The organism is Amycolatopsis samaneae, assembly GCF_039541975.1.
GTDB lineage: Bacteria > Actinomycetota > Actinomycetes > Mycobacteriales > Pseudonocardiaceae > Amycolatopsis > Amycolatopsis samaneae.
On the sequence record NZ_BAABHG010000010.1, the window covers coordinates 169884 to 224849 of the forward strand.

The window sequence follows — 54966 nt, forward strand, 5'->3', positions numbered from 1 at the left end:
GCTCGACTTCCCGCTGCCGTTCGCGCCGGTGACCAGCGTCAGCCGGGACAGGGGCAGCACGAGATCGCGCAGGGACCGGTAGTTCTCGACGGCCAGGGTGGTGAGCACGCCGCCAAGCTAGCCGCCACCACCGACAGTCTCGGCGGATCCGCCGGCCACAAGGTCGAAGGGGACTTCCCCCGCCCGCCGCGGCGAGGAAAGTCCCCTTCGGTCAGGGGACGAGCGCTAGTGGCTCAGTACCGGCATCTGCTCGTAGATCCGCGTCGGGACGCCCGCGCTGCGGAAACCGTTGGCCCACAGGGACTGCACACGCGACGCCTCCTGCGAGTTCGGGTTCGCGTTGTGGCAGGACGGGCCGGGGCCGCCACCGGACATCAGCTCCGTGCACGGTCCCTGGTAGTGGTCGGGCAGGCCGAGGGCGTGCCCGGTCTCGTGCGCGGCGATGCGGACCTGGTCGTACTGCTTCGCCTGGGTGTAGTCGATGAAGATCCGGCCGCTGCCGTGGCCGTCGGTCTCGGCGTACGAGCCCTGCGGGTCGTTGCCCTCCTGGTAGCGCAGCGTCGCGCCCGACGCCCGCTCCTGCAACTGCACGTTGGAGACCGCGCGGTTCCAGTTCGCCGCGCCGGCACGGATGACATCGCGGAAGGTGGGCGCGCCCGAGGTGTCGTAGTACACCGTGGTGACGGCCGGTGCCGCCGCGGGCGCGGCGAGCGCGGTACCCGCGGTCAGCGGGGCGGCCACCACGGCCAGCGCGGCGGCACCGGACAGCAGAAACTTCCTCGACATCAGACAACTCCTCGCCGTACAGGGAAATTTGCCGGGTTTCGCGCGCGCTGGAGTGAATGTAGAGAGCGTTTCGCGTGCTGTGACCCGACTTTCGTACTGCGTGGATGATTGGTGATTTACCAATTACCCAGGAGTATTGACATCAACGGGTGCGCATACGACAATCCCGCGCCTGTCGCCGGGTGCTACCCCGGCTTGCTCGGTCCGTGGGGGCCTCCTTGAGGGACTCCAGATCCCTCAAGGAGGCCCCCACGGACCTACCCCAGATAGGTGCGGAGATGCTGGGCGGTCAGGGTGTCGGCGTTCTTCACCAGCTCGGCCGGGGTGCCGGTGAACACGACGCGGCCGCCGTCGTGCCCGGCGCCGGGGCCGAGGTCGACGATCCAGTCGGCGTGCGCCATCACGGCCTGGTGGTGCTCGATGACGACCACCGTGTTCCCGTTGTCCACCAGCCGGTCGAGCAGTCCGAGCAACTGGTCGACGTCGGCGAGGTGCAGCCCGGTCGTCGGCTCGTCGAGGATGTAGGTCGATCCCTTCTCCGCCATCCGGATCGCGAGCTTCAGCCGTTGCCGTTCGCCACCGGACAACGTCGTCAGCGGCTGGCCGAGACTCAGGTAGCCCAGCCCCACGTCGCCCAGCCGGTCGAGCACCGTCCTGGCGCCGCCGGTCCCGAAGAACTCGCGGGCCTCGGCCACCGACATGGCGAGCACCTCGCTGATGTCCTTGCCACGCAGCTTGTGCTCCAGCACCGCGGGCGTGAAGCGCTTGCCTTCGCATTCTTCGCAGGTGCTGGTGACGCCAGCCATCATCGCGAGGTCGGTGTAGACCAGGCCGAGGCCCTTGCACTTCGGGCACGCGCCCTCGGAGTTCGCGCTGAACAGCGCCGCCTTGACGCCGTTGGCCTTGGCGAACGCGGCGCGGACGTGATCGAGCAGCCCGGTGTAGGTCGCCGGGTTGCTGCGCCGCGACCCGCGGATCGCCGACTGGTCGACCACCACGACGCCCTCGCGCTTCGCCAGCGAGCCGTGGATCAGCGAGCTCTTGCCCGAACCGGCGACCCCGGTGACCACGGTCAGCACACCGAGCGGGATGTCCACGCTGACGTCCCGGAGGTTGTGCAGTGACGCGCCGGTGATGGAGATCCGCCCGGTGGGCTCGCGGAAGACGTCCCGCAGCTTCGCCCGGTGGTCGAGGTGGCGGCCGGTGAGCGTGCCCGAGGCCCGCAGCCCCGCGACGTCCCCGGCGTAGCACAGCTCGCCGCCCGCCGAGCCCGCGCCGGGCCCGAGGTCGACGACGTGGTCGGCGATGGCGATCGTCTCCGGCTTGTGCTCCACCACCAGGACGGTGTTTCCCTTGTCCCGCAGGCGGATCAGCAGGTTGTTCATCCGCTCGATGTCGTGCGGGTGCAGTCCGACGGTCGGTTCGTCGAAGACGTAGGTGATGTCGGTGAGGCTGGATCCCAGGTGCCGCACCATCTTCACGCGCTGCGCCTCGCCGCCGGACAGCGTGCCGGACTCGCGGTCGAGGCTGAGGTAGCCGAGCCCGATCCCGGTCAGCGAGTCCAGGGTCTCCAGCAGGCCCTCCAGCAGCGGCGCCGCCGACGGTTCGTCGAGACCGCGCAGGAACTCGGCCAGGTCACTGATCTGCATGGCCGAGCACTCGGCGATGTTCTTCCCGCCCACCTTCGACGCCAGCGCGGCGGGGTTGAGCCGCGCGCCGCCGCAGGACCGGCAGGTCGACACCGTCGCGGCCTGATCCATGAACGCGCGCAGGTGCGACTGGAGCGAGTCCCTGTCCTTGCTCAGGTAGAGGCGCTTGACCTTCACCGCGAGGCCCTCGTAGGTGAGGTTGCTGGTCCCGACCTTGACCTTGCAGTTCTCCTTGTACAGCAGGTCGTCCCACTGGTCCTGGCTGAAGTCCTTGAGCTTCGTGTCCGGGTCGAAGAACCCGCACTGGAGGTAGATCTGCACGTACCAGCTGTCCGGCGTGAAACCGGGCACCTTGATCGCGCCCTCGCGCAGCGAGAGTTCGACGTCGACCAGTTCGTCGACGTCCAGATCGGACACCCGGCCGATGCCCTCGCAGTCCGGGCACATGCCCTCGGCGAGGTTGAAGCTGAACGCGCCCGAGGTGCCGGCGTACGGGGTGCCGAGCCTGCTGAAGGCGATCCGGAGCATCGTGTGCGCGTCGGTCGCGGTACCGACCGTCGAGCGCGCGTTCGCGCCCATGCGTTCCTGGTCGACCACGATCGCCGCGCTCAGGTTGCGCAGCGCGTCGACCTCGGGACGGCCGATGCGCGGCATGAACGACTGGAGGAACGCGGTGTAGGTCTCGTTGATCATGCGCTGCGATTCGGCGGCGATGGTGCCGAACACCAGCGAGGACTTCCCGGAGCCGGACACCCCGGTGAACACGGTCAGCCTGCGCTTCGGGATGTCGAGCGAGATCCCGGTCAGGTTGTTCTCCCTGGCCCCGCGGACCTCGATGACGTCGTGACTGTCGGCAGCGTCGAGCCCCGGCATGAATCCCCCTGATAATTTATGCTGTAAGGAGTTGGCCGGGCCACGTTACTTTATGCTGTAAGGAGTTGCAAGGTGGTTGTCTTCGCCGGGCAGGGCGACGCCCGCCGGTCCATGTCCCTGCTGTGGCGCGAAGGCGTGTCTCCGCAGGTCAAGAGCGGGCCGAAGCCGGCGCTCAGCGTGGACGAGATCGTGGACGCGGCCATCGTGATCGCGGACGCCGACGGGATGGCGGCGCTGTCGATGCGCGCGGTCGGCGAACGGCTCGGGCGGACGGCGATGGCGCTCTACACCTACGTGCCGAGCAAGGCCGAACTGCTCGACCTCATGGTCGACCGCGCGCTGGCCGAGGTGGCTCGCGAATACGACCTCGGTGCGGGCTGGCGTGCCGCCGCGACCGCGTTCGCCGAGGATCTGTGGGCGTTCTACCTGCGGCACCCGTGGCAGTTGCAGATCTCCTCCGCCCGGCCGGTGCTCGGACCGGGCGAGTTCGCGGTGCAGGAGACGGTGCTGCGGATCCTGTTCGCGACCGGCCTCCCGCCGCACCGGATCCGCTGGGTGCTCGGCTCGCTGTTCAGCCTCGTGCGCGGGTCGGCGCAGATCGCGGTGGAAGCCCGGCTCGCGGCGCGGGAGAGCGACGTCTCCGAGGAGGAGTGGTGGTACACGCGGTCCGGGATGCTCACCGACCTCGCCCCGGATCTGGCCGAGCGGTTCCCGATGGTGACGAAGCTGGGCGGTATGGAGCCCGACCCGGACGACCACACGCCGTATCTGGAGCGTGAGGCGCGGCTGACCTTCGAGGCGGGGATCCAGGTCCTGTTCGACGGCGTCGAGGCCGCGATCACCGGGTGACGAAAGACGGGGACGGCACCCGACGATCGGGCACTGCGCGCGGCCGGGAGGACCGGCGACGCTGGACGGCATGCTCGAACGACTCAGCACCCTGCCGCGCGAGGCGCCCGGCACCTGGTTCCCCGGCCGGTACGTGGGCGGCGGCGCGCTGATCCTCGCCCCGCCGATCTGGTTCGCCGGATTCCTGCTGCGCTACCTGGGTTTGCACGGCGGACAGTTCACCGATGCCGAACTCGACGCCTTCGCGGAGCTGCCGTTCGCGGCACCCGCGCGGCTGACGTCGTATGTCCGCGACCCGGCGCTGGTGACCGCGGGCGACGCCCTGTTCGTGCTCGGCGCGATCCTGCTTTTCCCGGCGGCCGTCACACTCGCCCACCTCGCCGCGAGCCGGTGCCCGAAGCTCGCCGCGTGGGGCGGCACGCTGTTCGTCTTCGGGTTGTTCGCCCGCGCCTACTTCGCCGGAGCCGACCAGACCGGCTTCCGGCTCATCGCGGAAAACGGTCTGGACGACACCGTCCGGTCGATCATGGCGGGCTACGCCGACATCGCCTACGGTCCTTGGCGCGTCCCGGTCACCGCGTCGTTCGGCCAGTACGTGGGTGGGCTGCTGCTCGGCCTCGCGCTCTGGCGGTCCGGGGTGTTCGGCACCGGGCGGACGCTGGTCTTCCTGGCGAGCGTCACGATCTGGGTGGGCGTGCTCAAGGAGGCCGTGGTGCCCGACCTCGTCTTCACCGGGCTCCTGGCGCTCGTCCTCGTCCCGCTGGGAATCCGGGTACTGCGGGACCGGCTCGCCGGACCCGTGGCGCCGAAGCCGCTCAGCTGGTGAGGAGTCCACAAAGGACTCAGTGGCGGCGTTCCGGCGGTGGCGGCCACGATCACCGCTCGGCGATGAGGACGGTTCGCGGCCGATGCGGCCATACTGGTCCGATGGGGGAACGCGTCGCACCGGCCAAGCGGATCGACTGGATTTCGGTGGCGATCGGGACCGTCCTGTGCGTTTGGCTGATCGGTGTCCCGTTCCTGCTGGTCAGGGCCGCGCTCCTCAGCTTCATGACCTTCTGGGGCCCGATACCTCCGGAGCGGGCCGCGACCCAGCACGCGCTGCTGGTCTGGGCGGCGGTGGCGGGGCCGGCCCTGCCGCTGGCGGGGGCGATTCTGGCGGCATGGAAACGGTCGCGGGGGTTCGGCTGGTTCTTCGGGATCGGGTTCGCGATCAGCGCCGTGATCGTCCTGTACTGCTGGGCACAGTCGCAGCGCGGCAGGGTCGAGCACTTTCCGCCGCCGACGCCGTACTGCGTGGAGCGCAGCGGCGGCGGCAACGAATGTCCCGGCGACTAGCCGACGGCCGGCTCAGTGGCGGCGTTCCGGCGGTGGTGGCACCGGTTTCGCCGCGACGACGGCGTCGAGCGGGACCACCACCGGGCCGCGTTTCGTGTCCACCGTGCACGTCGTGGCGTCGCGGGCCAGCAGGGTGCCGAGCGCGTCGGTGAACCCGCCCTCGATCCGGTAACGCACCACGACGCGGGTGCCCACCGGCACGTCCGGCAGTCCGCTCACCGGTTCAGGTGCGCGGTCAGCTCGTCGTCCGAGGGCTCGACCAGGTGCGTGCCGTCCGGCCAGACGATCGTCGGGATGCGCCGCGCACCGCCCTGCAGCTCGCGGACCAGTGCCTCGGCGGCGGCGTCCGCCTCGACGTCGACGTAGTCGTAGGCGACGCCGGTGCCGTCGAGCAGCGCGCAGCTGCGCTTGACGTCGGGGCACCAGCTCGCGCCGTAGACGGTGGGTTTCGTACTCAAGAACGGACCTCCGATGGTTCTGCGTGGATTTTCTCGTGCTCCGCGCCCGAACCCGGTTCGGGGTGGCCGAGGAAGGTCAGCCAGTCACGGAACACGCGGTGCACCGCCTCGGCGCCGACCGGTTCGCCCGGCGCCGGGAACTCCTTCGGGTAGGCGATGAATCCGTGCTGCTGCGTTCCGCCGAGACCGCCGTGCGAGCCGACGTGCGTCTCGAACGGGGAGGCCTGGTCGGAATCCGCGTCGTACCGGCTGTTGATCATGAGATCCGCACAGTGCGGGAACGTGTCGACGCGGCGGACGAGATCGGCCGCGTGCGGGCCGTAGGGCAGCAGCGGGTCCTCGCCGATCACGACGCCGGTCGCGAGCCGGTGCAGCCCGTCGCGGCCCAGCACCACCGGGCCGAACTCCTTGCTGCGTACCAGGATGAAGCCGACGCCGGGGTGATCGACGAGCGTGGGCACCAGTTCGGGGAACTCGCGCTCGATGGTTTCGAAGTCGACGCGGCCCTCGTGCTCGGTGAACGACACCATCGCCAGATGCCCGGACACCACCGCGACCACCCCGGGCGCGACGCGGGTGACCTCGCCGGGCGCGCCGCTCGCGGTACGCGGCCGGTCGTCCGCGCATTCGGCGCCCTCGACCCTGGCCCGCAGCCGTCGCGCGATCAGGCCGCCGCCCGAGGCCGCCTCCGCGAGCCCGGCGTTCACCTGCCAGCTCTCCGCCTGACGTCGCCTGCCCGGCGCCGCCGGCGTCGTCCCGCCGCAGAGCCTGCCGATGTACTCCTGGATGCTCTCGCCGAACCGTTGGGAGAAGGCGTTTCCCTGGGTCTGCCCGTGGTCGGAAAGCACGACGAGGTGATAGCGCCGGGGCGCGATCCGGCTCGCGCGGTGCAGCCGGGCGATCTGCTGGTCGATCGAGCGCAGCACGGCGAGGGTGTCGAAACGCTCGATGCCGGAGTGGTGCGCGACCTCGTCGTAGCCGAGGAAGTCGGCGTAGACGACCGACCGGCCGTCGAGCATGTCGCCGAGGATCGCGGACACCACGACGTCACGGGAGATCACCGTCGTTCCCGGGCGTGCCAACGGGTACAGCCCGCCGCGCGGGACCCGCGGCAGCACCCCGGCCCGCCGCTGCCGCGTCGAGGCGATCAGCTCCCGGCCGACGTCGATCAGCGCGATGATGAACGTGCGCACCGCGTTGACCGGGTTGGCGAAATAGGCGTAGTACCCGTCGCCGACGCGGTGCCGCCCGCGGTGCCGCAGTTTCTTCGGCACGAGCACCGGCACGGAGCTCATCGTCAGGCTGACGTGCTCGGCGTCGCCGCTGAACAGGTTCCCGTGACTCGCGCCGTCCGTCGCGAGCAGCCCGCGCCCGTCGGAGTGCCGCCGTTCGATCTCGGCGGCGTCACCGGGGTGCGCGCACGCCATCACGTGATCGCGATCCTTTTCGTACCACCGGAAACCGAGGATGTCGTGGTTGGAGCCGTGCAGGATCCCGCAGACGCTCGCGCCGGTCTGCGAACTCCAGTCGGTGTGCCAGCGGGTCAGCGCGTGACTGCCCTCGTCGAGCCACGCGGCGAGCGTCGGCATGTCGCCGTCCCGGATCGCGCGGCGCGCGATGTCGTGGCCGAGCCCGTCGATCTGCAGGAACACCACGCCCGGCGGCAGTTCCGCGTCGTGGCCGGTACCGCGCCGCCGGTGGCGGCGGGCCGCGCGGCGGAAGAAGACCTCGTCCTGGTCGATGGCGAGCAGACTGGACAGCGCCACGCTGACCACCGCCATCGCGACGGTCACCAGCACCGCGGTGCCGAAACCGTCGACGCGGACACCGGGCACGGCCTCGAACACCGCGAGCGCGCCCGCGCCGAGCACCAGGAAGCTGCCGATGCCGAGGGTGAAGAACGCGATGGGCATCGCGACCCGCAGGATCAGCGGCCACACCACCGAGGCCAGCACGCCGAGCAGGAACGCGCAGACGAGCCGCTGCCACCAGTGCGGCATCGAGAACCCGTCGAGCCAGACGTCGAGCAGGTGCAGGGCGCCGCTGACGAAGATCCAGATCACCAGGACGCGGGCGACCGTCCGGCCGCCACGCAGCAGCCGTCCCTTTTCCGGGGCCGTGTGCACCGCGGACCTCCTTTCCCGCCGCTTCCTGAGCATCCTGGCGATCAGGTTCGTCGCCACGGTGACCAGCAGGACCAGCACCGTCGCCAGCACGGTGGCGATCAGCGGGGAGTCGAAGACGCCGCCGCTGAGGATGCCCAGCAGGGTGTAGGCGACGGCCCACAGCACACACGCGCCGAGCGAGGCGGGCAGCAGCCGCCGCCACGGGTAGTTCAGCGCGCCTGCGGCGAGCAGGACCGGGATCCGCCCGGCGGGCACCAGCCGTCCGATGACCACCAGCTGCCAGCCCCGCCGGGCGAACTGCTCGCGGGCCTTGGCCAGCCGGTCGGCCTGCTGGCGCCGCGCGATCCAGCGGACCGCGGCCTCGCTGCCGAACTTCGGCACCGCGAACGTCACGACGTCCCCGGCGTAGGCGCCCAGCGTGGCGAGGACGATCACGACCGGCAGCGACAGGTGATCGGTGGTGGTCGCGACGGCGGCCGCCGCGCCGACCACGGCACCGGTCGGGATCACCGGGATGATCGAGCCGAGCAGGACGCCGCCGAAGAGCGCGGGATACCCGATCGCGGACGGGTCGGACCAGTTCACGCCGGATCCGTCGTGGCCGGCAGGGCGACGTTTTCGCCGGGTTCGGTGAGCAGGACCTCGCAGGCGAGCCCGGCGGCCGCGACCGCGGCGGCGAACCGGCGCGGCGGATCGACCAGCAGGCGGCGCATCCGCGCCGTGCGGCGCAGGCCGGGCACGGCCAGGGTGCCCCAGTGCACCGGGACCGCGGCGCGGGCGCGGAGCAGCCCGGCCGCCGTGGCCGCGCGTTCCGGGTCGAGGTGGCCGGGCCCGAGGTTCGGGCCCCAGCCCCAGACCGGCAGCAGCGCGACGTCGACCGGGCCGAACCCGGCCATGCCGTCGAAGAGGTCGGTGTCCCCGGCGGAGTACACCGTGGTGCCGTCCGCGGTGAGCAGGTGCCCGAGCGCGGGACTCTGCGGGCCGTGCGTCAGCCGGGGGCCCCACCGGTGCCCGGAGTGGTCCGCGCGGGTGGCGGTGACCTTGAGCGCGCCCTCGGTGATCGTCTCGCCCTCGGCGATCTCCTCGACGTCGCGGAAACCGCGCCTGGTGAGCCAGGAACCCGCGCCGCGCGGGACGACGATCCGGGTGCCCGCGCCGAGCATCCGCAGCGACGGCGGGTGCAGGTGATCGCCGTGCAGGTGCGAGATCAGCACCAGATCGGCGTCCGCCCAGTACCGGGGGTCCGGTGCCGGGACGACCCTGGTCAGCCCGCCGACGCGCGAGGTCAGCACGGGGTCGGTGAGCACCACCCGGCCGCCGAGTTCGAGCCGCGTCGTCGCATGCCCGAGGAAGCGGAGGTTACTGTGCCGTTCGTTACTGATCCGACCACAGTCACGGCCGAATGGCTTCGTAGCAACGGTGACGTGCTGCGCGGGGGTCGGCCTGCTTTTGGCCGGATCGGTAAAGCCAGTCACATCGTCGAGTATCACCGCTGGTCCCGCGCGACGCCCGGCGGAGTGCGGACTCGCACACTCCGTCCGCCGGTCAGCGCACGGCGAACCGCAGCGACTCCGTGCCCAGTCCGGTCGGGCCGCCGAGCAGGGCGGACGCGCCGATCGGGCGGCGCGCCTCGGCCTCGTCGTAGCGGGCCACAGTGAGGTGCCAGTGGTGGCATCCGGCCAGGTAGTGCTTCAGGCTCCCGACGTGCTCGTCGAGGAGGCGGCGGGTGTCCTCGTCCAGGTCGTAGGCCTCGACCAGCGCGGGCAGCTCGACCGACGCCGCGTGCTCGAACTCGCGCAGCCGGGCGTCGGCCAGGTCGGTCACGACGTCGAACGCGCGTTCCTTCGGGGTGTCGAGGAAGGTCTCGACCACCAGCACGGCGTTGTTGACCTCGCCCTCGAACTGGATCTCCTTCTGGTAGGAGATGACGTCGTTGAGCAGGCCGGGGTAGTCCGCGGCGGAGTGTTCGAGCGCCTGGAGCGGCCGGGTGCGGCGCAGCTCCGGCGGGATCGCGGGCGCGCCGAGCCGCGACAGCGCCATCGTCAGGTCCGCCCCGAACGTCCGGCGCCGCATCTCCAGGTGATCGATCGGATCCGGGACCCGGCGCTGGATCCGGTTTCCCAGCTCCCACAGCCAGCTTTCGAGCATGTCCTCGACGGCGTGACGGAACGCGCGTCGCGCGCGGACCGAGAGCGGTTTCGCCGCGCGCTCCCACAGGTCGGCCAGTCCGCGCTCCAGCGGGGTCAGCGCTTCGGGCATGGGTTCGCACTCGGTCGGCATGAACGACGACAGCCGCTCGGTGGCCGCCTTCGCCGCGGCGAAGTCCCCGGCCCGGCCGAACAGCTCGGTGTAGTAGTCGTCGGCGTAGGTGCCCCAGGCCATCCAGCCGCTGGTGACGTCGAGCCTCCCGGGGCTCGCGTCCGGGTGCGTTCCGGCGGCGCACAGGGCGGCGTCGACCGCGTCGAGCTTGCGCCGGTCCCAGACGACGTCGTCGAGGAGACCCATGCGTTCCGCCCACGCGGCCGTCCGCTCGCGGGCGCCGTCGAGATGTGGGTTGAGCCGGAGCGGGAACGGCATCCGCAGCGACGGCCGCGACCGGGCTCCGACGGTCTGGTACGGCAGGTGCCGGTAACCGCGCAGGCGTTGCGGTGCGGTCGCGGCCACGGAGGTGAAGACCCGGGCGGCCGAGGTGCCGAGCCCGGCGGGCCCGCCCAGCAGCTCGGGGCCACCACGGCTGGTCAGCGCCCCTTCGTTCATGTAGCGGCTCGACCGCAGATGCCATTCGTGCCCGCCGGCCTGCCAGTCCTGCAGGCCCTTGACGTAGGCGGCGGTGGCGGCGCGGCCTTCGGGATCGACGTCGTGTTCTTCGAACAGCGCGGGTACCTCGGTGAGCGCGGTGTGCTCGTACTGGTGCAGCCGTGAGGTGATGAGGTCGTTGACCGCATCGGCGGCTTCCTGGGTGCCAAGGCCGAGGAACTTCTCCAGCACCAGGACGCCGTTCGACAGTTCGCCCTCGTCGGTGACCTCGCGCTGGTAGGAGAACAGGTCGTTGCGCAGGTGGACGCTGTCGGCGAAGCAGTCGCGCAGCACGCGCATCGGCCTGCTCGCGGCGATCTCGGCCGGTACCTCGGCGTGCACCGAGTGCTCGACGAGGTTCGCCGACCACGGCGCCCCGCCGACCTTACGGCGCATCTCGATGTACTCGATCGGGTTAGCGATCCGGCCCTCGGCGATGTTGGCCAGTTCCCACAGCGACTCTTCGAGCAGGTTCCTGGTGCTTTCCACGAACCGGCGGCGCCAGTCCGCCGACCGCGCGGGCACGGTGCGGTTCCAGAGATCGGTGAGCCCGCGCTCCACCGGGTTCTCCGGCTGCGCGGTGACCTCTCCGGTGACCGGCATGAACTCCGCGAGCCGGTCGAGATAGGCGCGGGCGCCGACGATGTCGCCGGTCCGCTTGTACAGCTCGAGGAAGTGGTCGTCGAAGTAGAAGACCCAGACGTACCAGTCGGTGATCAGGTCGAGTTCCTCCGCGCCCGCGTCCGGATGTGTGTACGAGCAGAGCAGCGCGTAGTCGTGCGAGTCGAGGTCGTGCTCGCTCCAGATCACCGTGCCGTGCTGCGGCACGTCGATCATGTCCATGTCGTACGCCCAGGCCTTGCTGTGCTCCCGCGCGGTTTCGAGGTGCGGGTTCAGCCTGGCCGGGTGGGGCAGATAGAACTCGGGGAGTACGAACGGCTGCACGGCGGTGTACCTGGCCTTCCGGCGTTCTGCGACACACGGTCCCGACCCGCTGAGGCAACCAAACGCCGCGCCGTCCCGCCAAGGTCCCCGCCGGGGTTGCACACGATCGGGAAGGCCGGGTCCCCCGCCCGGACCAGCGTCGCTGACCGGTGGGTCAGCCCCGGGTGACCCACAAGCCGCACACCGCGCCCACTCCGCCGGGCGGCGGCCACGGGCGGTGTCCGGAGCGGTTTCTGACGCCGTTCGGGGCAGAACCGGTGCGCCGAACGCCGTGTTTTGACCGTATTTGTCCGTTTAGCTTGGTTATTAACCAACGATCGTCGGTAGTGCGTTGGTTGCCGAGAAACAAGGGTGGGCCGTGTCCCCACGACGCGCGACCCCCGGGGTCGCGCCCGGAACAGACCGGCACAACTGGAGGAAGTTCATGGCTCTCCGGAAAAACCTCGCCGTGTTCACCGTCCTGTCCGCCGCGGCGCTCACCACCGGTGTGTGCTCGTCCGCGGCCACGGCGAGCCCGCTCGCCTTCGCCCAGATCCAGGAGGCCGCGATCACCCAGGCTTCGCAGGTCGCCGACGGCCTCGGCGCCGCGTCGGGCGGGGTCTACCTCGACAACGGCAAGGCCGTCGTCAACGTCCTCGACGACGCCGCCGCGCAGAAGGTCCAGGCGGCGGGCCTGACGGCGAAGAAGGTCGCGCACAGCTTCGCCGCGCTGACCGGTGTCAAGGAGTCGATGGACACCGTCCGCAACGTCCCGCAGACCACGTGGGGCATCGACACCAGGACCAACCAGGTCGTCGTCACCGTCTACTCCGCGGCCACGAAGTCCACTTCGGACACCGTGACCGCCGCGGCGGCGAAGCACGGCGACGCCGTCCGTGTCGAGCACAAGACCGGCAAGCTCGAACTGCACATCAAGGACGGCGACGCGATCAAGAACGAGCAGGGCCGCTGCTCGCTCGGCTTCAACGTCAAGAAGGGCAGCACCCCGTACCTGCTCACCGCCGGGCACTGCACCAACCTCGGCGGCACCTGGGCGGGCGGCGACGTCAGCGGTGCCAAGGTCGTCAAGAGCGACTGCCCCGGCGCCGACTCCGGCTACCTGACCCGCCCGAACGGCAGCGGACCCGGCGAGGTCAACACCGGCCAGAAGATCACCAGCGCCGGCACGCCGACCGTCGGCGAGAAGATCTCGAAGCAGGGCTCGACCACCGGCGGCGGCACCGGGGAGGTCACCTCGGTCGACCAGTCGGTGAACTTCGACGTCGGCGTGCTCAACCACGAGTTCGGGACCACCGCGCACACCGACCACGGTGACTCGGGCGGCCCGGCCTACGACGGCTCGAAGGGCCTCGGGACGCTGTCGGGTGGCGACACCCAGACCAGCTACTTCTACCCGCTCACCCTGGAGTTGCAGGCCTACGGCCTGACCCTGGCCTGATCCCCGCGTTCTCCCGAAGGTCCGTGGGGGCCTCCTTGAGGGACTCTAGGTCCCTTGGGGAGGCCCCCACGGACCTTCACCGTCCGGGCGCTCCGGTGTCCTGTGTGGACGTCCGAAATGGTCGTCCGGCAGGCGCCGGATGATCAGCGCCGCGCCGATGTGCTGCAGCTGGACCGGATCGGCCGGGTCGAGACCGGTCAGCGTGACCGCGCGGCGGACCCGGTAGTCGACGGTGTTCGGGTGGACGTGCAGCTGGGCCGCGGTCCGCCGCCGGTTGAGCCCGTGCCGGACATAGGTTTCCAGCGTCGCCAACAGGTCCCGGTGCGTTTCCAGCGGCGCGAGCAGCCCGCCGAGCTCCGCCCGCGCCGGGCTCGGCCGGGTCAGCTGGTACTCCAGCATGAGGTCGGAAAGCCGGTAGAACCCGTGTCCCCGGCCGAACGCCTCGGCCAGCTCGGCGATGTCGGCCGCCTGGTCGGCCGCGCCCGGCACCTCGGCGGGCCCGGCGAGGACCCCGCCCGCCGTGACCTCGACACCGGCCGCGTGGCCGAGCCGCGTCACCAGCGTTTCGTCGGCCGCCCAGTTGTGTTCGGCGGTGTTGTCCGGGATCAGCACGGTGCCACCGGACGTGTCGAGCAGTGCCAGTACCGCTTCCCCCGCCGTGCGCGCGAGTTCGCCGGTGGCCCGGTGGATCTTGTGCCTGCCCGCCATCACGCCGCCCGCGCCGGGCCGGTCTTCGGAAGGGTGCCTGCCGAAACGCAGGTGGAGCACCAGAAAACGGCGCGGAAGCGGGAGTCCGGCCCGCCGCGCCTGGTCGTCCGGCGGGTCGCCGCGCAGCAGTGCCGAAAGCAGCGCGTGCCGGTGGTGGTGCTCGTCCAGGTCCCGCAGGTGCCGCTCCGCCAGGTACGCGGCGGCGACGGCGGCGTCCACCCCGGCCAGGCAGCCGAGCGTGAGTTCGGCGCAGGTCACGACATCGGGCAGGTCTTCGGCGGACGCCTCGGCGACCAGCTCGCGCCAGGCCGCCATCGTGCTCGCGTGGCAGACGGACAGTACGGCGTCCAGCGGGATTCCCTCGCCCGCCCGGCGGGCGGCGGAGGCGGTCAGCGGGCCGGCGAGGTCGGCGGGCCCCGGGACATCGCGGTCGTGGAGGGACCGCGCGAGGACGCGGAGGTTTTCCTCGGTCGATTCGGTGATGCTCCCCAGTTCCCGCACCGGCGAGCCGCCAGGAGAACCGATTTCGCGGGCGAACTCCTCGGCCAGCCGGTGCGCCAGTCTTCGTTGTTCGGCGGACAGCCACTGGTGGAGCACTTTGCCGCCGACGGTGAGCGGCTCGGGGTGGTCGGTCACCAGACCCGTCTACCACCGTCGGCACCGCGGTGCTTGCTCCGTACGGGTGCGATTCGCGCGTTAAGGGTTTTCCCGTTTCCCGCGAAGGATGACGATCTGTCGTCAGTCCACTGAGGACTCTCGGGTGGGTGTCGCCGAGGACTTCCCGGGATGTTCGCCGTCCGTCCGCCGGGTATGGTCGTGATCATGCTGGCCGCATTCGTCGAACGCCTCGGCGGACCGGAGGAGATCCGGTTCGGCGCGCTCCCCGAACCGCGGCCGGGCGCCTCCGAGGTGCTCGTCGAGGTGCTGGCGACCACGGTCAACCACGTGGACACGTTCATCCGCTCCGGGCTCGTCCCCGCTCCGGTCACGTTCCCGTTCGTGCTGGGCCGCGACCTCGTCGGCCGGGTGGCCGAGGCGGGCGCGGGCGCGCCGGGGATCGCGCCCGGCGACCTGGTGTGGTGCAACAGCCTCGGCCACGGCGGGCGGCAGGGCGCCGCCGCCGAGCGGGTGGTGGTCCCCGCGGACCGGCTGTACCCGCTGCCCCCGGACACCGACCCGGTCGACGCCGTCGCGGTCGTCCACCCCGCCGCCACCGCGTACCTGGCGCTGGTCACCCACGGCCGGGTGCGCGCGGGGGAGACCGTGGTGGTCGCGGGCGCCGCGGGCAACGTCGGCAGCGCGCTGGTCGAACTCGCCGTCGAAGCGGGCGCGAAGGTGATCGCCACCGCGTCGGGCGCGGACCTCGACTACTGCCTCGGCCTGGGCGCGGCGGAGGCCTACGACTACCACGATCCGCGGTTGCCCGGCTGCCTGCGCGGGGCCGCGGACCTGTACGTCGACACCTCCGGCACCAACGATCTCGGCGCGGCGGTGGGCACGCTGGCCTTCCGCGGCCGGATCGTGCTGCTCGCCGGGGCGACCAGCAGGCCGGTCCTGCCCGCGGGTGAGCTGTACACCCAGGACCGGTCGATCCTCGGCTTCGCCATCTCCAACGCCACCGCCGCGGAACTCGCGGACGCCGCCGTCGCGCTCAACCGGCGCTTCGCGAGCGGCGGGCTGCGGCCACGGATCGTCGAGCTCGGCAGGCTCGCCGAGCTGGCCGAGGCGCACCGCAGGCTCGAACGCGGGGAACTGCGCGGACGCCGGTTCGTGCTGCTCACCGACGCCGCCGGAAAAACCTGAGCGGTCTGTCGATCGCCGGGCCGCCCGTTCGACGCGTCTGGTGAACGGCCGTGCGGAACGGCCCATACCTGGAGGTGGACAGATGTTGCTCGACGGCAGGAACGCGGTGGTCTACGGCGCGGGCGGGGCGATCGGGGGCGCGGTGGCCCGCGGGTTCGCGAAGGAGGGCGCGACGGTGTTCCTCACCGGACGCACCGCGGCGAAGCTCGACAAGGTCGCCGAGGACATCCGCGCCGAGGGTGGCCGGGCCGAGACGGCCGTGGTCGACGCGCTGGACGAACGGGCCGTCGACGCCCACGCCGACGCCGTCGTGGCGAAGGCCGGGAGTCTCGACATCTCCTTCAACCTCATCACGCACGGCGACGTTCAGGGGACGCCGATGGTCGAGATGTCCGTGGCCGACTACCTCCAGCCGGTCGCGACCGGGGTGCGCACGACGTTCCTCACCGCGCGGGCGGCGGCGCGGCACATGAAGCGGCAGCGGTCCGGGGTGATCCTGGTGTTCGGCGGCGACGGCGACCCGGTGCGCGAGTTCCACGTCGGCGGCCTCCAGGCCGGGTTCGCCGCGCTGGAGGCGATGCGGCGGCAGATCTCCGCCGAGCTGGGTCCCTTCGGCGTGCGCGCGGTGACGATGCGGACCGGCGGCATCCCGGAGGTCGTCCCGCCGGACCTGCCGGGCGGCGAGGAAATCGTGGCCGGCCTGGAAAAGGCGACCATGCTCGGCCGCTGCGCGACCCTGTCCGACGTCGGCGAGGTCGCCGCGTTCGTCGCCTCCGACCGCGCCCGCAGCATGACCGCGGCCACCGTCAACATCAGCTGTGGGGCTCTGGTGGACTGACCCGCCGCGCCGCGACCACCCGCCGCCAGTGCTCGGCCGCCTCGGTCATCTCGTGCCCGAGGTGCTCGAAGACCTCGCCCATCTCGTCGAGCCGGGCACCGGCGGGGGTGGCGGTGCCGAGCAGGCCGGCGCCGTGCCGGGCGGCGTTCGCCCACCGTTCGACCGAGCGGAAGCTCGCCGCCCACGCGCGGTACCAGGCGTCCCCGTCCACCAGGTAGCGCTCGCGCCGCCGTTCGTCGCGGACCCGCCGCAGCAGTTCCAGCTTTTCCAGGTAGGCCACGGCTTTCGAGACCGACGCCGGGCTGACCCCGAGCCGGTGCGCGAGCTCGGCGGCGGTCCGGCTGCCGGTGTCGCTCAGGTACAGCGACACGAACACGCGTGACATCATCCGCGGGAACCCCGACCGCGTCATCAACGCGGCGAACTCCGCTTCGAACTCGTCGATCGCCGCGGTGGCCCGGCCGTAGCCGGTTTCGGCCGGCTCCGGCGCCGGGACCGGTGGCCCGCCCCGGCGAGCGCGCCGTCCCGTCGCCAGCTGGGCGTGCTCGGCCCGGTAGCCCCGCGCGCCGCCGTTGCGGGCCACCTCGCGGCTGACGGTCGACGTCGGCCGCCCGAGCCGCCGGCCGATCTCGGCGTACCCCAGCCCTTCGGCGAGTCCGTCGGCGATCCGCCGCCGGTCCTCGGAGGTCAGCCGTCCTCCCGGCATTCCCGCCTCCTGGTGCGTTCATCGTCAGTCATTGCAATTCGTGTCGAATGTTGTTGCGTTCGACGTCAGGATCATTGCAATTATTCTCGGGAAAAGCCATAAATAGTCCCGAAAAACACCGTCTTGAAATTGCCGCTACAGAAAACGCAACGTAGCGTTCGTGGTACCGGAAACCTGACGAACGCCGAGGAAGAACCACCATGACCCAGTCACCGTCCACCGCGGAACCGCTGCCGATGACCCACGTTCCCGGCCGCCCCTTCGACCCGCCCGCCGAGCTGGCGGAGCTGCGCCGCGCCCGGCCGCTGAGCCGGATGGCCTACCCCGACGGGCATGTCGGCTGGCTGGCAACGAGCCACGAGCTCGTCCGCGCGGTGCTCGCCGACGCCCGGTTCAGTGCCAGGGCCGAACTGAGCCACCCGCCGATCCCCGGCGCGGGCGGTGGCACCGGGCAGCCCGCGCCTCCCGGCATCTTCAACCAGACCGACCCGCCGGTGCACACCCGCTACCGGCATCTGCTCACCGGGCAGTTCACCGTGCGGCGCATGCGCCTGCTGACCGAGCGCGTGGCGGAGATCACCGCGGACTGCCTCGACGAGCTGGCCCGCGCCGGGGACTCGGCCGATCTCGTGCGGGCGTTCGCGCTGCCGGTGCCGGGGCAGGTGATCTGCGAGCTGCTCGGCGTCCCCGAGGCGGGCCGGGAGCGGTTCCAGGACCGCGCCCAGATCCTCATGCAGGCCGACGCGGCGCCGGAGGAGCGGTTCGCCGTCTACACCGAAATGCAGTCCTACCTCGGGGAACTGGTGCGGGGAAAGCGGGCCGAGCCCACGGACGACCTGCTCGGCGGTCTCGCCGGGAGCGACCTCACCGACGAGGAGCTGACCAACGTCGCCTTCACCCTGCTGGGCGCCGGTTTCGACACCACGGCCAACATGATCGCGCTCGGTGCCTTCGCGCTGCTGGAAAACCCGGCGGTGATCCCGGTGCTCGCCGAAGGCCCCGACGCGGTGGGCCGCGTGGTCGAGGAGCTGTTGCGCTATCTCAGCATCATCCCGTGCACGGTCCGCGTCGCGCTGGAGGACGTCGAGCTCGCCGGGCAGCTCGTCAAGGCGGGCGAGGCCGTCACGGTCTCGGTCCCGGCGGCCAACCACGACCCGGCGCGGTTCGCCGATCCGGAGGTATTCGACCCGCACCGCAACGCGGCCGGGCACGTCGCCTTCGGGCACGGCGTCCACCAGTGTCTCGGCCAGCAGCTCGCGCGCGTCGAGATGCAGGTCGCGTTGCCCGCGCTGTTCGCGCGGTTCCCCGGGCTGCGGCTCGCCGTCCCGGCCGGGGACGTGCGGCTCTCGGTGGGCTCGATGATTCTCGGGCTGCGTGCGCTCCCGGTCACCTGGGCCGCGGGGTAGCCGGGCGTTCCCGCCGGCTCGGCCTTCGCGTTAGGGTGACCGGGCAGGGGCGAGCAGGGGAGACGGGGGAGCACGTGGGCATTCTGGACAAGATCCGCGGCGAGTTCATCGACATCATCGAATGGCTCGACGACAGCCGCGACACGATCGTCTGGCGTTTTCCCCGGTACGAGAACGAAATCAAGATGGGCGCCAAGCTCACCGTGCGCGAGTCGCAGGCGGCCGTGTTCGTCAACGAGGGCCAGGTCGCCGACGCCTACCCGCCCGGCATGTACACGTTGCAAACGCAGAACATGCCGATCCTGTCCACGCTCAAGGGCTGGAAGTACGGGTTCGACTCGCCGTTCAAGGCCGAGGTGTACTTCGTCAGCATGCGCCAGTTCGCCGATCAGAAGTGGGGCACGCTGAACCCGGTCATCGTGCGTGACCCGGAGTTCGGCATGGTCCGGCTGCGTGCCTTCGGCGGCTATTCGCTGCGCGTGATCGACCCGCCCGCGCTGTTGCGGGAGCTGGCCGGGACCGATCCGCAGTTCCGCACCGAAGAGGTCGAGGAGCAGATCCGCGGGATCATCGTGGGCAGGCTCGGCACCGCGCTCGCCTCCTCCGGGGTGCCGATGCTCGACCTGGCCACCCAGCAGGACCGGATCGGTGACCAGCTCGCCGTGGCACTCAGCAAGGAGCTCGCGCCGCTCGGCCTCCAGATCCCGAAGTTCGTCATCGAGAACATCTCGCTGCCGCCCGAGGTCGAGGCCGCGATCGACAAGCGCAGCCAGCTGGGCATCGTCGGGAATCTCGACCAGTACACGCAGTTCCAGTCGGCGCAGGCGATCGAGGCCGCCGCCCACAACGAGGGCGGCGCGGGCGAGGGCCTCGGCATCGGGCTGGGCATGGCGCTCGGCCAGCGCGCCGCCGGTGCCGGGACGGCGCCGCAACCCCAGCAGCCCCACTACGCGCCGCCGCAACAACAACCGCAGGCGCCCGCGGTCCCGCCGCCGCTGCCGCAGGCCGAGCAGTGGTTCCTCGGCGCGAACGGCCAGCAGCTCGGCCCGTTCGACCGCGCCCAGCTCGGCCGGCAGGTCGCGGGCGGCACGTTGCGCGCGGACACGCTGGTGTGGCGGGCCGGGATGGCGGGCTGGCTGCCCGCGCAGCAGGTGCCCGAGGTCGCGCCGTTGCTGGCGAGCACCCCGCCGCCGTTGCCGCCGCAGTAGCCACGGCAGCAGCGATCGTCTGGAGGGGGCCCGATGACCGATCCCTACGCGCAGCACCAGTTCCAGCAGCAGGCCGGTCCGGTCGCCGCGCACACCTATCCGTGCGGCGGCTGCGGCGCGCGGGTCCAGTTCGCGCCCGGCACCTCCGTGCTGAAGTGCCCGTACTGCGGGTTCCGCCAGCAGATCGCGGCGAGCGACCGGCGGATCAGGGAGATCCCGTTCGCCGAACTGGCCGTGCTGCCGAGGAAACCGGTGGGCAGCATCGGCGCGTACGTGCTCGCCTGCCAGCGCTGCGCGGCGCGGTCCGAGACGAACGAGACGGCGAGCCTGTGCCAGTTCTGTGGCGCGCCGCTGGTCGTGGACGCCACGGCGACCGGCCAGATCGTGCCCGAGGGGGTGCTGCCGTTCCAGCTCGACCGCGCGCACCTGCGGCAGTCGCTGGGCAAGTGGACCTCCTCGCGCTGGTTCGCGCCGAGCGCGCTGAAGAAGGTGACCGAGGCCGAGTCGACCAAGAGCACCTACGTTCCACATTGGACATACGACTCGCAGACCGTTTCGGCCTACTCGGGCTCACGGGGCGAGTACTACTACGTCACCGAGTACTACACCGACAGCGAGGGCAACCGGAAGTCCCGCCGGGTCCGCCGCACCCGCTGGTATCCGGCGTCGGGCACCGTGGCGCGCGCGTTCGACGACGTCCTGGTGGCGGGCAGCCTCGTGCTCCCCGGCAAGCGGCTGGACGACCTCGCGCCGTGGCCGTTGCCGGAGGCGGCGCCCTACCAGCCGCAGTACCTCGCCGGACATTTCGCGCTGCGCTACGACGTCGAGCCCGAGAACGGGTTCGAGGAGGCCAAGCGGCGGATGGCGCCGATCATCGCCGAGGACTGCCGCCGCGACATCGGCGGCGACGTGCAGCGCGTCGACGCGGTGGACACGCGGCACAACGCCGTGACGTTCAAGCTGATGCTGCTACCGGTGTGGATCGCCACCTATGTCTACGCTGGCAAGAACTGGCAGGTGCTGGTGAACGGCCGGACCGGCGAGGTGCACGGCGAACGCCCCTACAGCAAGGTGAAGATCGCGATCGCGGTCGTCATCGGTCTCCTCGTGCTGGGCCTGGTGGCGTACTTCGTGTTCCGCTCCACGGGATCGCACCCCCACTGAGGATCACGGCGCCCGCAGGCTGTCCAGCTCCGCCTCGAAGAGCGCGGCGGGATCGAGGCCCATCCCGGCGAAGTGCCCGGCCAGTTCCAGCGAGAGCGCGCCGTGCACGCGGGTCCAGAAGGTGAGCGCCCGCCCCTGTGCCGCCGCGGTGTCCGGGAGCGTGGGCCGGGCGGCGACGAGGATCGCGTAGATCTCGTTGGCGATCTCGGTGATGTCGGCGGGCGAGTGGTAGCCGGGGACGGGGGTGCCGTAGATGAGGAAGTACCGCTGGGGATCGGCGAGCGCCCAGCGCCGCGTGGTCCGGCCCAGTTCGGCGAGATCGGCCTCGCCGCTCGCGGCGGCCTCGGCCATGGTGTCGGCCAGGCTGCGGTAGGCGTCCCCGATGAGCTCGGTGATCAGGTCGTCGCGGCCGGCGTAGTAGCGGTAGAGCGCGGGCCCGCTCATCCCCAGCCGCTTGGCGATCGCGTTGAGCGACAGCGCGGACGCCCCCGCCGTCGCGATCTGTTCCCAGGCCTGCTCCTTGATGTCCGTGCGCATCCGCGCCCGGTAGCGCTCGCGGGGTGACGAGGTCGCGGCGTCCGCCATGAGCGCCTCCGTCCGCATAGTTACAGGCTTTAACCAATGGTAGCTACTGTAAGAGACGTGAGGTATCGTCTTGACGGGTGGGCCGGATGGTGACACGTTCGTTATGGAGCGTCACCGACGCTACGCGCCGTAGTGGTCAGCGCAGCCGGTAGGCCGAGTCCGCGCCCGCGCGTTCGTAGTCCCGCTGGACCTTGGCGAAGAAGGCGGCCTTGGTGCGGGTGTAGTCGTCGTAGTCCGGATCGTCCGCGTGCGCGGCGGCGGCCCGCTCCTTCGCGGCCTCGTAAGCGCGCCGCCCGGCGGTGTCGGTGCGCAGCCAGTCGCGGAACAGCACCGAGTACGACCACCACGGCGAGCCGAGCTTGCGGACGTGCAGGATCGCCGGGAGGCCGGGATCCGCGCGCACGTACAGCCGCTTGCGGTAGTCGTCCTCCGGTGCCAGCGCCGGATCCTTGATCTGGTCGCGGTACACCCCCGGAGAGTCGGGCCGGGCGCCGCGCGCGGGGACGAAACCGAGTGCGTGCAACGCTTCGTCGACCGCGGAGCCTTCGCCGGGCAGCGGCCGGACGCCGAGCTGGAGGTCGACGAAGGGCTTGGCGCGCAGGTCCGGCACCGACGTCGACCCGATGTGGTCGTAGGTCCAGGAACCGTCGTCGAACTCACGCAGCGCGGTCCGCAGCCGGTGCAGCAGCCGCTCCGCCGAGACCGGGTGGGCGGGATCGTGGTCGCGCAGCACGGCTTTCGGGGACGGCGGGCGGGACTGCCCGGCGACCACCTTCGCGAACGGGAGAACGCGCTCGCGGATCAGCCGCCCGGCCGCCACGGCGTCGTCGGCGAGGACGACGTCCGCCGCGACGTCCGGGGTGGCCGAGACGATCAGGGCCGCGAGGCCGGGCCGGTCGACGACCTCGGCGGCGAACAGGTCCGGTTCGCCGGACGGCGTCAGCAGTTCGGCGGTCCGCTCGGCGAAGCGGCTTCGCAGGATTTCGATGCGCAGCACGGGTTCTCCTCGGGAAGTGCGGCTCGGTTCCCGCCGGGGATGCTAGTGGCGATGCCGGTGAGGACGCGGTCAAGTCCGACGGCGAACGCGCGTTCCAGCCGGTCGGCGGCGTGCGGTTGTTCAGCTTCGACGATGACGCGGGTGAAGCGGGGATAGCGGCCGCTCGCGATGATCGCCGGACCGTATTCGCCCTGCTGTGCCATCCACTCGTCGTGGCTCAGCCCGGTGCGGTGCGCGGCGTCCGCCTCGGCCAGTTCGGCGAGGACCTGGCCGCGGACGAACGCGAAAACCGTGCCGAGACACACCAGCATCTCGTCGGCGGACAGGCCGAGCCCGTCGAACACCGACAGGGACAGCTCCAGTGCGGCGAGGCTGTGCGGGCCGTGCGTCTGTCTGCCCGCGGCCAGCGCGGCGAACCACCGGTGCCGCAACGCGGTCTCCCGGTACAGACACGCCAGTGCGGTCAGATCGGCACGCCAGTCGCCGCCGGGGGTGAAGTCGTTCGTCTCGGCCGCGACGGCGTCGATCATCAGCTCGAAGATCTCGTCCTTCCCCCGGACGTAGCGGTAGAGCGAGGCCGTTCCGGCGCCGAGCCCGGCCGCGATCCGGCGCATCGACAGCGCGTCGATGCCTTCGGCGTCGGCGATCCGCACGGCGGTGTGCGCGAGGTCGTCGCGGCTGAACGCCGGTTTGGGCCCGCGGGTGCCCTGCTCGGGGCGCATCCAGATCACGTCGTCCACGGGCGCGATTATTGCGAATGGCGTTCGGGGTTTGCTACCGTGGGGCTAACTGCGAACATCGTTTCTAGTTTCCGCTGGGGGGAGTCATGACCTACGACGTCGTCGTCGCGGGGGCGGGCCCGGTCGGCCTGCTACTGGCCGCCGAACTGCGGCTCGGCGGTGCCAGGGTGCTGGTGCTCGAACGGGACGCCGATCCGGCGCGGCCGCGCAAGGCGGGGTCGATGGGCGCGCGGGCGCTCAACGGTCCGTCCGTCGCCGCGCTGCATCTGCGTGGCCTGGTGCCCGCGCTCCGCGAGAACGCTTTCTTCTGGTACGACCCGGAAAACGAGGAGGAACCGGCGGAGGAAGGTGCCGGGTCGTTCGAGCCCGGGTTCATCGGGCACTTCGCCGGGATCGGGATTCGCGCGGACCGGCTGGACTTCACCGATCCCGAGCTGACCGGGGAACCGCTCGGTGCCGGGGTGGTCGCGCAGCAGGACCTCGAAACCGTGCTCGCCCGGCACGCCGCCGGGCTCGGCGCCGAGATCCGCCGGGGTGTGGCGGTGACCGGGTTCGCCGCCGGGGAGGGTGGGGTCCGGGTGCGGGCCGGGGCCACGGAGATCGAGGCGGGCTGGCTGGTCGGCTGCGACGGCGGGCGCGGCACGGTCCGCAAGCTCGTCGGGTTCGATTTCCCCGGTGTGGACCCGATCTTCACCGGACGTCAGGCCATTGTGGACATGACGGGCGGCGAAGGGCTGACCGCGTCGGACTGGCGGCCAGGGGTGAACGGGTCCTATGTGGTCGGTGGCTGGGGCGAGGACGGGAAGTCCCGCGTGCACACGGTCGAGTTCACGCCGCCGCCCGACCGCGACACCGAGGTCACCGCGGCGGAGATCCAGGACAGCCTGCGTCGGCTGAGTGGTGTCGAGGTCACGGTCACCGCGGTGCACGCGGCGACCCGGTACGCCGACACCACCCGGCAGGCGAGCACCTACCGCCGCGGCCGGGTGCTGCTGGCCGGCGACGCCGCCCATGTGCATTCCCCGGCCGGAGGTCAGGGGCTCAACCTCGGTCTCGGCGACGCGATGAACCTCGGCTGGAAGCTCGCCGCCGTCGCGCGGGGCTTCGCGCCGGAGTCCCTTGTGGACACCTACACCGCGGAACGGCATCCGATCGGTGCCTGGGTTCAGCGATGGAGCATGGCCCAGACGGCGGTCAGCGTGCCCGGCGACCCGCGTGTCGCGGCGCTGCGCGAGGTACTGGGCGAACTTCTCGACACCCCGCACGGCGCGACGTACGTGCTCAAGAAGATCGGCGGCGGGTGGCAGCACTACGACCTGCCCGGTGACCATCCGCTGCTCGGCCGCCGGGCGCCCGATTTCGTACTGGGCGACGGGACAACGTTCGCCGGGCACGCCGCGACCGGCGCCGGGATCCTGCTCGACCCGCGCGGCGAGGTCGGCGGGATCGCCGCGCCGTGGGGCGACCGGGTCCGGGTCGTCACGGCCGCTCCCGTCGGCTTTCCCGACGCCCCCGCCGCGTTCGTCCGGCCGGACGGCTACGTCGCGTGGGTGAGCGGCGGGCAGGAGACGCTGGCGGATTCCCTGCGCGCCTGGCTCGGCGAGCCGTCCGCGTCCCGGTGATCGGGACCGCGATTTCCCTTCCAGACGGTTAAGTCCTGTGTTTACGGGACTTCTGCGCGCGGCTCCGGATGGCTACGGTGAGGTGTGCGCCGAATGCGCGTGTCACCGCTGATGGGGAGATGATCCATGTCGCGTGTCCGTACGCTGTTCGCCCTCGTCGCCGCGGCGTTGCTCGCGGTGGCGGTGCCCGCGACGGCGGCCCCGAACCCGGCTCCGAGTCTGGAAAGGCCTTACGGCGTCGAAGGGTTGTACCTGCTCAACAGCCGGTACAACGGCGACGTCGGCGCCACGCGCGGCTGGCAGGTGACCTGGCAGGTGCCCGCGGTCAGCAACGGCAAGGACGCCTGGGGCGCGGTCGGGGAGTGGTACTACAACCTCGAATCCGGGATCTACTACAACAACGACGTCGGCTGGGCGGTGTACTTCTTCGGCGACGACAACGGCCTGGAGAACAACCCCGACTGCACGCAGACCTGGACCACCGGCAGCATCTGCCGCGGCCTCTCGCACCTGAAGGTCGGCAAGCAGGTGACCTTCACCTACGAGTACTGCAAGTCCGACAGCCAGATCTGCCTGTACACCGACCTGCACGACGGCAAGGGCCGCCGGTTCCTGGCCTCGGACAAGCGCAGCACCGTCGAGATGTACGCCCACGACATCGAGACCTTCGCCGACGGCAACCGCGTCGAGCCGAAGATCCCGTGCGACAAGCCGACCAAGATGGTCAAGCAGTCGGTCAAGGGCACCGACGGCCAGTGGACGACGATGACCGGGAACAGGTGGAAGTTCGAGGACACCAGCCCCCGCTACCAGTTCCGCAACGTCAAGACCTCGGCGAACCCGGCGAACTGGGAAAGCTGCTCGGGCTGAGCTGCCCGCCGGTCCGTGAATGCCACATTGAGGGACTCAGAGTCTCTCGATGTGGCATTCACGGACCATCACCGCGCGGCCAGGGAGTCGTCCCCTCCAGCGCTTCGATGTCCTCGTTGAACCGGCGCAGCAGCTCGAAGAACGTGTGCCGGTCCTCGGTGGCCCAGTGCGTCATGATCCGGTCGAGGCCCTCGCGGTGCTGGGCCTGGTCCCGGCCCAGCTTCCGCCTGCCCGCCCCGGTGGCGCGCAGTTTCCGCGCGAGCCCGCCGCCGGGGTCCGGGATGCGCTCGGCGAGCCCCTGCCGCAGCAGCGCGGCGACCTGCCGGTTGACCGTGGAGACGTCGAGACCGAACGCCTCTGCCAGCTCGCGCAACGACATCGGCCCGCCCGCTTCCAGCCTGCTGAGCAGTAGGAACGCCGAGCGTTCCAGCGCGAGCGGGGCCGCGACGCTGTGGGGCAGCACCTGGTGGCGGCTCAGCAGTTTCAGCTCGCGGCTGAGCCCGTTCAGCACGTCGACGTGATCACGTACGGTCCGTTCGCCGGTCATGGATGTGTATGATCCACAACGTGTGTATCGTGCACAAACTGACTCGCTGGGGTAGTCGTGTCTCGTTCGGGTGACTCGCGGAGCCCGTCCCTGATCGTCGTGGTCCTCGCCTCGTGCGGACTGGTCGTCTCGTTCATGCAGACGCTGGTCGTGCCGCTGATCCCGGCGTTCCCGCGCCTGCTGGACACCACCGCGACCAACGCGTCCTGGGTGGTCACGGTGACGCTGCTGGCGGCCGCCGTGGTGACACCGGTGAGCGGCAGGCTCGGCGACCTCTACGGCAAGCGCAGGGTCGTCGTGGCGAGCCTCGTGGTCCTCGTCGGAGGCTCCGCGCTGTGCGCCTTGACCAGCTCGCTCGCGCTGATGATCGTCGGCCGCGCGCTGCAAGGGCTTTCGATGGGGATCATCGCGCTCGGCATCAGCATCATGCGGGACGAACTCCCGCCCGAGCGCATCGGCGGCGCGGTCTCGCTGATGAGCGCGACTCTCGGCGTCGGTGGCGCGCTCGCGCTCCCGATCGCCGCGCTGGTCGCGGAAAACCTCGACTGGCACGTACTTTTCTGGGGTTCCACCGTGCTCGGCGCGATCTGCCTCGCGCTCGTCCTGCTCGTGGTGCCGGAGTCCCCGGTGCGCGCACCCGCCCCGTTCGACTACCTCGGCACGCTGGGCCTCGCCGCCGGGCTGATCTGCCTGCTGCTCCCGATCGTCAAGGGCGGCGAATGGGGCTGGGGCGACGGGACCACGCTGGGTCTCGCCGCCGCGTCGGTGGTGATTCTGGCGGTGTGGGGCTGGTACCAGCTGCGCCGCCGTGCCCCGCTCGTCGATCTCCGGGTGTCCGCGCGACGGCCCGTGCTGTTCACGAACCTGGCCTCGATTCTCGTCGGTTTCGCCCTGTACGCCCTGTTCCTGTCGTTCCCGCAACTGTTACAGGCGCCCACGACGACCGGGTACGGGCTGGGCCTGAGCATGCTGCTCGCCGGGCTGTGCCTGATGCCGAACGGACTGGTGATGATGCTGTTGTCACCGGTGTCGGCGCGGCTGATCGGCCGGTACGGCGCGCGGATCACGCTGATGATCGGCTCGGCGGTGATCGCGCTCGGCTACGTCTTCGTGCTTTTCCTGCCGGACAACGCCTTCGAGCTCGTCGTCGCGTCGGTGATCATCGGCGCCGGGGTCGGCATCGCCTACGCCGCGATGCCCTCGCTGATCATGGGCGCGGTGCCGGTCAGCGAGACCGGCGCGGCCAACGGGCTCAACTCGTTGATGCGCGCGATGGGCACGTCCATCTCCAGCGCGGTGATGTCGATGACGCTCGCGAACATGACGGTCACCGTCGGCGCGGTGACCGTGCCCTCGCTGGCCGGTTTCCGCGTGACGTTCGCCGTCGCCGGGGTGGCGGCACTGGCGGGCATCGCGTTCACCGCGCTGGTGCCGAAGACGAGGCAGGACACCGGCGAACTCGTCGCGGCCTAGCGCGCTCCCCGAGTCACGGGTATCGCGCCGAGCGCGGTCGCCGCGGAGCAGCGCGGACCTCGTCGCGGCGCGTGCTCACCTGCCGAGTCCTGGGGTACCGGTCGCCCAGGCGCGCGCGGCCGACGCGGCGATCGTGTCGATGCGTGGCGGGTCGACGACATGGCGGAGGTTCCCGCCGACGGTGAGGGCGGCGACGCCGTGCGCGATCGACCACAGTTCGGCGGCGCGATCCACGAGCTCCGCCGGTGGGACGTGAGGCGAGAGCGCTTTCGCCAGCTGTGTCTGGACGCGGCGGGTCTGGTCGAGTAGCTCGGGATGGGCGGTCTTGTCGATTCCGGCGGCGAACATGACCTCGAACCGTGCTGGGTCCTCACGGGCGAACGCGACGTAGGCGACGGCGATCTGCGCGGCGCGGCCGGTGAGCGTCGGCTCCAGTGCGAGGGCGGTGAACCGCGCCTCCAGTTCGGTGAAAGCGTGTTGGGCGGTGGCGGCGAGCATCGCGTCGCGGTCGGCGAAGTGACGGTATGGCGCCGAGGGGGACACGCCGGCGCGGCGGGCGGCCTCGGAAACGCTGAATCCCTTCGCGCCACGTTCCCGGACCAGCTCGATGGTCGCGTCCAGGAGCGCGTTCCGCAGATCGCCGTGATGATACCTGTCTCGCCCAGCCATGGATCCTCCCAATGTTGAAGCCTCTCACATACTTGGCTACGCTCAATGTGAGAGCTTATTACATCGAGTGTGAGCGGCCGGCTGGCCGTGGACGGGAGACCGATGCGGTACACAGGGACCACCGCGCTCGTGACCGGGGCGAGTTCCGGGATCGGCGCCGAGTTCGCGCGCCGGCTGGCTCATCGTGGCGCGGACGTGGTGCTCGTCGGGCGACGGGAGGACGCGTTGCGGGAACTGGCGGCGGACATCACCGCGCGGACGGGACGCCTGGCGCGTCCGGTGGCGTTCGATCTGCACACCGAGCGCGGCGGGCCGCTGCTCAAGAAGCGGCTGGACGCGCTGGGGATCCGGGTGGACACAGTGGTCAACTGTGCCGGTATGGGGCTGACCAAGTCGTTCGCGGACTCCACCGAGGACGAGGTGCGCGCGCAGCTGCACCTCGACATCGTCGCCCTGGTGGAGATCTGCCATGCCTTCCTGCCGGATCTGGTCGCCTCCGGGCGTGGTGCGTTGCTGAACGTCGGGAGCCTGACCGGATACCTGCCGGTGCCCTTCATGGCCGTCTACTCGGCGGCGAAGGCGTTCGTGATCCGCTTCACCGAGGCGCTCGCGCACGAGCTGCGCGCCGCGGGGCCGACGGTGATGGTTGTCTCGCCGGGACCGACGCGCACCGAGTTCTACGCGCGTGGCGGCACCGACACCAGCGGCACCCGGTTCCAGACACCGGAGCAGGTGGTGACCACGGCGCTGAAGGCACTCGACCGGCGTACCCCGCCGGTCAGCGTCATCTCCGGTGGCGCGAACCGCCTCGTCCGCCGCCTCGTCGCACTGCTGCCGGCCCGCACCGCGCTCAAGCTCGCGGAGTCGCGACCTGCCACGTAACCGGCAAGCGCGGCCGTCGAAAGCCCGGCGGGACCCCGGCGAACCGTGTGACGTGTCAGGACGGACTGTCCCTTGGTCCGTGATCCCTGAGTGCTAGTCGAGGTCGACGCGCACGGTGAGCAGGTTCGTGCCCACCGTGCGCACGACGAGACTGTTGAACCACGGCAGTTTCCGCAGCCGTGCCCTCGGATCGTCTTCGTCCACAATGGACGCGGTGCCGGTGTGCCAGCGGCCCTTGACCTGGAGCCGGACTCGCGGCTGCGCCTCCAGGTTGCGGACGTACTGCGCGTGGCGGCCGAACTCGGTGACGATCCAGTACGTCGAGTTCTCCAGCCGTCCGCCGACCGGGGTCCGCCGGGGCAGTCCCGAGCGCCGCCCGACGGTTTCGAGCACGGCCTCCCCCGGCAGGAACCGGGCGACGCGGCGGGCGATCGGGTTGGCCACGTGCCGCTGGAACCACAGGACGGCCGGGGGCGGCGCCGGGCGCCGGGCCGCGTCGGCCAGCAGGAACCGCAACGTGCCGTGGTGGAGCGGCGTGATGAGCGTCCACACCACGCGGCTCAGCGTGGAGCGCAGCTCGACGAAGGTCGACAGCGTCACCGCGGATTCGCTCGTGCGCAGGACGAGGTTCGCGCGCAGCCCGATACGCCAGACGACCGAGATCCGGATGTGGTCCTCGCCGCGTTCGTCGATCGTCCAGCCCAGCAGGTGCTCCGCCGACCGGAGCGGACCGAGCCGCGCGCCGAGCAGTGACCAGCCCACGACGAGGAAACGCCGCAACGGCCCGGATTCCAGCACGCCCCGCAGCCACTGTTCGGGGGTACGCGTCCGCGCCTTCGCCGTGTCGAGGCGGAACGTGTCCGCGTAGTCGACACGGTCGAGCTCGGCCAGCGCGCGGATCTCCCCGGGCGGGTCGATCTTCGTCACGGTCGGCATGTCTGTCCCTTTCGGACGGTCAGAGCAGCGGCGGCACGACGGCGTCGATGAGGTGCGGGCCGGGCTCGGCCAGCGCTCGCGCGAGCTGCTCGGACAGTTCCTCCGCGGTGGTGGCCCTCGTGGCCGGAACGCCCATCCCCTCGGCGATCTTGACGAAGTCCATGTCCGGCCGCGACAGGTCGAGCAGTGCGTTCGCCCTGTCGCCACCGCTTTCCGCGCCGACCCGCTGCAACTCCAGCCGCAGGATCGCGTACGCGTGGTTGTTGAGCACCACGGTTGTCACGTTCAGGTTCTCGCGTGCCTGCGTCCACAGCGCCGAAATCGTGTAGAGCGCGCTACCGTCGGACTGCAGGTTGAGCACCGGCCGGTCCGGCGCCGCGATCGCGGCGCCGGTGGCCACCGGCATGCCGTAGCCGATGGCACCACCGGTCAGCGTCAGCACGTCGTGACGGGGCGCGCCCGCGGTCGCCGCCGGCAGCAGCAGCCCGGAGGTGTTGGCCTCGTCGGCGATGATCGCGCGCTCCGGCAGCAGCGCGCCGATCACCTCGACCCAGTTCTGCGTGGTCAGCGGCCCGGAGGGCACCGCGGGCCGGGAAGGCTCCTGCAGCACCGGTTCGGTGTCCGCGGCGACCAGCTCGGCGACGTCGTTGAGCGCGGTGACGACGTCTTCGCCGACCTCGGCGAGCGTGTGCACCCGCGCGCCCTCCGGCACCAGGTCGCTCGGTTTCCCGGGGTAGGCGAAGAAGGAAACCGGTGCCTTCGTCCCGGCGACGATCACGTGCTTGACGCCGTCGAGCTGGTAGGCCACCTGTTCGGCGAGGTAGCCGAGTCGCTCGATCGAGGGCAGCCCGGCGCCGCGTTCCAGCCGTGCCGGGAAGGTCTCGGCGAACACCTTCGCCCCGGTCGCCGCCGCGATCCGGCTCGCCGCCCGCAGCCCCGCCTCGAAGCAGGCGCCGCCGCCGATGAGCAGCGCGACCGGCTCGTCGCCGGTCAGCGCCTCGGCGACGTTCTTCACCGCGGTTTCCTCCACCGGCCTGGGTGCTCGCGGCGCGACGGGCGCGGCGACCCGGCCGCCCTCGCCCCACGAAACGTCCGCGGGCAGGATCAGCGTGGCTACCCGGCCGGGGGCGTCCTGCGCGGCCGCGACCGCCGCGGCGGCGTCGGCACCGATGTCCCCGGGGCTTTCCGAACGGCGGACCCAGCCTTCGAGCGAGCCGGCGACGGCCTCGATGTCCGACTCCAGCGGTGCGTCGTACCGCTTGTGGTAGGTCGCGTGATCGCCGATGACGTTGACGACCGGGGTGTGCGCGCGGCGGGCGTTGTGCAGGTTCGCCAGGCCGTTGCCGAGGCCGGGGCCCAGGTGCAGCAGCGTCGCGGCCGGCTTGCCCGCGATGCGCGCGTACCCGTCCGCGGCGCCGGTGACCACACCCTCGAACAGTCCGAGCACGCCCCGCATCTCGGGCACGGAGTCGAGCGCGGCGACGAAGTGCATCTCCGACGTGCCGGGGTTGGCGAAGCACACGTCGACACCGGCGTCCACCAGCGTGCGGATCAGGGACTGGGCGCCGTTCGGTTCAGTCATGCTCTGCGCTTTCTGTCTGTCTGGGGTGTCTGTCCACTGTGGCTATCCGAACAGGATGGAGGGGTTGAGGATCCCGGCCGGGTCGAAGGCCTGCTTGAGACGTCGCATCAGTGCCAGCTTCGCGGGGTCCTCCAGCTCGCGGAAGTACCCGTTCTTGCTCTGCCCGAGTCCGTGCTCGCCGGAGATCGCGCCGCCCAGTCCCATCGCGAGCGCGAAGATGTCGGTCAGCAGCTTCTTCCTGGTCACCGGGTCCTTGCAGAAGATCGCGAGGTGCACGTTCCCGTCCCCGGCGTGTCCGCAGCCGAGCGCGCCGCCACCGGTGGATAGGGCCATTTCCCGGGACTTGGTGAGGAATTCGGGCATCGCCGAGCGGGGCACGACGACGTCGATGACGTCGTCGGCGCCGACGGACTTGGCCGCCCAGAAAGCCTTTTCCCGCGCCTCGACCAGCTTGCGCGCGGCCGGGCCTTCGAGCACGTAGACGTCGATCGCGCCCAGCTCGCCGGCCAGCTCCGCGAGGGTTTCGATGTCCTCGTGCAACCGGTCCTCGTGCCGGTTTTCCAGTGACACCACCAAATAGGCCTGGGTCCGTTCCCGGATCTCTTCGGGGACACCGAGTTCGAGCTTCTCGGAGTACGCGATCGCGGCCATCGTCATGTTGTCGAGGTATTCGAGGATGTTCGGGTCGAGCCCGGCGGCGACGATCTTCGGCACCGCGGTCATCACCTGGTCGAGATCCCCGAACGGCGCGAGCACGCTGGCTCCGTGCGGGAGTTTCGGGTGCAGCTTGACGGTGACCTCGGTCGCCAGCGCGAGGCTGCCCTCCGAGCCGATGACGAGCTGGGTCAGGTCGTAACCGGAGGAGATCTTCGGCACCTTGCCGCCGGTGCGGATGATTTCCCCGGTCGGGAGCACCGCCTGGAGACCGAGGACGTTGTGCCGGGTGACGCCGTACTTGATCGCGCGCATGCCCCCGGCGTTGGTCCCGACGTTGCCGCCGACGCTCGCGCTGAGCTCGCCGGGGTAGACGGTGTAGCCGAGGCCTGCCGGGCTGGTCGCCTTGTCCAGCTCGGACAGGGTGACACCCGGCTGGACGACCGCGACGTGGTTGACCGTGTCGACCTCCAGCACGGCGTTCATCCGCTCGAAGGAGATCACCAGCCCGCCGTCCGCCGGGCGGCAGCCGCCGGACACGCCGGTGCCGGACCCGCGCGCGGTGACCGGGATGCCGAGTTCGGAGGCGGTCTTGAGCAGTTCCGCGACTTCCTCCGCCGTCGCCGGTTTCGCGACGTACGCCGGTTTCCTCGGCTCGACGCTCAGTGCCTCGTCGTGCCCGTAGTCCTCCGCGATCGCCGCACCGACCAGCAGGTTCCTGTCCCCGACGATCCCGCCCAGCCGTACCGCCCCGTCGCCCATCGACAGCCTCACCCTCGCGCGCTGTTGCCCTGTTACCGCAGCGTAGTCCCTGGCGGCGACCGCTGGCCATGAAAACTCTTCACGTCTACTCGGCGCCGGGTACGGCGGTTCCGGGGCCGGTTCGACACGCTGCCCGCGGACAGCTTCGGCGTCGTCGAGGCCGTCACCTCCGTGCGCCGCGCTGCCGCGGTGGTGAAGCTGTTCGCCGGATTCCTCCGACGGTGATTGTCACGTCCGGGGTAAGCCGATGGTGTCCATCGGGCGGTATTCGAAATAGTGGGGAAATGAGGGCAGCCCGGTCACCTTGTGGTGGCCGGGCTGTTTTCAAGACCATTTCTCACCGGAGTGTGTCCGGATGAGGTGGTCGGGGGTCGACCCGCGCCAACGTGCCGACCCCCGGTCGTTCAGATGTGCCGGGTCAGACGAGCCAACCGAGCAGGTGCGCCAGGTGCGCGAGCACGCCCGTGAGGATGTCGTGGGCGTGGTGCGCGTGCTGGGCGAACATCTGCATTTCAGGTCTCCCTATATCGGATTTGTTTTCTTGGGGTGCTCTCGCGATGAGCGAAAGTAGATTTTCACCCGGCTGGCGCGGTGTCAAAAAGCGTCGGGGGACTTTTCCGGCGGCGTTCGGGGAACGCGCAATCCTCCTACGATAAACATGTAAGGCTTTCGTGTTCGACGCCGGGGTCTCCCTTTCGGCGGTCAGCCACTCTGAGTAGTAGCCGTGCCGGTGATGACTCTGGGTGATGGCGATCTTGATAGGGCACCCGGGCGACGTCATCCCACGAACCGGTGAATGTGTTGCCACTAAAGGTGAAACCCCGAGGTTCACACGGCCGGGTGAGCATCGAGGGGTGTCCGGGGCTGTGACCCAGGGGAATCGGGGGCGGGTGTCCCACGTTCGAGCGGCCGGGTTCCTCGTTCAGGGGTCTGCGGGGTGAGGCATGCCCCGAACGACGCGTAGAGGACGCTCAACGCCCCCGAACGACCCGTTCGGGGCATGGGGACCGGACTTGTGCCGCGAGCGGTCCAGTCGTGCTGTCGCGATGCACCGAAGGCGTCTCTCGGTGCGCTCGACGTGCCGAGGGACGCCTTCAGTGCGGCCAACGCACCAAAGGCGTCCCTCGGCACACCCGGCCCCCGGCGGCGCCGAAGCCCTGGAAAACCCGAGCCGCGACGGTGATCAGGCGCGGGCGAAGCTCAGCGTCTCGCCCTCGACGCCGCGCAGCCAGAGGTCCTGCGCGGCGTCGGCCATCTCCGCCAGGCCCTCCTCGATCGTCGCGAAGACGTTGCCGGGCACCCAGCCCGCGTCGCCGTTGATCAGCAGGTTGTTGCGGCCGTAGAAGATCGCGAGGTCGGTCGCGCCCTGATCGCTGTGTGCCTCGCTGCCGGAGTCGTAGCCGTAGGCCGGGTTCCCGATCTCCCACGCCTCGAACCCGAAGTACACGACGTCGCCGGGAATCGGTGTCACCGTGGGGTTTTCCCGTCCCGGCTTCGGCTCGGCGAACGGCGGCACGAGCGTGTAGACCTCGTTGCGCGCGTACTTCGCGTGATACGCCGAGCCGCTCTGAGGCAACGCGTCCCACACCGCGCGGCAGGTGCGCGGCGCCTCGTCGTCGAGCAGCCGGGCGCGGCACGAAACACCGCGCTTGTCCAGGGTGATGGTGATGTAGCGTGCCATGGTTCAGCTCCCCGTGACCGTCGAGACGACCTCGCCCCAGATGCGCAGCGCGTCGTCGACCTGTGCCGCGTCGACCACCAGCGGTGGCACCATGCGGACCACGTTCATGAAAGCCCCGCACGTCAGCAGCAGCAGACCGTGGTCCGCGGCGGCCTTCTGCGCCTTCTGTGCCGTCGCGGTGTCCGGCTCGCCGTCGGCGGTGGTGAACTCCGAGCCCACCAGTAGCCCGAGCCCGCGCACGTCCCCGATCGCGGCCGTCTTGTCCGCGATGAGCCGGGCGCCGTCCAGCAGCTGACGGCCGCGTTCGGCCGCGTTCTCGACCAGGCCGTCGCGCTGGATCACCTCCAGCGTCGCGATCGCCGCCGCGCAGGACACCGCGTTGCCGCCGTACGTCCCGCCCTGCGATCCCGGCCACGCCTTGGCCATCAGCGATTCCGACGCCGCGATGCCCGACAGCGGGAACCCGCTCGCGAGACCCTTCGCGATGAGCACGACGTCCGGGTGGACCCCGAAGTGGTCGTGTCCCCAGAACCGCCCGGTGCGGCCGAACCCGGTCTGCACCTCGTCGAGCACCAGCAGGATCCCGTGCGCGTCCGCGCGTTCGCGCAGCCCGGCCAGGAACGCCGTGTTCGCCGGGACGTAGCCGCCCTCGCCGAGCACGGGCTCGACGAAGAACGCCGCGGTCTCGTTCGGTGCGCTGACCGTCGCGAACAGGTAGTCCAGCTCGCGCAGCGCGAACTTCGTCGCGGTTTCCTCGTCCCAGCCGTAGTGGTAGGCGTACGGGAACGGGGCGACGTGCACGCCGGCCATCAACGGGCCGATACCCGCGCTGAACCGCGTCCCGGACGTCGTCATGCTCGCGGCCGCGACCGTCCGGCCGTGGAAGCCGCCCTGGAACACGATGACGTTCGGTCGTCCGGTCGCCTGGCGGGAAAGCCGCAGCGCCGCTTCGACGGCTTCGCTGCCGGAGTTCGCGTAGAACAGCGAGTCGAGCCCGCTTGGGAGCACGCCGCCGAGACGCTCCGTCAGCTCCAGCAGCGGCTTGTGCATCACGGTCGTGTACTGCCCGTGGATGAGCTTGCCGATCTGTTCCTGCGCCGCGCGTACCACGTCCGGATGGCAGTGACCGGTACTCGTCACCCCGATCCCGGCGGTGAAGTCGAGATGACGTTTCCCGTCGACGTCGTAGAGGTACACCCCTTCACCGTGGTCGACCACGACGGGAGTTGCCTGCTTGAGCAGCGGGGAGAGCTGGGCCATGGCAGTGGTGCTCCTAGGTCGGGCGGAACAGTTGTCGATTGTTGACAATATCCATAGCATGGCCGTGGAGACAACACAGAGGAGCTGGCTGGATGATGAGCGCGATCACCGAGAGCGGCGTAGTCGACGCGGTTGCCAAGGAACTGTTCATCGGGGGCAAGTGGGTCGCCGCGACCGGCGGGAAGACGTTCGCGGTCCAGGACCCGGCGACCGGTGCGGAGCTGTGCCAGGTGGCCGACGCCTCGCCCGCCGACGGTGTCGCGGCGCTCGACGCCGCTGTCGCCGCGCAGGCGGAGTGGGCGGCGACGGCGCCGAGGGAGCGCGGGGAGATCCTGCGCCGCGCCTACGATCTCCTGCTGGCCCGCAGCGACGAGCTCGCCTTGCTGATGACGCTGGAGATGGGCAAGCCGCTCGCCGAGTCGAAGGGCGAGATCACCTACGCCGCCGAGTTCTTCCGCTGGTTCGCCGAGGAGGCGGTCCGGATCGACGGCGGCTACGCGGTCGCCCCCAACGGTGCCGGGCGGTTCCTGGTGACCCGGCAGCCGGTCGGCCCGTCGCTGCTCATCACGCCGTGGAACTTCCCGATGGCGATGGGCACGCGCAAGATCGGCCCCGCGGTCGCGGCGGGCTGCACGATGGTGATCAAGCCCGCTGCGCAGACGCCGCTGTCGATGCTGGCGCTCGCCGGGATCCTCGCCGAGGCCGGGCTGCCCGCCGGGGTGCTCAACGTGCTCACCACGCACGATTCCGGCGGCGTGATGGAGCCGCTCATCCGCGACGGCCGCGCGCGCAAGCTGTCGTTCACCGGTTCCACCGGGGTCGGCCGGAAACTGCTGGAACAGTGCGCGGACAAGGTGTTGCGCACGTCGATGGAGCTCGGCGGCAACGCGCCGTTCGTCGTCTTCGCCGACGCCGACCTGGACGCCGCGGTCGAGGGCGCGATGCTCGCGAAGATGCGCAACATCGGCGAGGCGTGCACCGCCGCGAACCGCTTCTACGTGCAGCGCGAGGTCGCCGACGAGTTCGCGCGCAGGCTCACCGAACGCATGCAGGCGCTGCCGATGGGCCGGGGCACCGAAGAAGGCGTCGTGGTGGGGCCGCTGATCGACGAGAAAGCCGTCGAGAAGGTCACCGAACTCGTCAAGGACGCCACCGACAAGGGCGCGCGGGTGCTCACCGGCGGCGCGGGCGTCGACGGCCCCGGGCACTTCTACCAGGCGACCGTGCTCACCGACGTCCCGCAGGACGCGCGCCTGACGTCCGAGGAGATCTTCGGCCCGGTCGCGCCGATCACGCCGTTCGACACCGAGGACGAAGCGGTCGCGAAGGCCAACGACACCGAGTTCGGGCTGGTGTCCTACCTGTTCACCAGCGACCTCAAGCGCGCGTTGCGGGTTTCGGAACGGCTGGAGGCCGGGATGATCGGGCTCAACCAGGGCATCGTGTCGAACCCGGCGGCGCCCTTCGGCGGCATCAAGCAGTCCGGCCTCGGGCGCGAGGGCGGTTCGGTCGGCATCGACGAGTTCCTCGAGGTCAAGTACATCGCGGTCAGCCTGTGAAGACCTATCGCATCGCGAGTGTGCCCGGTGACGGGATCGGCGTCGACGTCACGGTCGAGGCCCGCAAGGTCCTCGACCGTGCCGCCGGGAAGTTCGGCTTTTCCTTGTCGTGGACCGAATTCGACTGGAGTTGCGAGCGCTACACCCGCACCGGGTCGATGATGCCGGACGACGGCGTCGAGCAGTTGTCCGCGTTCGACGCGATCCTGCTCGGCGCCGTCGGCTTCCCTGGCGTGCCGGACCACGTTTCCCTGTGGGGCCTGCTGATCCCGGTGCGGCGCGCGTTCGCGCAGTACGTCAACCTGCGTCCGGTGCGGCTGTTGCCGGGCACGACCTCGGTGCTGGCCGGGCGCAAGGCCGAGGAACTCGAAATGGTGATCGTCCGTGAGAACTCCGAGGGCGAGTACTCGGCGATCGGCGGTCGCCACAACACCGGACAGCCCAGCGAATTCGTGCTGCAGGAGTCGGTTTTCACGCGAGTCGGCGTCGAGCGGATCATCCGGTACGCCTTCGAACTCGCGCGCACGCGCGAGGGGCGGGTGTGCTCGGCGACCAAGTCCAACGGCCTGATCCACTCGATGCCGTTCTGGGACGAGATCTTCGCCGAGGTCGCCGCGGAGTTCCCGGAAGTCCACAGTGAACAGTGCCATGTGGACGCGCTCGCCGCGCGGATGGTGCAGGCGCCGGAACGGCTCGACGTGGTCGTCGCGTCGAACCTGTTCGGCGACATCCTCAGCGATCTCGCGGCCGCGATCACCGGCGGACTGGGCATGGCGCCCTCCGGAAACATCAATCCATCGGGTGAACATCCCTCGATGTTCGAGGCGGTGCACGGCAGCGCTCCGGACATCGCCGGCCAGGGCATCGCGAACCCGGTCGCGCAGATCCTCGCCGCCGCCATGATGCTCGAACACCTGGGCGAAACCGTTGCCGCGCAAGCGATCCGCGCCGCCGTCGACCGGACGCTCGGCGACCGGACCGCGGTCACCCCCGACCTCGGCGGCACCGCTACCACAGCCCGCCTCGGTTCGGTAGTCGCCGACCAGCTCGCCTGACCCGCCGCCCCGTTTTCGTCGGTGCCCTCCCCGACACTGGCCCCCGCTCACCACAACCGAGCGGGAGGGGACAGAAGGATGTGCTGGCAGTGCGAACATCCCGGAAAGGGCAGGGTCGACTATCTGCGGTACCTCCGCACCGTGATCGAGCGGTGCGGCTGGATAGTGCAGGGCGTGGAAGGAGCGGGGAAGGGTCCGCCGTGGGCCTACACCGTCGGGCTCAGTGAGCGGAAGCTGCCCGAGCTCGTCGTCACCGGGCTCCCGCCGCACCCGGCGGGGTTGCTGCTCAACGGCATGGCCGCGCACGCGAGCCACGCCGAGCCGCCCGGCCACGGCGAGCGGTTCGTCCTGCGGGACGGGCCGGAGATCGAGGTCGTCGAGCTGACCGAGCCGTCCGCGCATCTCGTCATGGCCGTCGGCCTGTACGGGCCGGGCATCCGGGCGCGGCAGCTGGTCTACCCCGACGACGAGGGATGCTGGCCGTGGGACGCGGACTTCCGCGGCGGGCGCGGCGGCCAGCCGGTGCTGGGGGTGCGCTGTGGCCACTGAAGCGCGGTCAGCCGATCGGGGGCACCTCGTGCTGGGTCAGGCTGGTGCCGGGGGCGAGCCGCTGGACGGCGTCGTCCATGTGCGCCTCCAGCAGCGCCAGCGCCTTCGTCTCGTCCCCGGCGCGCAGCGCGTCGATGATGTGCGTGTGTTCCTCGACGCGTTCTTCGACCCGTTGATACGTCCCCTGAAGTGCGGCGAGGCACATCCGCGTTTCGATGAGCAGGGTGCGGGCCATGCGGACGAGCCGCTTGCTGCCCGAGGCCTCTATCAGCGCTTCGTGGAAACGCAGGTCCGCGCTGGAGAGCGCGGCGGGGTCGTCCTCACCGGCTGCCGTGGCCATTTCGGCGACGGCCTGCTCCAGGACGGCGGCGACGCCTTCGCGGTCCCCGCGCAGCGCCCGCAGCAGGGCGGCGCGCTCGATCGCCCACCGGGCGGAGTAGATGTCGTAGACGTCGCCGGGCCCGAGGTCTATGACGAACAGCCCGCGGTGCCGTTCGCTGCGCAGCAGCCCCTCGGAGACCAGGTGCTGCATCGCCTCGCGCAGCGGCCCCCGTGACACCTGGAAACGGGCGGCCAGATCGGTCTCGCCGAGCTGGGTGCCGGGCGGCAGCGCGCCGGTCATGATCGCGTCGCGCAGCTGGCGCGCGATGATGCCCGCGGTGGATTCCCTGCTGACCGGCTCTATGTCGGACAGGCTCATCTCACGCGCTCCTCGCCTGGAACAGCGCGCCGAGGGTGCGGACGAGCGGGGCCTGTCCGACCAGGCGCAGCCCTTCCCAGACGGTCACCTGGTTGGCGGTCAGCACAGGCTTGCCGAGCCGGGCCTCGACGGCGTTGATCTCGCCGAGCGTGCGCATCGCGGTGTCCGGTACCAGTACCGCGTCGGCGTCCGGGTGATCGTGTCCGGCGGCGAGTTCGGCCACGGCCTCCGGCGCCAGCGCGCCGACCTCGGCCGCGGTGTCGATGTCCGCGCTGGACATCGAAACCACCTCGATCCCGCCCGCGGCGAGGAAGTCCACGAATAGCCGCGCGACGTCGTCGGGGTAGCTCGCCGTCACGGCCACCCGCCGGATGCCGAGCGCCTTGGCGGCGTGCACGAAAGCGAAGGAGGTACTCGAAGCCGGGACGCCGGCGGCGGCGCCCAGCCGGTCCGACTGGTCCCGCGCGCCTTCCCAGCCGTAGACGAAGCTGCCGCTGGTGCAGGCCCAGACCACGGCGTCGGGCTCGTGCTTGGCCAGCAGGGCGGCGCCCTCGGCGAGCCGGGCCTCGCTGCCGAGGTCGAGCAGTTCGGGCACGGCGTGCAGGTCGGTGCCGTAGATGTGCTCGACCGGCAGGCGGATGCCGCTCCGGTCACCGCCCAGCAGTTGCTCGGCGAGCGGGTACTCGTCCTCGGCGGCGTGGTCCGGGTAGATGAAGCCGATGGTGGTCACGGAACCTCCGGGAAGCAGGCAAATTGTCGACAATCCTAGTCAGGGCGAAAAGTTTCACTCCTCCGGGTGGTGGTGTGGCGGGAGCGGCGTCAAGGAACAGGGGGCTGGGTGATCTCGCGGAGCCAGTTGCCCGGCCCGACGACGGGCAGGCCCATGCGGCGCAGGCAGGCCCACATCGTCAGCTGGTTGGCGGTGAACACCGGTTTGCCGAGCGCGGCTTCCAGTGGATCGATGAGGTCGTAGGTGGGGAGGTTGGTGCAGCTGACGAAGATGGCGTCGGCCGCGCTGTGGTCCGCGGCGAGGATGCGTTCGGCGATGGTGCGGTAGCTGACCTTCCAGATCCCGCCACCGAGGCCGAGGTGATCGCTCGACACCGTGTCGACGCCGATTTCGGTGAGGAAGTCGTGCAGCTTGCCGGTGAGGTCGGCGTCGTAGGGGGTCAGCACCGACACGCGGCGCAGGTCGAGGCTGTGCAGTACCTCGGCCAGCGCGCCCGAGGTGGTCACCGCGTCCGGGGCGCCCGCGTCGCAGATGGCCTTGGTGAGGGAGCGTTCGTAGTCGACACCGTTGACGAAGCTGCCGGAGGTGCACAGGTACGCGACGACCTCGGGCTCGACGTGCAGCACGTCCCTCGTCGCGGCGGCGAGGTGCCGGTGGTCGCTCACCAGCTGGGCCATCTCCATGCTGACCGGTACCGGTTCGTACGGGGTTCTCGCCAGGTGGAGGGAAACCTCCATCGGCACCCAGCGCCACAGTTCGCGCTCCAGGGCGAGGTCGAACGGGGCGATGACACCGATGCCCCGCTGTGCCAACGGCCCTTCGAACGCGAAGGAATCAAGATCCAAGGCCAGCCCTCCGGAGAGCGTCTGAAGATGACAAGTCCAGCTGGTCCGGGGCGCATTCCTCGGATTGTTGACAATCATACGAGCGACTCCTACCGTGTCAACGTGATCGCGTCGGATTCCCCGGTTTTGGCGGTGTTGTGTGGTGCTGGCCAACCGCCGGACATGCGCGCTATCGAAGCGGAAGCGGTGGTTCGTTACACGGACGCGGCGGGACTGCCCGAAGCGCTGTCCGGAGCGGATGTCCTTTTCGTCTACGACTTCCTGTCCACCGCGGTGCCCGGCGCGTGGCACGCGGCCGATCGGCTGCGCTGGCTGCACATCGCGAGCGCGGGTGTCGACCCGGTGCTGTTCCCCGGGCTGCGCGAGAGCGACGTCGTGCTCACGAATTCGCGCGGGGTGTTCGACGACGCGATCGCGGAGTACGTCCTCGGCGTGATCCTCGCCTTCGCCAAGGGTTTCGCCCGGTCGCTGGACCTGCAACGGGAGAGCCGCTGGCTGCACCGCGAGAGCGAGCGTGTCGCCGGGCGTGAAGTGCTGGTGGTCGGCACCGGGCCGATCGGCAGGGCGATCGCGCGGCTGCTGCGCGCGGCCGGGCTGCGGGTCAGCGGCGCCGGGCGCCGCGCCCGCACCGGCGACCCGGACTTCGGGGACGTTCACAGCACGGCCGAGCTGACGGAACACCTGCCCGCCGCGGACTACGTGGTCGCCGTGGCGCCGTTGACGGAGCAGACGAAGGGCATGTTCGACGCGGCGGCGTTCGCGGCGATGAAACCGTCCGCCCGGTTCGTCAACGTCGGCCGCGGCGAGCTCGTGGTGACCTCGGACCTCGTCGCGGCGCTGGCCGGGGGCGAACTCGCCGGTGCCGCGCTCGACGTGTTCGAGACCGAGCCGCTGCCCGCCGATAGTCCACTGTGGACTATGGAGAACGTGCTGGTGTCGCCGCACATGTCCGGCGACTTCGTCGGCTGGCGGAACACTCTGGTGGAAGTGTTCCGGGAGAACTTCGGCCGGTGGGTGGCCGGGAAACCGTTGCACAATGTCGTGGACAAGCAGCTCGGGTACGTGCCGTCACCGGAAGTCAGGACTCGATGAACGAAACGACATTGACCGCCAGCGAACTCGTCGCCGCGTACGCCACCGGCGAGTTTTCCCCGGTCGAAGCGACGCAGAACGCGCTCCGAGTGATCGAGGAACGCGAGGGCGAGCTCAACGCCTACTGCGTCGTCGACCCCGACCGTGCGCTGGAACAGGCGAAGGCCGCCGAGATCCGCTGGCGGGACGGCAATCCGATCGGCTGGCTGGACGGCGTCCCGATCTCCATCAAGGACATGTTCCTGACCCAGGGCTGGCCGACCGTGCGCGGCTCGAAGTGCATCGATCCCGCCCAGCCGTGGGACGCCGACAGCCCGGTCACCGCCCGGGTACGGGAAAACGGCCTGGTGGTGCTGGGCAAGACCACCACCCCGGAGATCGGCTGGAAGGGCGTCACGGACAGCCCGCTCACCGGGATCACCCGCAACCCGCACGATCCCGCGAAGACCTCGGGCGGTTCGAGCGGCGGCAGCGCCGCGGCCGTCGCGGCGGGCATGGGCGAGCTCTCGGTGGGCACCGACGGTGGTGGCTCGGTCCGGATCCCGGCGTCGTTCTGCGGGATAGTCGGCCTCAAGCCGACCCACGGCCGCATACCGCTCTTCCCGGCGAGCCCGTTCGGCCCGCTGTCGCACGCGGGCCCGATGGCGCGGTCGGTGGACGACACCGCGCTGCTGCTCGACATCCTGTCGCTGCCCGACCACCGCGACCCCACCGCGCTCGACACCGCGCTCGGGACCTACCGCGAGGCGGTCCGGCGTGACGTGCGCGGGCTCATCGCGGCGTACTCGCCGACACTGGGTTACGCCGAGGTCGACCCGGAGGTCGCCGCGGTGGTCGCGTCCGCCGTCGCCGCGCTGGACGAGGCGGGGCTGCGTATCGAGGAAACCGACCCCGGCTTCGCCGACCCGAAGGAAACCTTCGACGTCCTGTGGTCCGCCGGCGCGGCGAAACTGCTCGACACCTTCCCACCGGGGTCGGAGGACGTGGTCGATCCGGGGCTGCGCCGCGTCTGGGAGAAGGGCCGGGCGTACTCGGCGAGCGACTACCTCGGCGCGCTCGCCGAGAAGGCGGCGCTGGGCATCCTGATGGGCGAGTTCCACACCCGGTACGACGTGCTGATCACCCCGACGCTGCCGATCACCGCCTTCGAAGCGGGTCACGACGTCCCGCCCGGCAGCGGGTTGAGCGAATGGCCGGAGTGGACGCCGTTCACCTACCCGTTCAACCTCACCCAGCAGCCCGCGATCAGCGTCCCCGCCGGGCGCACGGCCGCCGGGCTGCCGGTCGGGCTGCAGATCGTCGGGCCGCGGCATTCCGACGACCTCGTGCTCGCGGTGGCCAAGCTCCTCGAAGAGGTGCGGCCCTGGGCCTCGCGCTGAACGGGTCGTGAGGGTCAGAAACCCAGCTCTGCCAAGCATTTTCGGCCGGTCGTGGTGATCCGCAGTGCCCGTCCGGCCGGGCGGCGGCGCACCCAGCCCGCGGCCAGCAGACCGGTGAGCAGGGCGGCGCCGAGCGCGCCCGCGAGGTGAACCGCGCCGTGCGACCAGTCGACGCACGCCCGTACCGCCGGGCGTGCGGGGTCGAGGTCCCGGATCCCCAGCTCCGCGAGCAGCGGATGGTGCAGGTCGGGCACGGCCGCGGTTCCGCCGGGTTCGAGCGCGGGCACGACGTCGTCGCGCCGCAGCCGGGCCGCGATGTCCACGCCGAGCCGTCCGGCCAGGTGGCCGTAGCAGATCCGGGCGGTCAGCAGCGCGTCCGTGGGCGGCGAGGGCTGGAGTGAGCCCGGCAGCCGGGGCGGGGCGAGCGCGGCGAGGGCCTCGACGAGCTGGGCGACCTCGGGCCCGGCCAGCCGGTGCAGCCGCCGCCGTCCCGCGTCGGTGGCGTGCACCAGCCCCGACGCGCACAGCACGCGCAGGTGCGCGCTGGCCGTGGACGGTGCGATCCCGGCCACCTCGGCGAGGCGGCGCGCGGTGTGCGTCTCGCCGTCCATGAGCTGCAACAGCATCGCGGCGCGCGCGGGCTCGCCGATCGCCCTGGCGACCGTCGCGATGTCGGGCTCCACGCGCACGCGGTCAGGTTAGCCGCATAATTGTTCGCCACGCGTCGAAGTTTTCTCGTGTCAGGCTGCCGCCATGACCACCACCACGGCGTTCACCGTCCCGATCGGCGAACGGTACTTCGAGGACTATCACCCTGGCGCGACCTACGAGTTCGGCACCGCCGGGTTCACCGAGACCGGGATCGTCGAATTCGCGCGGCGCTTCGACCCGCAGAGCTTCCACGTCGACCCGGACGCGGCGGAGGACGGCCCGTTCGGTGGTCTCGTCGCCAGCGGCTGGCACACCGCGAGCGTGCTGATGCGGCTGTTCGCCGAGCACTATCTGTCCACAGTGGCCAGTTTGGGCGGGCCGGGTGTGGACGAGCTGCGCTGGCTCAAGCCCGTGCGCCCCGGTACCACGGTGCGTCTGCGGGTCACGGTCCTCGAGGCCAGGCCCTCGCGGTCGAAGCCGGACCGGGGCCTGGTCCGTACGCTCGCCGAGCTGACCGACCAGGACGGGGACGTCGTCCTCCGCCTGACCGTGCTCAACTTCCTGCGGTGCGGACCTTCCCTGACGCGTAACCTATAGGTTACGCTTTTCCGGTGGACGTCGCCGGCGCGATCGCGGACCCGGTCCGTCGCGAGATCCTCCTGATGCTCCGGGAGGAGAACCTCGCCGCGGGCGAGATCGCCGAACGGTTCGCGATCAGCAGGCCCGCGATCAGCAGGCACCTGCGGGTCCTGCGCGAGAGTGGTCTCGTGCGCGACGAGCCGGACGGCCGCCGCCGTGTCTACGTGCTCGATCCGGCGCCGCTGGCAGAACTCGCCGGCTGGCTCGCCCGGTTCCTCCGGCCGACCGGCTGGGAACACCGGCTCGACGCGCTGGAGACCGAGGTCCACCGCACCCGGCGGGCCCGCGCGAGGGCTCGTGACGACAAGGAGGGCATCGCATGACCCCCACGCCGAGCGGGCGGCTGTCCCGTACGCCCGATGGCTGCGATCTGGTGCTGGAGCGCACTTTCCGCGCACCGGTCGAAGACGTCTGGGCGAGTGTCACCGAACCGGAAAGCACCGCGCGGTGGTTCGGCGCCTGGGAGGGCGACGCCGCGCCAGGGCGCACCGTGCGGGCGCAGATGGCCTTCGAAGAAGGCGCGCCGTGGTTCGACCTGCGCATCGACGCCTGCGAGCCACCGCACCGGCTCGCCGTCTCGACGGTGGACGAACACGGCTCCTGGCGGATGGAACTGCTGGTGACCGCGGCCGGGGACGGCTCCGTGCTGCGGCTGGTCCAGCACCTCGCGTCCGACGCCGGGATCGGCGACATCGGCCCTGGCTGGGAGTACTACCTCGACCAGCTCGTGGCGTCCAGAGTGGACGGTCCGCTGCCCGTGTTCACCGACTACCACCCCGGGCAGAAGGCGTACTACGAGGCGCTCGCCGGGCGCTGAGCCTCGGGTATGTGCGTCCTGCGGACGAGGTCGCGGACCTGACGGCTGCCCAGCGCAGCCGCCGTCGCGAGCACCACCAGCACCCCGCCGCCGGTCAGGGTGGCCTCCCGGCCGAAGTGCTCCATCAGCGGTCCCACGCTGATCTCGCCCAGTGGCAGCGCGATGAACGACCCGAGCATGTCGTAGGAGTACACCCTGGCGAGCTTGTCCGCCGGGACGTTCTCCTGGAGGGAAACGTCCCACGCGACGCTGAACTGCTCGACCGCCAGACCGGCGACGAACATCACGAGCAGCAACGGAAGCAGCAGGGGCGACCAGCCGAGGGTGAACAGCGGGATCGAGTCGAACGCCACCAGCAGCACACCGAACATCAGGGTGCGCCGCGGCTGCCAGTGCGCCGCGACGAGACCGCCGGCGAACGACCCCGCCGTCTGCACGGCGAGCGCGAAACCCCAGCCCGCGCGGCCGAAGGTGTCGTCGGCGACGATCGGGCCGACGACCATCAGCGCGCCGAAGCCCACGGCGTTGACCACGGTGAACTGCAGCACGACGATCCACACCCAGGCGCGGGAGGTGAACTCCCGCCAGCCCTCGCGCAGTTCGGCGAGTGGCTTGCCGCCCGGGATCCGCCTGCCGCGGGGCAGCCGGATGCCGTGGTAGGCGAGGGCCGCGCCGAGGAACAGCAGGGAGTTCGCCGCGACGGCCCAGCCCGAGCCGACGGCGGCCACGATGATCCCGGCGATCGCGGCACCGCCGATCCGCCCCGCGTTGGACAGCAGCCGGACCAGCGCGTTGGCCTGGCCGAGCCGGTCGGCGGGCACGGTCTGCGGGGTGATCGAGGCCGCCGCCGGCAGCGAGATGGCCGCGACCGCGCCGTTGACCACGCTGAGCGCGACCAGCAACGGGATCGAGGAAAATCCACAAAGGACACTCGCGGCGATGAGGGCCTGGGTGGCGGTCGCCGCGAGTTCGGTGCCCTGCAGGATCACCGAGCGCGGCAACCGGTCGGCCAGCACCCCGCCGAACACCAGCAGCAGGATGTTCGCCACCGAGCGCGCGCCGACCACGATGCCGAGGTCGATCGCCGAGCCGGTCAGATCCACCACGGCGAACGCGAGCGCGAGCGGCGCGACGGCGTTCCCGAAGTCGGCGAACGTCCGGCCGGTGACCAGCCACCGGAAGTTGCGCTCGCGCAACGGCAGGAGCAGCGTTCTCGCGCTCATCGCAGCTCGAAGAGCGCGACACTGGCGCTCACCCGGACGGCGCCACGGGTCCTCGGCGGCCGGGCCGCGTCGTGCAGCAGCCTGCTCAGTTCGGTGGCCTGGTGCAGCGCCCGCGCCCAGACTTCCGGGGTGACCCACAGTTCCGCGTCGGTGAGCGACGACGGTTTGCCCGGCGCTCGCGCGTCCGCGCGGCGCTTCAGCTCCTCGGTCACCGTCGCCAGCAGTGCGCTGTCCTCCGCCGGACTGCGCTCGGCCAGCCGCGCGCCGGATTCGGGATCGTGGCGATAGCGCTTCGCCAGCCCGCCGCGGATCCGGACCTCCTCGGCGATGTCCAGCAGGCCCGCCTCGTGCAGCCGCCGTAGGTGGTAGCTGACGTTGGCCTGGGTCTCGCCGAGTTCGCGCGCGGCCTCGGCGGCGCTCATCGCCGTGCCGGTCAGCGCGGAGAGGATGCGCAGCCGCAGTGGATGGGCGAGTACGCGCAGGCCGTCCAGTGTGGGGGATTCGGGCATGGGGCGAGTGTTCCGCGCGCGGGGCACACCGTCAAACAGTTATTTGGTGGTTTCGATGGACGGGATTTCCGCCACGCGTGACTGCGGAGATCCGATGTCTGTGCTGTGCTGGACGCATGCGTACGACGATTCTGGGCAGGAGCGGTCTCGAAGTCTCACGGATCGCCTTCGGGACATGGCAGCTCAGCGGGGCCTGGGGATCGTTCGACGAGGACCTCGCGATCACCGCCGTCCGGCACGCCCGTGAACTCGGGGTGAACCTGTTCGACACCGCGCAGGCCTACGGCGCGGGACGGTCCGAAGTCCTGCTGGGCAAGGCATTGCGCGCCGAGCTGAAACGGGATCGGGACAGCGTCGTCCTCGCCACGAAGGGCGGGATCAAACCACGCGCGGAACGCGCCCGCGACGCGCGCCGCGCGTGGCTGACCGAGGGTGTCGAGGAGAGCCTGCGCAATCTCGGCGTCGACCACATCGATCTCTACCAGGTGCACTGGCCCGATCCGGACACTCCGGCGGAGGAGACCGCCGGGGTGCTGCAGGAGTTCGTGGACGCCGGGAAGATCCGGCACGTCGGAGTGTCCAATTACGACTCCGCGCAGCTCGCCGCGTTCGACGAGCACCGCCCGGCCGAGACGCTCCAGCCGCCGTATCACCTGTTCCGGCGCGGCATCGAGGCCGATCCGCTGCCGTACGCGCGGGCGCACGACGTCGGCGTGCTGGTCTACAGCCCGCTCGGCAGCGGCCTGCTGACCGGGGCGGTCGGGCCGGACACGAGGTTCGAACCGTCGGACTGGCGCTCGCGTTCCTCGGCGTTCCAAGGCGAAAACCTGCGGCGGAACCTGGAAATCGTGGACAAGCTGTCCGCGTTCGCCGGGGAAAAGGGGATCTCGGTCAGCCGGCTGGCCATCGCCTGGACGCTGGCCCGGCCCGGGGTGCACGCCGCGATCGTCGGGGCGCGGAAGCCGGCCAACATCGAGGCCAGCCTCGCCGCCGCGGATATCGAGCTTTCATCGGATGACTTGGCCGAGATCGACCGGATCACCGCGGACGCCGTCCCGATCGCCGGCGCCAGCCCGGAAGGCATCGCCTGAGCCGGGCCGGCGCCGGGAGTCAGCCGCGGATCTCCTTTTCGAGGATCGCGCTGGCCATCCCGACACCGTCCCGCTCCATCAGGAGCGGCAGGTTGGCGGAACGCCGGCGGAGCCAGGCGGCGATCTCCGGCAGCACGGCCTGCGCCTCCGGGGACAGCCGCGCGGGGATCGGGTCCTCGACTTCGGTGCTGGTCGTCCAGTCGGGCAGATCGCCGTAGGAAAGGGCGGCGGGATCGGGGGTCGGCACGGTGACCGCGGCCGTGGTCCTGCCGCCGGCTTCGGTGACCTCCAGCTGTGCCAGGTGGGTGCGGGTGTGCTCGAGGAACGCCCGCAGCCAGTCCGGCACCCGGAAGTCGGCCGGTGCGCTGATGTCGTCGTCCCTCGTGCCGTCGAACCGGAGCTCCACGGGTGTGTCGCCGTGGTAGCCGGTGACGGTCGCGTCGAGGATGCTCCAGCCCTTCTGGTCGCTCACGTCGGTCCAGCACCACTGCATGGTGACGAGAACCGGTACCAGCGCCTTTCCGCTGTGATGCCGGATCGGTGGCGCGCCGGACACGTCGGCCGACACATGGGCTTCGACGCTCGTCATCATGGTCATGCTCGTGAAACGGACCTCGGCCTCGGCCACGGGAAACCTCACTGTTCGTGTTCTTTCGGTCACCGGCACCGGCGACCCTACCGCCGCGGCCTTCCCCGCGACGCCGGGAAGGCCGCAGCGTGTCACGGATTCCAGAACCGGACTTCGGGATACCGGGCGGACGGTCCGTCCAGCAGCGGCTGTGGGCAGCCGCGGAGGTGCTGGTCGAGGAACGCCGTCACGTACGCCTCCGTGATCCGGATGCCCCGCAGCGGATCGAGGGAGTTCCCGGGCATCGGGAAGCCCGCCTTCGCCGCCAGGTAGTCGGCGTCGGTGTAGGTGTAGTGGTCACTGGGGTCCACGGTCAGCCAGCGTTTCCAGCCGCCCAGTCGCGGCCAGGCCGCGTCCCAGGTGGGATCCCCGGTGCCGCCCGGCCGGTGTTCCGGCTGGCCCATCAGCAGGTACGGGCGGTTCAGACGGGTCACCGGCGTGTAGAACCCGCCGTCCAGCATGACGCCGGCGCCGATCCGCCGGTCGGTCAGCATCGCCGGGGCGGTGCTCGCACCGCCGATCGAGTGACCCACCATTGCGATCCGGTGCCGGTCGACGAGCCGCGCGATGTCGTGCGGTGACCGGGGACCGGTGAGTTCGTCGAGCACGAACGACACGTCGGCGGCGCGGGTGTTGACGACCTTCTTTCCATCGTTGGCGACGCAGGCTTCGCAGCCCGTGGTGTGCCCGTCCGGGAAGGTGGTCGCGAGTGCTTCGTGGTTGTGGCCGATGCTCGCGACGACGTAGCCGCGGCTCGCCAGTTCCTCCGCCAGTGCGGTCAACGTCGTGCGCGGCACCATGAATCCGGGGGAGAACACGACCAGGGGTGCCCTCCCGCCAAGCGCCGGAGCGTCCACTGTGGAGTGTGTGCGCACGGTGGAGAACGAGTCGGCGGGAATCGCCAGCTTCGCGGCCAGGGCCGCGGATTCCTGGGGCGTCATGTACGGCGAGGGGCGGCTGCCCTTGGCTCGCGCGGGGTACCACAGCGAGACCATCAGCTCGCGGCGCTCCGCCGGGACCCACGGATCGGCGCGCCGGGTGTCGACCAGGCCGAAGGTCGACAAACCGACCTGGTGGTGCCCGGTCGGGGGCGGAAGTTCGGCCGGAGCGTTCGCCGCGTTCGCGACGCCGGTGGTGGTGAGGCCGGCGGCGAGCACGCCCGCCGCGGCCAGGGTTCGGAATCTCATGCTCCCAGTGTTCGGCCGCGCCGGGGCGTTGCCATCGGGGGAAATCCCGGCGGGCCCTCGGTGAAGTCCCGTAGCCGAAAAGTCCTCCCCGCTCGGTGTGGTAGGTCCGTGAATGCCACATTGAGGGACTCAGAGTCCCTCAATGTGGCATTCACGGAACGTTGGGTGGCACGGGGGATCAGAGGGTGAACTCGGTGCCGTCGCCGGGGAGTTCGGCGCCTCCGGCGAGGACCGCGGCGTGTTCGGCGGACGCGGGGTCCAGCACCGGGTTGGTGTTGTTGAGGTGCGTGAACGCCCAGCGCGTGCGCGGACGTGCGGCGCGATACCGGGTTATCCGGGCCAGGCTGCCCCCGTCCCCCGTGATGGGGAGGTGCCCCATCGCGAGCTGCGCGCCGTCGCCGACCCGGGCGCTGGTCGCGCCGGACATCTCGTCGGCGGCGTGGAACGTGCCGTCCAGCAGGACAAGGTCCGCGTCGCCGGTCAGCTCGTCGAACCCGTCCGGCCAGCCGCGCAGGCACGGCGCGTAGACGAGCACGCCGCCGGTCGCCGGGTCCTCGATCCGGTAGGCCACCACCCACGGACCGTCCTCAGTGGAGGATCGGGCGTACTTGGGTCGCTTGTCGCTCACCGGGAACGCGCGTACCACGAGGCCGTCGAGCTTGATGTCCGAAGTGGACGACCAGTCCCAGCCACCGTAGCCGTCGATGATCGACCGCGCCGGGAAGTGCGCCGACAGCGCGTGCAGCACCGCGTCCGGTGCCCACACCGGTAGCCCGCCCGCTTCGCGCAGCATCAGCAGGCCGAGGGAGTGGTCCAGCTCCGCGTCGGTCAGCAGTACCCCGCGCAGCGGGATTTCCCGGGGCCCGGGGCCGGCGCGCAACGCACGCGTCGCCAGGATCTGCGCGCGGATGTCGGGTGAGGCGTTGAGCAGGTACCAGCCTCGGCCGTCCGCGCTGACCGCGACGCAGTCCTGTGTGCGCGGCGTCGCGCCGGAGGTGCACAGGCGGCACGCGCAGTTCCACTGCGGGAACCCGCCGCCCGCCGCGGTCCCGAGCAGGATGACCTTCATCGCGTGGTCACCGTGCGCATCACCAGGTCCGGTGCCGTCGCGGGTGGCGGCGCGGCCAGGATGACGTCGACGACGTCGCGGTTCGGCGAGCGCGAGCACACCGGGTCCGTCGCGGCCGCGTCGCCGGTGAGCAGGAACGCCTGGCAGCGGCAGCCGCCGAAGTCGACCGAGCGCCGGTCGCAGGTCCGGCACGGTTCGCTCATCCAGTCCTCGCCGCGGTAGGCGTTGAAGGAGGACGACTCGTACCAGATCTCCTTGAGCGGCTTTTCCCTGACGTTGTCCAGTTCCAGGGTCGTGATCGCGGTGGCCGCCGGGCAGGGCAGCACGGTGCCGTCGGGGGCGACGGTGAGCTGGCGCGCGCCCCAGCCGTACATGCACGGCTTCGGGTAGGGCTCGTAGTAGTCCGCGACGACGTACACGATCTCCATGCTCCCGCGCAGCCGCTCGGTGGCCTCGCGCACGATCGGCTCGGCGACGTCGAGCTGCGCGCGGGTCGGCATCAGCGCCTCACGGTTGCGCAGCGCCCAGCCGTAGTACTGCGTGTTCGCCAGTTCGAGGCGGTCCGCGCCCATCCGCTCGGCGAGCGCGATCATCCCGGGCAGCTGGTCGTGGTTTCGCCGGTGCAGCACGACGTTCACGGTGAGCGGGAGATCGGCCTTCCTGATCAGTTCGGCGGCGGCGAGCTTGTGGTCGTGCGCCCGCGCGCCCGCCAGGAGGTTCGCGCGCTCCGCGGTGGCGCCCTGCACGGACAGCTGGACGTGCGCGAGGCCGCGCTCGACGAGGTCGTCGAGCCGCGATGCGGTCAGGCCAAGCCCGGAGGTCACGAGGTTGACGTAGCAGCCGAGCCGGCTCGCGTGCTCGACGAGCTCCGGCAGATCGGGCCGGGCCAGCGGTTCACCGCCGGACATGTGCACCTGCAGCACACCCAGCTCCCGCGCCTGCGAAAGCACCGACAGCCAGTCCTGTGTGGACAGTTCGGCCTCGCGGGCGGTCAGCTCGACGGGATTGGAGCAGTACGGGCAGTGCAGCGGGCAGCGGTGGGTCAGCTCGGCGAGCATGCCCAGCGGTGGCTGCGCGGTCGGGTTCACTGCCATTGCACGATCCGCCGATCCTCCAGCCGCGTCAGCACATCGATGATGTCCTGGTCGCGGACGCCGGAATAGCGCGCTCCGAGTTTCTCGGCGATCGCGGAAACGGTCCGGTCGCCAGTACACAGTTCGAGCACCGCGGCGGCGGTCGGGTTCGGCACCAGCACCCCTTCGGGAAACAGCAACACGTGGGTTTCGCGTGTCCGGTCGTAGGTCAGCCGGACGCCGCGGCGCAGCTTCGGGACGGATTCCGTGCCGATGGTCGTCATCTCACTCCTTCGCCGCGGCGCTCGCTATCGCGTCGAGCATCGACCACAGCACGTCGCACTTGAACGACAGCGCGGCGATCGCCCTGTCCTGCTGTTCGCGGGTCGTGCAGTGCTGGATCACGATGTCGAGCGTCGCCTTGCCCTCGCCGGAAACCGCGTCGATGCGGTTGGTGAAGTAGGCGAGGTCCTCGCGCGCGATCCACGAGTAGTTGGCGAGCATGTCCACGACGCGGCGCTGCATGAGGTGCCCGGCGAACATCTCGGTCAGTCCGGAGGCGATGGCCTCGACCCACGGTTTGGAGCGCGCGAACGTCACGTAGGCGTCGACGGCGAACCGGACGCCGGGCGCGACGTGCCGCTGGTCGAGCACCTCTTCGCGGCTGAGCCCGACCGCCGTGCACAACCGGAGCCAGCGCTCGGTTCCGCCCTCGCCCGGGGCGCCGCCGTCGTGGTAGACGATGCGGTCCAGCCACTGGCGCCGGATTTCCGGCACCGGGCAGTTGCTGATGATCGCCGCGTCCTTCTGCGGCAGCACGCACTGGTAGTACCACCGGTTCGCGGCCCAGGTCTTCAGCTCGTGCTCGGTGAGCTCCCCGGCGTGCATGCGGTGGTGGAACGGATGCGTGCCCCAGTAACGCGGGGCGAGGCCGCGGAGCGCGGCGGCGAACTCCTCGGGACTCAGGAGCGGGGACGAGGGGGACATGCGCTGCCTCCGAGGGTGCGGTGCTGGTGGGCCGCCGGTGGCGTGGACGGACGCCACCGGCGGGAGGACTCATTCCATCCGGGCCGCGTAGGCGGTGACCTCCATCGGCGTCTCGTACTCGACGAAGTCCGGAGTGGTCCATACCTCGGTGGTTTCGATCATCTGCAACTCCTCGGATCGGTGAGTGGTGCAGCACCGGACGTCCGCCCGGACGACCGGGTCGAGCACTCGCCACACTAGGAGCGCGGGACCGTGCGTCGCCAGGTCCCGTCCCACAAGCCGGGTACTAATCCATCAAGTGGTGGATGCCGTTTGGCCGATCGGTCACCCTCGGCGCCCGGTGAATGGGACAGAAAGCGCTTTCGCCACTCTGCCGGTGGTAGCCGCTCGGCTACCTGGTGTGTTTATATCCCACCTCGCGGATGTCTCCCGAACATCCGGTCCGCCGTCCGAGCTCCCGGGGTGCAGCTATCAGGAGGCGTAATGTCGTTGTGTCGCAAGCTCACCGTTCCCGTCGTCGGAGCCGTCGCGGTCGCCGCGGCCGCGTTCGGCGTCGTGGCGCCCGCCGCCGCGGACGGTGTTTCGGCACTGGCGATCAAGCAGGTCGCCAGTGGTCTGGACGAGGCGTGGTCGGTGGACTTCCTGCCGGACGGTACCGCCCTGTTCACCCAGAAGGACGCCAAGAAGATCAGCAAGATCGACAAGTCCGGCAAGGTCAGCGACGTGCAGACGGTGCCAGGCGTCAGCGTGACCAAGGAGGCCGGGCTGCTCGGGCTGGCCGTCTCGCCGAAGTACGCGCAGGACCAGACCGTGTTCATCTACTACACGACCT

56 protein-coding genes (2 of these 56 running past the window's edge) are annotated in these 54966 nt (G+C 70.7%); 23 read left to right on the forward strand and 33 right to left on the reverse strand.

The genetic code is table 11. The annotated features are described in order from the left end of the window. The 3 genes from ABD987_RS26600 to ABD987_RS26610 all read right to left on the reverse strand — a co-directional run. Positions 1–108 carry the start of an AAA family ATPase gene (locus tag ABD987_RS26600; RefSeq protein ID WP_345399303.1) on the reverse strand. The gene continues 933 nt to the left of window position 1, outside the view, so 108 of the gene's 1041 nt are visible here — the first part of the coding sequence; its start codon is at positions 106–108; its stop codon lies off the left edge, out of view. A gap of 117 nt (positions 109–225) precedes the next feature. Beyond that, positions 226–786 carry a snapalysin family zinc-dependent metalloprotease gene (locus tag ABD987_RS26605; RefSeq protein WP_345399305.1) on the reverse strand — a complete coding sequence of 187 codons (561 nt, stop codon included), beginning with the start codon at positions 784–786 and terminating at the stop codon, positions 226–228. A gap of 257 nt (positions 787–1043) precedes the next feature. After that, positions 1044–3308, reverse strand: coding sequence for an ATP-binding cassette domain-containing protein (locus tag ABD987_RS26610; RefSeq protein WP_345399307.1), 2265 nt, complete (start codon positions 3306–3308; stop codon positions 1044–1046). Positions 3309–3380: 72 nt separating this feature from the next. Here ABD987_RS26610 and ABD987_RS26615 point away from each other — a divergent pair, with 72 nt between their 5' ends. The 3 genes from ABD987_RS26615 (at position 3381) to ABD987_RS26625 (ending at position 5495) form a co-directional block, all read left to right on the forward strand. Then, positions 3381–4157, forward strand: coding sequence for a TetR/AcrR family transcriptional regulator (locus ABD987_RS26615; protein ID WP_345399310.1), 777 nt, complete (start codon positions 3381–3383; stop codon positions 4155–4157). 70 nt (positions 4158–4227) lie between these two features. Next, the gene (locus ABD987_RS26620) at positions 4228–4983 is read left to right on the forward strand and encodes a hypothetical protein (RefSeq protein WP_345399313.1); all 756 of its coding nucleotides are present in this window, start codon (positions 4228–4230) and stop codon (positions 4981–4983) included. 101 nt (positions 4984–5084) lie between these two features. Then, complete coding sequence (locus ABD987_RS26625; RefSeq protein ID WP_345399316.1) at positions 5085–5495, forward strand: hypothetical protein; 411 nt, start codon at positions 5085–5087, stop codon at positions 5493–5495. Between the two features lie 12 nt (positions 5496–5507). On the opposite strand, the gene ABD987_RS26630 is transcribed toward ABD987_RS26625, so the two are convergent. From ABD987_RS26630 to ABD987_RS26655, 5 genes are all read right to left on the reverse strand, one after another. Then, positions 5508–5714 (reverse strand): putative acetyltransferase, encoded by a 207-nt coding sequence (locus ABD987_RS26630; protein ID WP_345399319.1) that lies wholly within the window; start codon positions 5712–5714, stop codon positions 5508–5510. Further along, positions 5711–5953 carry a glutaredoxin family protein gene (locus ABD987_RS26635; RefSeq protein ID WP_345399322.1) on the reverse strand — a complete coding sequence of 81 codons (243 nt, stop codon included), beginning with the start codon at positions 5951–5953 and terminating at the stop codon, positions 5711–5713. Before ABD987_RS26635 ends, ABD987_RS26630 begins: the two co-directional genes overlap by 4 nt. Continuing rightward, positions 5950–8664 (reverse strand): VTT domain-containing protein, encoded by a 2715-nt coding sequence (locus ABD987_RS26640; RefSeq protein ID WP_425551092.1) that lies wholly within the window; start codon positions 8662–8664, stop codon positions 5950–5952. Before ABD987_RS26640 ends, ABD987_RS26635 begins: the two co-directional genes overlap by 4 nt. Continuing rightward, the gene (locus ABD987_RS26650; RefSeq protein ID WP_345399971.1) at positions 8661–9461 is read right to left on the reverse strand and encodes an MBL fold metallo-hydrolase; all 801 of its coding nucleotides are present in this window, start codon (positions 9459–9461) and stop codon (positions 8661–8663) included. The genes ABD987_RS26640 and ABD987_RS26650 overlap by 4 nt, the downstream gene beginning before the upstream one ends. A gap of 163 nt (positions 9462–9624) precedes the next feature. After that, on the reverse strand, positions 9625–11820 hold the full coding sequence (locus tag ABD987_RS26655; RefSeq protein ID WP_345399324.1) for a terpene synthase family protein: 2196 nt from the start codon (positions 11818–11820) through the stop codon (positions 9625–9627). 424 nt (positions 11821–12244) lie between these two features. Here ABD987_RS26655 and ABD987_RS26660 point away from each other — a divergent pair, with 424 nt between their 5' ends. Beyond that, positions 12245–13258: a S1 family peptidase gene (locus tag ABD987_RS26660; RefSeq protein ID WP_345399327.1), complete on the forward strand. Its 1014-nt coding sequence runs from the start codon at positions 12245–12247 to the stop codon at positions 13256–13258. Between the two features lie 45 nt (positions 13259–13303). Here ABD987_RS26660 and ABD987_RS26665 read toward each other — a convergent pair whose 3' ends face one another. Beyond that, a complete protein-coding gene (locus ABD987_RS26665; RefSeq protein ID WP_345399330.1) occupies positions 13304–14602 on the reverse strand; it encodes a PucR family transcriptional regulator in 1299 nt (432 codons plus the stop codon). A gap of 186 nt (positions 14603–14788) precedes the next feature. On the opposite strand from ABD987_RS26665, the gene ABD987_RS26670 reads away from it, so the two are divergent. Together ABD987_RS26670 and ABD987_RS26675 are read left to right on the forward strand one after the other, a co-directional pair. Beyond that, complete coding sequence (locus tag ABD987_RS26670) at positions 14789–15769, forward strand: NADPH:quinone reductase (RefSeq protein ID WP_345399333.1); 981 nt, start codon at positions 14789–14791, stop codon at positions 15767–15769. 82 nt (positions 15770–15851) lie between these two features. After that, positions 15852–16607, forward strand: coding sequence for an SDR family NAD(P)-dependent oxidoreductase (locus ABD987_RS26675; protein ID WP_345399336.1), 756 nt, complete (start codon positions 15852–15854; stop codon positions 16605–16607). On the opposite strand, the gene ABD987_RS26680 is transcribed toward ABD987_RS26675, so the two are convergent. Beyond that, entirely contained in the window at positions 16582–17313 is a 732-nt protein-coding gene (locus ABD987_RS26680) for a GbsR/MarR family transcriptional regulator (RefSeq protein ID WP_345399339.1), read from the reverse strand. The genes ABD987_RS26675 and ABD987_RS26680 overlap by 26 nt on opposite strands. A gap of 200 nt (positions 17314–17513) precedes the next feature. On the opposite strand from ABD987_RS26680, the gene ABD987_RS26685 reads away from it, so the two are divergent. From ABD987_RS26685 to ABD987_RS26695, 3 genes are all read left to right on the forward strand, one after another. Continuing rightward, a complete protein-coding gene (locus ABD987_RS26685) occupies positions 17514–18719 on the forward strand; it encodes a cytochrome P450 (protein WP_345399342.1) in 1206 nt (401 codons plus the stop codon). A 74-nt stretch (positions 18720–18793) separates the two neighbouring features. Beyond that, positions 18794–19927, forward strand: coding sequence for an SPFH domain-containing protein (locus ABD987_RS26690; RefSeq protein WP_345399345.1), 1134 nt, complete (start codon positions 18794–18796; stop codon positions 19925–19927). Positions 19928–19960: 33 nt separating this feature from the next. Beyond that, a complete protein-coding gene (locus ABD987_RS26695) occupies positions 19961–21091 on the forward strand; it encodes a TFIIB-type zinc ribbon-containing protein (RefSeq protein WP_345399348.1) in 1131 nt (376 codons plus the stop codon). A gap of 3 nt (positions 21092–21094) precedes the next feature. Here the strand turns inward: ABD987_RS26695 and ABD987_RS26700 are convergent, their stop codons facing one another. The 3 genes from ABD987_RS26700 to ABD987_RS26710 form a co-directional block, all read right to left on the reverse strand. Further along, the gene (locus tag ABD987_RS26700; protein WP_378214412.1) at positions 21095–21676 is read right to left on the reverse strand and encodes a TetR/AcrR family transcriptional regulator; all 582 of its coding nucleotides are present in this window, start codon (positions 21674–21676) and stop codon (positions 21095–21097) included. 136 nt (positions 21677–21812) lie between these two features. Then, positions 21813–22673, reverse strand: coding sequence for a GrpB family protein (locus ABD987_RS26705; protein ID WP_345399354.1), 861 nt, complete (start codon positions 22671–22673; stop codon positions 21813–21815). Beyond that, positions 22616–23413: a TetR/AcrR family transcriptional regulator gene (locus ABD987_RS26710; RefSeq protein ID WP_345399357.1), complete on the reverse strand. Its 798-nt coding sequence runs from the start codon at positions 23411–23413 to the stop codon at positions 22616–22618. Before ABD987_RS26710 ends, ABD987_RS26705 begins: the two co-directional genes overlap by 58 nt. Positions 23414–23499: 86 nt before the next feature. On the opposite strand from ABD987_RS26710, the gene ABD987_RS26715 reads away from it, so the two are divergent. After that, positions 23500–25035 carry an FAD-dependent monooxygenase gene (locus ABD987_RS26715; protein ID WP_345399360.1) on the forward strand — a complete coding sequence of 512 codons (1536 nt, stop codon included), beginning with the start codon at positions 23500–23502 and terminating at the stop codon, positions 25033–25035. 126 nt (positions 25036–25161) lie between these two features. Continuing rightward, on the forward strand, positions 25162–25905 hold the full coding sequence (locus ABD987_RS26720) for a hypothetical protein (protein ID WP_345399363.1): 744 nt from the start codon (positions 25162–25164) through the stop codon (positions 25903–25905). A 58-nt stretch (positions 25906–25963) separates the two neighbouring features. Here the strand turns inward: ABD987_RS26720 and ABD987_RS26725 are convergent, their stop codons facing one another. Continuing rightward, a complete protein-coding gene (locus ABD987_RS26725; protein WP_345399366.1) occupies positions 25964–26452 on the reverse strand; it encodes a MarR family winged helix-turn-helix transcriptional regulator in 489 nt (162 codons plus the stop codon). Positions 26453–26509: 57 nt separating this feature from the next. On the opposite strand from ABD987_RS26725, the gene ABD987_RS26730 reads away from it, so the two are divergent. Continuing rightward, positions 26510–27925, forward strand: coding sequence for an MFS transporter (locus ABD987_RS26730; protein WP_345399369.1), 1416 nt, complete (start codon positions 26510–26512; stop codon positions 27923–27925). A 75-nt stretch (positions 27926–28000) separates the two neighbouring features. Here the strand turns inward: ABD987_RS26730 and ABD987_RS26735 are convergent, their stop codons facing one another. After that, a complete protein-coding gene (locus ABD987_RS26735; RefSeq protein ID WP_345399372.1) occupies positions 28001–28594 on the reverse strand; it encodes a TetR/AcrR family transcriptional regulator in 594 nt (197 codons plus the stop codon). Between the two features lie 102 nt (positions 28595–28696). Here ABD987_RS26735 and ABD987_RS26740 point away from each other — a divergent pair, with 102 nt between their 5' ends. Beyond that, complete coding sequence (locus ABD987_RS26740) at positions 28697–29476, forward strand: SDR family NAD(P)-dependent oxidoreductase (RefSeq protein WP_345399375.1); 780 nt, start codon at positions 28697–28699, stop codon at positions 29474–29476. Positions 29477–29569: 93 nt separating this feature from the next. Here the strand turns inward: ABD987_RS26740 and ABD987_RS26745 are convergent, their stop codons facing one another. The 5 genes from ABD987_RS26745 to ABD987_RS26765 form a co-directional block, all read right to left on the reverse strand. Beyond that, entirely contained in the window at positions 29570–30412 is an 843-nt protein-coding gene (locus tag ABD987_RS26745; protein ID WP_345399378.1) for a nitroreductase/quinone reductase family protein, read from the reverse strand. A 19-nt stretch (positions 30413–30431) separates the two neighbouring features. Further along, positions 30432–31994, reverse strand: a complete 1563-nt coding sequence (locus tag ABD987_RS26750; protein WP_345399381.1) for an acetolactate synthase large subunit — start codon at positions 31992–31994, stop codon at positions 30432–30434. Positions 31995–32036: 42 nt separating this feature from the next. Then, positions 32037–33410: an FAD-binding oxidoreductase gene (locus ABD987_RS26755; protein ID WP_345399384.1), complete on the reverse strand. Its 1374-nt coding sequence runs from the start codon at positions 33408–33410 to the stop codon at positions 32037–32039. A 1183-nt stretch (positions 33411–34593) separates the two neighbouring features. Beyond that, positions 34594–35091: a DUF3830 family protein gene (locus ABD987_RS26760; protein ID WP_345399387.1), complete on the reverse strand. Its 498-nt coding sequence runs from the start codon at positions 35089–35091 to the stop codon at positions 34594–34596. Positions 35092–35094: 3 nt separating this feature from the next. Then, on the reverse strand, positions 35095–36351 hold the full coding sequence (locus ABD987_RS26765) for an aspartate aminotransferase family protein (protein WP_345399390.1): 1257 nt from the start codon (positions 36349–36351) through the stop codon (positions 35095–35097). A gap of 95 nt (positions 36352–36446) precedes the next feature. On the opposite strand from ABD987_RS26765, the gene ABD987_RS26770 reads away from it, so the two are divergent. The 3 genes from ABD987_RS26770 (at position 36447) to ABD987_RS26780 (ending at position 39514) form a co-directional block, all read left to right on the forward strand. Next, complete coding sequence (locus ABD987_RS26770; protein WP_345399974.1) at positions 36447–37910, forward strand: NAD-dependent succinate-semialdehyde dehydrogenase; 1464 nt, start codon at positions 36447–36449, stop codon at positions 37908–37910. Continuing rightward, the gene (locus ABD987_RS26775; protein WP_345399393.1) at positions 37907–38965 is read left to right on the forward strand and encodes a tartrate dehydrogenase; all 1059 of its coding nucleotides are present in this window, start codon (positions 37907–37909) and stop codon (positions 38963–38965) included. Before ABD987_RS26770 ends, ABD987_RS26775 begins: the two co-directional genes overlap by 4 nt. A 78-nt stretch (positions 38966–39043) precedes the next feature. Then, positions 39044–39514: a DUF4262 domain-containing protein gene (locus ABD987_RS26780; RefSeq protein WP_345399396.1), complete on the forward strand. Its 471-nt coding sequence runs from the start codon at positions 39044–39046 to the stop codon at positions 39512–39514. Between the two features lie 7 nt (positions 39515–39521). On the opposite strand, the gene ABD987_RS26785 is transcribed toward ABD987_RS26780, so the two are convergent. From ABD987_RS26785 to ABD987_RS26795, 3 genes are all read right to left on the reverse strand, one after another. Continuing rightward, positions 39522–40214, reverse strand: coding sequence for a GntR family transcriptional regulator (locus ABD987_RS26785; protein WP_345399399.1), 693 nt, complete (start codon positions 40212–40214; stop codon positions 39522–39524). A gap of 1 nt (position 40215) precedes the next feature. Next, entirely contained in the window at positions 40216–40944 is a 729-nt protein-coding gene (locus ABD987_RS26790; RefSeq protein ID WP_345399402.1) for a maleate cis-trans isomerase family protein, read from the reverse strand. 89 nt (positions 40945–41033) lie between these two features. Continuing rightward, complete coding sequence (locus tag ABD987_RS26795) at positions 41034–41789, reverse strand: maleate cis-trans isomerase family protein (protein WP_345399405.1); 756 nt, start codon at positions 41787–41789, stop codon at positions 41034–41036. A 162-nt stretch (positions 41790–41951) separates the two neighbouring features. On the opposite strand from ABD987_RS26795, the gene ABD987_RS26800 reads away from it, so the two are divergent. Further along, complete coding sequence (locus ABD987_RS26800) at positions 41952–42881, forward strand: D-2-hydroxyacid dehydrogenase (protein WP_378214404.1); 930 nt, start codon at positions 41952–41954, stop codon at positions 42879–42881. After that, positions 42878–44260, forward strand: a complete 1383-nt coding sequence (locus tag ABD987_RS26805; RefSeq protein ID WP_345399410.1) for an amidase — start codon at positions 42878–42880, stop codon at positions 44258–44260. Before ABD987_RS26800 ends, ABD987_RS26805 begins: the two co-directional genes overlap by 4 nt. A gap of 14 nt (positions 44261–44274) precedes the next feature. Here ABD987_RS26805 and ABD987_RS26810 read toward each other — a convergent pair whose 3' ends face one another. Next, positions 44275–44949 carry an ArsR/SmtB family transcription factor gene (locus tag ABD987_RS26810; protein ID WP_345399412.1) on the reverse strand — a complete coding sequence of 225 codons (675 nt, stop codon included), beginning with the start codon at positions 44947–44949 and terminating at the stop codon, positions 44275–44277. A 64-nt stretch (positions 44950–45013) separates the two neighbouring features. On the opposite strand from ABD987_RS26810, the gene ABD987_RS26815 reads away from it, so the two are divergent. From ABD987_RS26815 to ABD987_RS26825, 3 genes are read left to right on the forward strand one after another with little or no spacing between them, the layout of a single operon-like run. Next, complete coding sequence (locus tag ABD987_RS26815; protein ID WP_345399415.1) at positions 45014–45508, forward strand: MaoC family dehydratase; 495 nt, start codon at positions 45014–45016, stop codon at positions 45506–45508. Between the two features lie 14 nt (positions 45509–45522). Next, positions 45523–45873: a metalloregulator ArsR/SmtB family transcription factor gene (locus tag ABD987_RS26820; protein WP_345399418.1), complete on the forward strand. Its 351-nt coding sequence runs from the start codon at positions 45523–45525 to the stop codon at positions 45871–45873. Next, entirely contained in the window at positions 45870–46367 is a 498-nt protein-coding gene (locus ABD987_RS26825) for an SRPBCC family protein (RefSeq protein ID WP_345399421.1), read from the forward strand. The genes ABD987_RS26820 and ABD987_RS26825 overlap by 4 nt, the downstream gene beginning before the upstream one ends. Here ABD987_RS26825 and ABD987_RS26830 read toward each other — a convergent pair. After that, complete coding sequence (locus ABD987_RS26830; RefSeq protein ID WP_345399424.1) at positions 46343–47590, reverse strand: MFS transporter; 1248 nt, start codon at positions 47588–47590, stop codon at positions 46343–46345. The two genes, ABD987_RS26825 and ABD987_RS26830, sit on opposite strands and share 25 nt — an antisense overlap. Further along, positions 47587–48099 (reverse strand): ArsR/SmtB family transcription factor, encoded by a 513-nt coding sequence (locus tag ABD987_RS26835; protein ID WP_345399427.1) that lies wholly within the window; start codon positions 48097–48099, stop codon positions 47587–47589. The genes ABD987_RS26830 and ABD987_RS26835 overlap by 4 nt, the downstream gene beginning before the upstream one ends. A gap of 116 nt (positions 48100–48215) precedes the next feature. Between ABD987_RS26835 and ABD987_RS26840 the strand changes: the two genes are divergently transcribed. After that, the gene (locus tag ABD987_RS26840; protein WP_345399430.1) at positions 48216–49190 is read left to right on the forward strand and encodes an aldo/keto reductase; all 975 of its coding nucleotides are present in this window, start codon (positions 48216–48218) and stop codon (positions 49188–49190) included. 19 nt (positions 49191–49209) lie between these two features. Here the strand turns inward: ABD987_RS26840 and ABD987_RS26845 are convergent, their stop codons facing one another. From ABD987_RS26845 to pqqA, 7 genes are all read right to left on the reverse strand, one after another. After that, complete coding sequence (locus ABD987_RS26845; RefSeq protein WP_345399433.1) at positions 49210–49830, reverse strand: hypothetical protein; 621 nt, start codon at positions 49828–49830, stop codon at positions 49210–49212. Positions 49831–49910: 80 nt separating this feature from the next. Further along, complete coding sequence (locus ABD987_RS26850; protein ID WP_345399436.1) at positions 49911–51005, reverse strand: alpha/beta hydrolase family protein; 1095 nt, start codon at positions 51003–51005, stop codon at positions 49911–49913. 178 nt (positions 51006–51183) lie between these two features. Then, on the reverse strand, positions 51184–52074 hold the full coding sequence (gene pqqB / locus ABD987_RS26855) for a pyrroloquinoline quinone biosynthesis protein PqqB (protein ID WP_345399439.1): 891 nt from the start codon (positions 52072–52074) through the stop codon (positions 51184–51186). Next, complete coding sequence (gene pqqE / locus ABD987_RS26860) at positions 52071–53168, reverse strand: pyrroloquinoline quinone biosynthesis protein PqqE (protein WP_345399442.1); 1098 nt, start codon at positions 53166–53168, stop codon at positions 52071–52073. The genes pqqB and pqqE overlap by 4 nt, the downstream gene beginning before the upstream one ends. Then, a complete protein-coding gene (gene pqqD, locus ABD987_RS26865; RefSeq protein ID WP_345399445.1) occupies positions 53159–53431 on the reverse strand; it encodes a pyrroloquinoline quinone biosynthesis peptide chaperone PqqD in 273 nt (90 codons plus the stop codon). Before pqqD ends, pqqE begins: the two co-directional genes overlap by 10 nt. A 1-nt stretch (position 53432) precedes the next feature. Next, positions 53433–54134, reverse strand: coding sequence for a pyrroloquinoline-quinone synthase PqqC (gene pqqC / locus ABD987_RS26870; RefSeq protein WP_345399448.1), 702 nt, complete (start codon positions 54132–54134; stop codon positions 53433–53435). Positions 54135–54203: 69 nt separating this feature from the next. Beyond that, positions 54204–54296, reverse strand: coding sequence for a pyrroloquinoline quinone precursor peptide PqqA (gene pqqA / locus ABD987_RS26875; protein ID WP_345399451.1), 93 nt, complete (start codon positions 54294–54296; stop codon positions 54204–54206). A 321-nt stretch (positions 54297–54617) separates the two neighbouring features. On the opposite strand from pqqA, the gene ABD987_RS26880 reads away from it, so the two are divergent. Continuing rightward, on the forward strand, positions 54618–54966 hold the 5' portion of the coding sequence (locus ABD987_RS26880; RefSeq protein ID WP_345399454.1) for a PQQ-dependent sugar dehydrogenase. The gene runs 647 nt beyond the window's last position; the window shows 349 of its 996 coding nt (coding positions 1–349); the start codon lies at positions 54618–54620; its stop codon lies off the right edge, out of view.

What these genes read in the sequence shown, in the direction of transcription:
- ABD987_RS26605 (WP_345399305.1), bottom strand. Translation starts at nt 786, where the DNA reads ATGTCGAGGAAGTTTCTGCTGTCCGGTGCCGCCGCGCTGGCCGTGGTG.
- ABD987_RS26610 (WP_345399307.1), bottom strand. Translation starts at nt 3,308, where the DNA reads ATGCCGGGGCTCGACGCTGCCGACAGTCACGACGTCATCGAGGTCCGC.
- ABD987_RS26620 (WP_345399313.1), top strand. Translation starts at nt 4,228, where the DNA reads ATGCTCGAACGACTCAGCACCCTGCCGCGCGAGGCGCCCGGCACCTGG.
- ABD987_RS26625 (WP_345399316.1), top strand. Translation starts at nt 5,085, where the DNA reads ATGGGGGAACGCGTCGCACCGGCCAAGCGGATCGACTGGATTTCGGTG.
- ABD987_RS26660 (WP_345399327.1), top strand. Translation starts at nt 12,245, where the DNA reads ATGGCTCTCCGGAAAAACCTCGCCGTGTTCACCGTCCTGTCCGCCGCG.
- ABD987_RS26670 (WP_345399333.1), top strand. Translation starts at nt 14,789, where the DNA reads ATGCTGGCCGCATTCGTCGAACGCCTCGGCGGACCGGAGGAGATCCGG.
- ABD987_RS26675 (WP_345399336.1), top strand. Translation starts at nt 15,852, where the DNA reads ATGTTGCTCGACGGCAGGAACGCGGTGGTCTACGGCGCGGGCGGGGCG.
- ABD987_RS26680 (WP_345399339.1), bottom strand. Translation starts at nt 17,313, where the DNA reads ATGCCGGGAGGACGGCTGACCTCCGAGGACCGGCGGCGGATCGCCGAC.
- ABD987_RS26685 (WP_345399342.1), top strand. Translation starts at nt 17,514, where the DNA reads ATGACCCAGTCACCGTCCACCGCGGAACCGCTGCCGATGACCCACGTT.
- ABD987_RS26695 (WP_345399348.1), top strand. Translation starts at nt 19,961, where the DNA reads ATGACCGATCCCTACGCGCAGCACCAGTTCCAGCAGCAGGCCGGTCCG.
- ABD987_RS26700 (WP_378214412.1), bottom strand. Translation starts at nt 21,676, where the DNA reads ATGGCGGACGCCGCGACCTCGTCACCCCGCGAGCGCTACCGGGCGCGG.
- ABD987_RS26715 (WP_345399360.1), top strand. Translation starts at nt 23,500, where the DNA reads ATGACCTACGACGTCGTCGTCGCGGGGGCGGGCCCGGTCGGCCTGCTA.
- ABD987_RS26720 (WP_345399363.1), top strand. Translation starts at nt 25,162, where the DNA reads ATGTCGCGTGTCCGTACGCTGTTCGCCCTCGTCGCCGCGGCGTTGCTC.
- ABD987_RS26725 (WP_345399366.1), bottom strand. Translation starts at nt 26,452, where the DNA reads ATGACCGGCGAACGGACCGTACGTGATCACGTCGACGTGCTGAACGGG.
- ABD987_RS26735 (WP_345399372.1), bottom strand. Translation starts at nt 28,594, where the DNA reads ATGGCTGGGCGAGACAGGTATCATCACGGCGATCTGCGGAACGCGCTC.
- ABD987_RS26740 (WP_345399375.1), top strand. Translation starts at nt 28,697, where the DNA reads ATGCGGTACACAGGGACCACCGCGCTCGTGACCGGGGCGAGTTCCGGG.
- ABD987_RS26745 (WP_345399378.1), bottom strand. Translation starts at nt 30,412, where the DNA reads ATGCCGACCGTGACGAAGATCGACCCGCCCGGGGAGATCCGCGCGCTG.
- ABD987_RS26750 (WP_345399381.1), bottom strand. Translation starts at nt 31,994, where the DNA reads ATGACTGAACCGAACGGCGCCCAGTCCCTGATCCGCACGCTGGTGGAC.
- ABD987_RS26755 (WP_345399384.1), bottom strand. Translation starts at nt 33,410, where the DNA reads ATGGGCGACGGGGCGGTACGGCTGGGCGGGATCGTCGGGGACAGGAAC.
- ABD987_RS26760 (WP_345399387.1), bottom strand. Translation starts at nt 35,091, where the DNA reads ATGGCACGCTACATCACCATCACCCTGGACAAGCGCGGTGTTTCGTGC.
- ABD987_RS26765 (WP_345399390.1), bottom strand. Translation starts at nt 36,351, where the DNA reads ATGGCCCAGCTCTCCCCGCTGCTCAAGCAGGCAACTCCCGTCGTGGTC.
- ABD987_RS26770 (WP_345399974.1), top strand. Translation starts at nt 36,447, where the DNA reads ATGAGCGCGATCACCGAGAGCGGCGTAGTCGACGCGGTTGCCAAGGAA.
- ABD987_RS26780 (WP_345399396.1), top strand. Translation starts at nt 39,044, where the DNA reads ATGTGCTGGCAGTGCGAACATCCCGGAAAGGGCAGGGTCGACTATCTG.
- ABD987_RS26785 (WP_345399399.1), bottom strand. Translation starts at nt 40,214, where the DNA reads ATGAGCCTGTCCGACATAGAGCCGGTCAGCAGGGAATCCACCGCGGGC.
- ABD987_RS26800 (WP_378214404.1), top strand. Translation starts at nt 41,952, where the DNA reads ATGCGCGCTATCGAAGCGGAAGCGGTGGTTCGTTACACGGACGCGGCG.
- ABD987_RS26805 (WP_345399410.1), top strand. Translation starts at nt 42,878, where the DNA reads ATGAACGAAACGACATTGACCGCCAGCGAACTCGTCGCCGCGTACGCC.
- ABD987_RS26815 (WP_345399415.1), top strand. Translation starts at nt 45,014, where the DNA reads ATGACCACCACCACGGCGTTCACCGTCCCGATCGGCGAACGGTACTTC.
- ABD987_RS26825 (WP_345399421.1), top strand. Translation starts at nt 45,870, where the DNA reads ATGACCCCCACGCCGAGCGGGCGGCTGTCCCGTACGCCCGATGGCTGC.
- ABD987_RS26830 (WP_345399424.1), bottom strand. Translation starts at nt 47,590, where the DNA reads ATGAGCGCGAGAACGCTGCTCCTGCCGTTGCGCGAGCGCAACTTCCGG.
- ABD987_RS26835 (WP_345399427.1), bottom strand. Translation starts at nt 48,099, where the DNA reads ATGCCCGAATCCCCCACACTGGACGGCCTGCGCGTACTCGCCCATCCA.
- ABD987_RS26840 (WP_345399430.1), top strand. Translation starts at nt 48,216, where the DNA reads ATGCGTACGACGATTCTGGGCAGGAGCGGTCTCGAAGTCTCACGGATC.
- ABD987_RS26850 (WP_345399436.1), bottom strand. Translation starts at nt 51,005, where the DNA reads ATGAGATTCCGAACCCTGGCCGCGGCGGGCGTGCTCGCCGCCGGCCTC.
- pqqB (WP_345399439.1), bottom strand. Translation starts at nt 52,074, where the DNA reads ATGAAGGTCATCCTGCTCGGGACCGCGGCGGGCGGCGGGTTCCCGCAG.
- pqqE (WP_345399442.1), bottom strand. Translation starts at nt 53,168, where the DNA reads ATGGCAGTGAACCCGACCGCGCAGCCACCGCTGGGCATGCTCGCCGAG.
- pqqD (WP_345399445.1), bottom strand. Translation starts at nt 53,431, where the DNA reads ATGACGACCATCGGCACGGAATCCGTCCCGAAGCTGCGCCGCGGCGTC.
- pqqC (WP_345399448.1), bottom strand. Translation starts at nt 54,134, where the DNA reads ATGTCCCCCTCGTCCCCGCTCCTGAGTCCCGAGGAGTTCGCCGCCGCG.
- pqqA (WP_345399451.1), bottom strand. Translation starts at nt 54,296, where the DNA reads ATGATCGAAACCACCGAGGTATGGACCACTCCGGACTTCGTCGAGTAC.